This is a genomic window from Pseudolysinimonas sp. 10J20-29 (genome assembly GCF_055809595.1).
Map to the genome: position 1 here is coordinate 562,377 of NZ_CM147917.1, position 55,478 is coordinate 617,854.

Sequence of the window (55,478 nt, forward strand, 5' to 3'; positions counted from 1 at the left end):
GCGAATGCACTTCAGGGTCGGTGTTCGCGGGCGGCTGCGGGGTGACCGGCGAGATCACCGACGACGACGTCGAGCTGACCGGCAACGACGGCTCGCCGGGCTCGGGCGGCGGCTCCGGGCGCGGGGGCTCCGGCGACGGGCGCGCGGCGGCGCCGCTGCCGCCGTGCGAGACGGCGCTGGTCACCTACGGCAACGGGGTGCCCACCTGCACGGCCGACGTCGAGCGCGACGGCTGGGATGTCGTCGCGCCGGTGACGCTGGTCGACATCGCCAGCTTCCGGCCGGCGTCCGCGACCCACCACATGCAGCCGAACGGCTGGACCATCGCCGGCCTGCCGACCAACTTCTACGCGAAGACGGGAACGCAGATCGTGCCCGGCACGCTGCTCGGGCGCCCCGCCGAGGTGCGGTTCACGCCGGTGCAGTACTTCTGGGACTACGGCGACGGCAGCAGCGCCACCCGCTCGCGGCCCGGCGGCACCTGGGCGTCCCTCGGGGTCGCCGAGTTCGACGTCACGCCGACCAGTCACGTGTACGCGACGGCGGGGCCCTACGTCATCCGGCTCTCGGTCGGCTACGCGGCCGAGTACCGCTACGCCGGCTCGCCCTGGGTGCCGATCGCGGGGCAACTCGTGCTTCCCGCGAACGATCTCGCGATCACGGTCAGCGGTGCCACGACGGTGCTGGTCGCCGACGACTGCCGCGTGAACCCGGCCGGCCCGGGCTGCTGACCGCGCCAGCGTCGCTCGGCTCGGCTCGGCGCGGTGCCGTGAGCTGAGGTGCGATGCGGTGCGGCGCGGAGCGTCGCCGCGTCGGCCACCTGTCGCGACCCGGCCCCGCTCCGAATGCTCAAGTAGGCTCCCATCGCCGACATAACTGACACACAGGTTCTGGCGTGATGCTAGCCACGCTGGAAGGAGCACCCATGACAGATCACACCCCGACGCCGGGCGAGCAGCAGCCCACCGACGACACCGCCGCCGTTCCGACGCCCGCCGACGAGCGCGTCCCCGCGACCCCCGCGGCCGACGCCGAAACGACCGCCGCCTCGACCGCCGCCTCGACTGGCGCATCGACCCCCGAAACGGCCGCGTCAACGCCGGCCGACACCGCGTCCACCCCCGCTTTGCCCGCGGCAGGCGGTGACGACGCGCCGCCGCTCGGCGTTCCCGAGACCCCCACCGGGCCGCCGACCGCACCGGAGGCCCCGCCGGCCCCGCAGCCGCTCGACGGGGCCACCGCGGACGCAGAGCCGGGTGAGGCCGCCGCGACGTCAGAGCCGGGCGAGGCCCCCGCCGCCAGCACGTCCCCGCGTCGCACCGGGGGGCTCCCCGTCGTCGCCGCGCTCGCCGTCGGCGCGCTCATCGGCGGTGCCGCCGGTGCCGGCGTCGCCGCCTGGGCGGTCGGATCCTCGACCTCCACCTCGCAGACGACCGAATCGGCCCCGAGCACGATCACCGTCAACAACCCCGACGACGTTACCGCGGTGACCGCGATCGCCGCGAAGGCCGCCCCCTCGGTGGTCACGATCAGCGCCTCGGGCGGATCCGTCTCCGGCTCCGGCTCGGGCGTCATCCTGACCGAGGGCGGCTACATCCTCACCAACAACCACGTCGTCACGCTCGACGGCGCGACCGCGACCGCGCAGCTCGAGGTGACCACCTCGGACGGCCACATCTACAGCGCCACGATCGTCGGCACGGATGCGATCACCGACCTCGCCGTCATCAAGCTCGAGGACGCCAGCGGCCTCACGCCGATCGACACCGCGAGCTCCTCCGAGCTCAACGTCGGCGACCGCACCGTCGTGATCGGCGCCCCGCTCGGCCTCTCGAACTCGGTCAGCGACGGCATCGTCAGCGCGCTCAACCGCAGCATCAGCGTCGCCTCCTCGGCGGTGCCGGATGACAGCACCGGCGACGCCGAGGGCTCGGAGGGGCCGCAGTTCAACTTCGACTTCCCGGGAAGCACCGGCGCCACGTCGTCGTCGATCTCGATCCCGGTCATCCAGACCGATGCCGCCGTCAACCCGGGCAACTCGGGCGGCGCTCTGCTGAACGACGAGGGCGAGCTGATCGGTATCATCGTCGCGATCGCCAGCACCGGAAGCGACTCGAGTTCGACGTCCGGCTCGATCGGCGTCGGCTTCGCCATCCCGTCCGACCTCGCCCTGCGCGTCGCGGAGGACCTGATGACCGACGGCACCGCCTCGCACGGCCTGCTGGGTGTCACCGTCGGCGACGCCAGCAGCGACACCGGCTCGACGCTCGGCGCCGTGGTCGGCGAGGTGACGCCCGGATCCGGAGCGGATGCCGCGGGCATCCAGTCCGGTGACGTGATCACCTACTTCAACGAGCTGCCGATCACCAGCGCCACCGACATCACCGCCCAGGTGCGCGCCCTCGCGGCCGGCACCTCGACGACGATCACGGTGGTGCGCGACGAGCAGGTGCTCACCTTCGACGTGACGCTCGGCTCGCTCGAGTAGCGCCCGGTTCGCGCCGACCGCGCTCCTTCCGCGGGCGCGCGCACCCAGCCCCGGCGGGCCCGACTGATAGCATCGGTCGGGCCCGCCGGGCGTCGTGGGTATCGCACTTCGGGAGCGTGGCAGTGGAGCAGACCAGCGCGTCGGGCGTCTCGTACGTCATGCCGGTCCTCAACGAGGCCGGCTATCTCGAGGCCGCGGTGGCGAGCATCCTCGCCCAGGACTACGCCGGTGAGGTCGAGGTCGTCCTCGCCCTCGGCCCCTCGACCGATGGCACCGACGCGATCGTCGAACGACTGATCGCCGCCGACACCCGCATCCGCTCGGTGCCGAACCCGGGGATGGACATCCCGATCGGCTTGAACCGCGCCATCGCGGCGAGCCGGTTCCCGATCGTGATCCGCGTCGACGCGCACACCGAGCTGGCGCCCGGCTACACGCAGCGCGGCGTCGAGACGCTGGAGCGCACCGGCGCCGCGAGCCTCGGCGGTGTGATGATCGCGACCGGGCGTCCGGGATTCCAGGCGGCCGTCGCGCGCGCCTACAACAGCCCGTTCGGGCTGGGCGGCGGCGCCTATCACGGCGATCGCGCCGTCGAGGGCCCGGCCGAGTCCGCCTACATGGGCATCTTCCGCCGTGAGCTGTTCGACCAGGTGGGCGGCTTCGACGAGTCGCTGCGCCGCGGTGAGGACTGGGAGCTGAACTTCCGGCTGCGCCAGGCCGGTCTGCTCGTCTGGCTCGACCCGAAGCTGCGCGTCAGCTATTGGCCGCGCAGCACCTGGGCTCGCCTGGTGCGGCAGTTCTATGCGACCGGCGTCTGGCGCGGCGAGCTGGTGCGGCGCCTCGGCGGGCGCAACCCGCTCCGCTTCTTCGCGCCGCCGGTGCTGTTGATCTCGCTCGTGATGACGGTGGTGCTGGCGCCGTTCGCGCTGTTCGGGCTGCTGCCGACGTGGCTGCTGGTGATCACGGGTCTGGCGGCCCTCGGTCCGCTCGCCTACCTCGCGCTGCTCGTCGCCGCGGGGGTCACCGACACGGGGTCGCTCGCCGATCGCCTGCGCTTCGTCGCCGTCGTCGCGACGATGCACCTCAGCTGGGGTGCCGGATTCCTGGTCGGCGTCGTGCGCGGGGCGCGCGACGCGGTCGACACCTCGCGCACCGAGTCCTGACCACGAGCGCCCTGGTCGCGCTCAGTCGAACCAGCCGGCGTCGAGCATCCGCTGCACGACGCGCTCCCCGGCCCGGCCGTCCTCGAGCGGGGTGAACTTCTCCCGCCACGCCGCACGGCGCTCGGCGAACTCGGGCATGCCCTCGTGCGCGCGCAGCACGGCCGTGCGCACGGCGTCCGCGGTCTCGACCACCGGTCCGGGAGCTTCGGCGACGAAGTCGAAGTAGAACCCGCGCAGCTCGGTCGAGTAGTGCGCCAGATCGGGGGTGAAGAACACGATCGGCTTGTCGGTGGTCATCCAGTCGAACATGGTCGACGAGTAGTCGGTGACGAGCACGTCGGCGACGAGGAGCAGCTCGCCGACGTCCGGGTAGCTCGTCACATCGACGAGGTTCGGCCCGCGGAAGTCGCGCCCGAAGCCGAGCGTGCGCGAGTGACCGCGCACCAGCACGATCCACCCCTTGCCGAGCTCGGTGGCGAAGTTCTCGACGTCGAGGAAGTCGATCACCTCGGTGCGATCGTCGCGCCAGGTGGGGGCGTACAGCGCGATGCGCGGGCCCTCGCCAGCTGACTCGGCGATGCCGAGCCGCTCGCGGATGCGCGCCGTCCGCGCCTCCGGCTCCGGGTCGTGCAGCACGTCGTCGCGCGGGTACCCCTCGACCCAGATCGGTCCCTGCATGGCGTAGGCGGAGCGGAAGATCTCGGCGCTGTATGGGTTCTGCGCCAGCAGCACGTCCCACCGGGCCTGCTCGCGTTTGGTCGCGATCGCGGTGCGCGAGGAGGAGATCCGGCCGAGGAGACCGGAGCGCCCGATCCGGTCGAGCGCGAGGCGCTTGACCATCGTGCCGTGCCAGGTCTGCAGCACGTGCTGGTAGCGGCGGCGACGGTAGCGCTTGCGCAGCCAGTCGTTGACGACGAGCACGCGGGCCGCCGCGCGCACGCGCCACCATTCGCGGCTTCCCTCGACGATCGCGATCGCGCCCGCCGGCACCTCGATCGAGCGGTCGACGACGCTCCAGTAGCGGCGCGTCTGCGGGCGTGCCCGGGCGAGCGCCCGGTCGATGCCGAGCGGGTTGTCGGCGACGGTGCGGCTGTAGAAGCTCTCGAAGTAGACCGCGTCTTCGCGGATGCCCCGGGACGCCCGGTACAGCGCCTCCAGCTCGAGCTGGGCGCGGGGCCCGCGCTCGTCGGCGGCGAGCGGCGCCGCCACCCGCACCCGGAAGCCGCCGGCGTCGGCGCGGGCGGTCACATGGAACAGCTCGTGGGTGAGCACCAGCGCCCGCGGGCGCCGGATGTCGAGGCGCGTCGAGTCGACCTCGCCGCGCAGGATGATGTCGTAGTCGCCGCTCGGCAGTGCCAGCGGGTCGCTTCCCCACCGTGCGACGAGCAGCGGGATCCGCACCAGGATCCGGTCGTCCGCGGGCTCGAGCGTCGCCGCCACGCGGGCGCGCCCGCCCGCGAGCTCGATCGCGGTGACGTCGTCGCCGAGTCCGGCCAGTTCGAGCTCGAGGTGCGGCACGCCGGTCGTGTCCTCGTCGCCGTCGATCAGTTCGGCTTCCAGGATCCGGGGCCGCGCGATGCGCGCCGGGGAGTCGAAGCGCGGCGCGGGCTCCGCCGCCGAGACCGTGGGCATCGGCGCGAGTCGGCGCAGGACCTCCTCGAGCACGCGCTCGGTGGCGTGCCCGTCGGGCAGGTCGAAGTGCTCCTCGCGCAGCCAGCGGGTGTGCAGGCGCGCCTGCGCGGTCTCGGGGGAGTCGGGCCGCCCCAGCGCCTCCAGCTCGGTGAGGACCCCGGCCCAGGTGCGGTGCTGGCGTCCGTGCGTCACGTCGCGGTAGTCGCTGTACAGGCCCCGCCGCTTCGCGTACTCCTCGACGTCGGGTGCGAGGAAGACGATCGGCCGGTCCAGCAGCGCGAAGTCGAAGGCCGCCGAGGAGTAGTCGGTGATCAGCACATCGATCGCGGGCAGCGCCGGGGTGAGCTCGTTCAGCTCGCGCGGGGAGAGCATCCGAATCCGTGCGCTCCGGGCGGGTCCGTCCGCATAGTCGCCGACCCCGAGCGGATGCGTGCGCACCAGCAGCGTGCTGTCGGTGCGCTCGGCCCAGGCCGCGATCCGGTCCCACTCGGCCGGGCTCGGAATGGACGGGTCGGGCCGACCGTCGCGCCAGGTCGGCGCATAGAGCACGACGGAGCCGGTGGCGGGCAGCGACCCGATCGCCGCCTCGATGCGCTCGCGCGCCTCGGCGCGGGCGGCGGCCGGGTCGCCGTGCAGCACATCGTCGCGGGGATCCCCGGTGGCGACCACGCGCTGCGGCGCGATGCCGAAGGCGCTCACGATGCGCGCCGCCACCAGTTCGGAGGCGACCGGGAACAGGCCGATCGAGCGTCCCGCTCGGCGGTAGGCGCTCGCGATCAGCGCGCGCACGCGCGGGTGGTCGGGAAGCCCGCGGATGCGCAGCGCGGTGGGGGAGTCCAGGTGCAGGCGCTTCAGCGGGATGCCGTGCCAGAGCTGGACGATGAAGGCACCGCGCGAGCCGTAGCGGTTGGCGTCGCCGAAGCCGTGCGTCACGACGACCACACGTGCGCGCAGCGTCGACCATAGGCCGCGGAGGCCGTCGCGCCGCACCGCCTCGAAGCCCTCGGCTCGCGCGCGGTCGAGTTCGGCATCCGATCCGGCGAGCCAGATGATCCGGTGCGAGGCGCCGAGGCGCGCCCGCGCACGCCGCGCGAGCGGAACCGCGCCCTCGCCGAAGCCGATGCCCGAGCCGACGACCCAGATCCGGTCGCTGCGCGGCACGAGCCACGCGGCAACGGCTCCGAGCCCGTAGAGCGGGAGCCGGAGCAGTTTGCCGGCGTTCCCGGCCGCGAAGGTGAAGCGGGCCATAATCGTCACGATTCTGGCACGGTCAGCCCTCCCGGCGGGAGAGGCCCGAGCGGTCTGGCACGATGAACGTATGGTGAATCCGGAGTTCCGTCGTGCCGCTGCTGCGTGATTTCCGGGCCGCCCGGCGGATGTTCCGCAATGCCTTGCGCTCGCGCCGGAATCGCCGCGAGATCGCGGAGCGGCTGGAGGGCGGCGGCTTCCCGGACCTCTCCGAGAGCGGCATCGAGATCGCGGTCTACTTCGCCGACACCCGTGTGAACCTGTACCAGATCCGCCAGTGGTACGCGCCGCTGGCCGAGCTGGCGCGGACGCATCCGGTGGCGGTCATCACGCGAAGCCCCGGAACCTCGCTCACCCTGCTCGACGAGGCCCCGGTGCCGGTCGCGTACTGCCGCAAGGTGACCGACCTCGAGGCCTTCGTCGAGAGCCACGACCTCAAGGTTGTCCTGTACGTCAACCAGAACATGAAGAACTTCCAGATGTTCCGGTACGGCCGCATGTGGCACGTGTTCATCAACCACGGCGAGTCGGACAAGATGTACATGACGACGAACCAGTTCAAGGCCTACGACTTCTCGCTGATCGCCGGTCCGGCAGCGCGGGAGCGGCTCTCGCGCAAGCTGTGGAACTTCGATCTGGATCGCAAGACGATCGAGATCGGCCGGCCGCAGGCGGATCACTTCGCCGGCGAGGTGCCCTACCCGCAGGACGATCGCGTCACGGTGCTCTACGCCCCCACCTGGGAGGGCGACCGTCCCGCGGCGAGCTACGGCTCGATCGCCAGCCACGGGGTTGCGCTCGCGCAGGCGGTGCTCGCCTCGCCGCGGCATCGTCTGATCTACCGGCCGCACCCGCGCAGCGGCGTCGTCGACCGCGAGTACCGGGCGGCGAACTGGGCCATCATCGAGGCGATCCGCGTCGCGAACGAGGCGGACCCCACGGTGCACCACGTCTTCGATGACGGGCCCAGCCTGGGCTGGCAGCTGGCCGCGGCCGACGTGGCGATCACCGACATCTCGGCCATGGTCTACGACCGTCTCGCGACCGGCAAGCCGGTGATCGTGACGCGCCCGCTCGCGCCGGAGGCCGAGGTGGACGAGTCCGGCTTCCTCGGCGACTGCGAGTGGCTGACCGCTGCGGGGGCGCCGTCGGTGCTCGCGGCGGTGGATCGGGTGCTCACCGACGCGAAGGCGATCGCGCGGGCCGAGCACTGGTCGACGCATCACTTCGGCGACACGACCCCGGGCGCCGCGACCGCACGATTCCACGCGGCCATCGAGACGATGATCTCGGAATGGGAGCAGCATGCGGCGCTGCACGCGAGCGATCCCCGCACCCACGAGCACGACCCGCTCGACGATGAGGTGGACGAGGAGGGCATGCCCTCCGAAGTCCAGGACGACTAGCTCTCCTCCGCGTCGCGCGCGGCCTTCCGGCGGGTGAGCGCGCGTCGAAGACCGCCCAGGTCGGGCGTGCTCGGCAGTCGCTCGGCGATCTTCGCGGCGCTCCAGCGGGCGCGCGGGGCGACATCCACGGCCTCGAGGCTCTCCGGGAACTCGGCGGGAGCCGGGCCGAAGGCGCTGCGCGAGGAGCGGACGACGGCGCGGCCCAGGAGGTGGTTGCCGGTGCCGCCGATGACGGCGCCGATGCCGAACGGGACGGCTCGCCCGATGATCGAGCCGCTCTGCGTGACCGCGAACCGGCGCACGAAGGCGTGCTTGACCTTGTCGGCGACGAGTCCGACCGCCGGGCCGGGGAGGTTCTGCATGATGAGCTCGCCCCAGTAGACGTTGCGCGACGTGCCGCGCCCGGAGGCCTGCACCGCGAACTGGGTCAGCAGCTCCTGGCCGCCGTTGCCGAGGATCATGGTCATGACGAGGGTGCGGGCGCGGTCCGGGTCGACGACGGGGATCCCGTGGATCTCGGTGACCGACTGCGCGAACAGCGCGCTCGCCTCCAGGAACCCGGCCGTCTCGGCACCCGAGAGCATGAGGGAGGTTCCGACCCCGACCGCGGGGATCGCGGCGCTCGCGCCGACGAGCGCCCCTCCGCTGGTCACGGCGGTGAGGTAGCGGCGCTCGAGGATCCGGCACAGCTCCTCCGGGCTCGCGTTGGGCCGCGAGCGGCGGATCGAGCGGATGTGCGCGAGGACGACCGGCCGCTGGATCGACAGCAGCTTGTCGACCCCGTGCGCGACCCGCGGGTGCAGTCCGTCGGCCGTCGTGACGGCGGGCAGTCGCGCGCTCATCTAGACGCCGTACTCGGCGTTGTAGCGCGCGACGACGTCCTTGATCGGGCCGTCCATGACGAGCGCGCCCTTGTCGAGGTACAGGCCGCGCGTGCAGAAGCGCAGCAGGTCGCGCTCGCTGTGCGAGACGAAGAACAGGGTGCGCCCGCCGGCGAGGAGCTCCTCGATGCGCGCGTAGCACTTCTCGCGGAACGCCTTGTCGCCGACGGCGAGCACCTCGTCGACGAGGATGATCGGCTCTTCCAGCCGCGAGATGACGGCGAACGCGAGCCGCACCTTCATTCCGCTGGACAGGTGCTTGTACGGAGTGTCGACCGATTCGTGCAGTTCGGCGAAGTCGATGATCTCGTCGTAGCGGGCGTTGATCTCGCGACGTGGCATCCCGTGCAGCCCCGCGGTCAGGTAGACGTTGTCGCGCACCGTCAGGTCGTTGACGAAGCCGCCGGTGATCTCGATCAGGGGCGCCACGCCGCCGGCGACGGTGACGCCGCCCTCATCGGGGAGCATGACGCCCGCCACGAGCTTGAGCAGCGTCGACTTGCCCTGGCCGTTGCGGCCGACGACCCCGATCGCCTCACCGGGCGTCACCGCGAACGAGACGTCGCGAAGCGCCCAGAACTCGCCGGGGCGCGTGCGCCGCGTTCGGCCGGCGAACAGATCCTTGAAGTTGCGGCGGGAGCTGCGGCTGCGCTTGAAGCGGACCCCGAGCCCGTCGACGACGATCGTCCCTTCGACCGCGGTGGTCGTCTGCGTCGTCGCCATCAGATCTCCTTCAGCACGGGTCGGATCGTGCGGCGGAAGACGAGGATGCCGATCCCGAGCACGACGATCGTGATGACACCGCTCACGCCGACCGCGAACCAGTCGAGCTGCTCGGGGAAGAACGCGGCGCGGTAGATGCCGAAGATTCCGCTGAGCGGGTTGAGCGCCGCCCAGCCCTGCAGTCCGAGCGGGGCGAGGTCGGGGAGTCCGTAGATGATCGGGGAGGCGTAGAACATGAAGCGCAGCACGAGCTTCGTCGCCCGCTCCAGGTCGCGGAAGAACACGACGAGCGGCGCGACGGTGAGGCCGATGCCGAAGATCAGCGTGGCCTGCATGATGATCGCCAGCGGGAACAGCGCGGCCTCGGGCTGCAGGCTGATCGAGAAGCCGAGCAGTGCCGCGCCGATCGCGAAGCCGGCGAGCACGGGGAGGCTGAACGCGAACTCGATGCCCTTCGAGAGCACCAGACGCGCCACCCAGATGGTGCGCGGGATCGTCGTCGATCGGATCAGCTTCGCCTCGCGCGCGAAGGCGACCGTGCTGTCGGAGATCGCCCCGGTGAACCACATCCACGGCAGAAGCCCTGAGAGCAGGAACACGATGTACGGGTCGTCGCCCACGCTGCGCTGGAAGACGAGCGTGAAGACGAAGAAGTAGATCCCCGCCATGACGAGCGGATCGAGCACCGACCACACGTAGCCGAGGAACGAGGTCGAGTAGCGGACCTTCAGGTCACGCGTCGTCAGGAGCCACAGCGACCGCGCATAGCGTCGGACGCCGGTGCGCGGGCGCGCGAACGCGTCGGTGTCGGAGCTCACGCCAACAATCTAGTGGCGCGGTGTCGCGAGAGCCTGATCAGACGAACAGGTTGGCGCGCTCGAGGTCTTCGGCGAAGTCGATCTCGACCGCGTAGAGGTCGCTGATGTCGACCGGCTCGATGAGGACGCCGTCGTGCTCGATGGCGAGCTCGATGCCGCGCTCGAAGTAGTCCTGGTCGTCGACGCGACGCAGGTGGTGCATGAGCGCCGCCTTGTCGCTGCTCGAGATGTAGTTGATGCCGACCGCTTCGCCGAGGCCGCCGCGGACCTGCTTCGAGAGCTTCTGGATGAAGCCCTCGGCGTCGGTCGTGTACTTGACCTCTTCGTCGGAGACCTTGGCGGTGTTGACGCTGACGAAGCTGCGGTCGGCCGCGACGAGCGAACGCGAGCGCTTCAGCGCCTCGGGGTCGAACACGACGTCGCCGTTCATCCAGAGCACGCCGCCGTCCTTCGTGGACTTGAGGGCGCGCAGCAGGCTCTTCGAGGTGTTGGTCTGGTCGTACTGCTCGTTGTAGACGAAGTCGGCCTGCGGGAAGGCCTCGACGATGTGCTCGAGCTTGTAGCCGACGACGATGGTGACGCGGGCCGACGAACCGAAGGCGGCGTGGATGTTGTCGAACTGCTGCTGCATGATCGTGCGGCCGTCGCTCAGCTCGGTGAGCGGCTTCGGGAGGGAGCGTCCGAGTCGGCTCCCCATGCCGGCGGCCAGGATGACGATGTGCGGCGCGGTCGTGTGCGCAGAGGTCTTCGGCACGGTGGTCCCTTCGTAGTGGTTGCAGGTCGGCGAGCGCGAGAATTCACGCGCTGTTCACCGACTGAAGCTGATTCAGGACACCTCGTTGTGCTGAAAGTTATGGTAAGGGCCGCTGTGTGTGCGCACGGAGCGAATCCGGGCTTCGTTCTCTGATCGTGATTTTGTGAGAGTGCTGAGAGTCACTCGACTGTGGGGTCTTGATACCGTTGCGTCGTGCCCGCTTCCCGTAAGAAACCGCGCGCCCAGGCGCAGTCGCCCGCGCGCCGGCCGTTGACGCCGCGAGCCGGCGCCGCACGCCGCCCGGGGATCTCCCCGGCGGGCCGCATGGTTGCCGAGATTCCGGAGATCGCGGTCGTCGAGCCCGCCGTCGAGCCCGCTGTCGATCCGGCGGTGGAACCCGCGGTCGAGTCCGTGATGGAGCCGACCGCCGAGCCTGCCAACGAGTCCGTCAGCGAGCCGATCGCGGGGCCCGCTGTCGAGCCGTCCGCCGAGCCGAGCGCCGAGGAGGCAGCTGAGCCGAGCGCCGAGCACACAGCCGAGCCGAAGGTGGAGCCAGTCGCCGAGCCGGAGGCCGAGCCGTCCGCGGCGCCGTCCGACGATTCCGCCGCTGTCTCGCCGGCGAAGCGCCCCAGCAAAAGCCGTCCGGCCGGGAGCGGCGGCCCGCGTCGCGGCACCCGCGTCACCAAATCGGGCACCCCGCTCTTCGACGGGGTCGACCATCGGGTCGAGGCCGCGATCGAGGTGCACTCGCTCACGAAGCGCTTCGGCGGGGTCGCCGCCGTCGACGACGTTCATCTCACGATCCCGAGCGGATCCTTCGCCGGGTTCGTGGGACCCAACGGGGCGGGCAAGACCACGACGCTCGCGATGATCACCGGCATGCTGCGGCCCGACCTGGGCACGGTCTCGCTGTACGGCGTCGACGTGTGGCGAAACCCCGCGGTCGCCAAGCGGAACCTCGGCGTCCTGCCCGACCGGCTGCGCCTCTTCGATCGGCTCACCGGAGTCGAGTTCCTGCATCACGCGGGTGCCCTGCGCGGACTCGACCACGACACGATCGTCAACCGGACGGCCGACCTCGCGATCGCGTTCGGCATCGAGCACTCGCTCGACCGCTTCGTGTCCGACTACTCCGCCGGCATGGTCAAGAAGGTGGCGATCGCGGCCGCGATGATCCACTCGCCGCGCGTGCTCGTGCTCGATGAACCGTTCGAGTCGGTCGACCCGGTCTCGGCCGCCGTCATCATCGAGATCCTGCAGCGCTACGTCGCCGCGGGCGGCACGGTGGTGCTGTCGAGCCACAGCATGGATCTGATCGAGCGGGTCTGCGACTCGGTCACGATCATCGTCGAGGGCAGGATTCTCGCCAACGGGCCGATGGCCGACGTGATCGGCTCGGAGACGCTCGAGTCCCGTTTCGTCGAACTCGCAGGCGGCACCGACGCGGTGGAGGGCATGGAGTGGTTGCAGAGCTTCTCCGACTGAACGTGCGGCTCACGCTCAACAGCCTGAGCCGGTCCCCGCGACGCGTCGCCCGCGCGGTGCTCGAATCCGCAGTGATTCTCGCGGGCGTCGTGGCGCTCATCGTCGGCGCGCTGCTGCTCGGCGAGATGGATCAGGCGTTCGCGCGGCGGGTGGTGATCGTCGCCGGATCGATCGTGAGCGTCGCGGCCATCGCCGTTCCCGCCTTTGCGGCGCGCGTCGAGCCGCTGGACCGCCGGGCGCTGCGTGGCTACGGGCTGCGTCCGTGGCGGGTGTCGATCACGCTGGTGCTGATCTCCTTCGCGGGTCCCGCGCTGCTGTTCATCGTGCCGCTCGGCTTCCTTCCGCTGCTGGTCTGGAACGACTCCGTTCCCACCGGCCGCGTCATCGGGGTCGGCGTGCTGCTCGCGCTGCAGCTCGTCATCTCGTGGCGGCTGGGCCGCGCCATCGGATCGGTGCTGAATCCGCGACCGCGGGTGCGCCTGATCGTCCGGCTGCTGCTGGTCGCCGCGGCCGTCGCCGCCGCGGCGTTCCTCGCGCTCACCCTCCTGCCGCGTGCGATCACCCGCGTGCCCGCCGCTCAGTTCGACTGGGCGCTCCGGCTGCTCAGCCAGACCGGTGAGCAGGGCTACGGCGCGATCATCGACAACCTCGCGGTGACGCCGCTCGGCGCGCTGTGGGCCGCCACGATCCCTGCGCAGCTGGGCATTCCGTCAGTGTGGGCGCGCGCCCTGCCGATCGGCGTGGTGACGCTCGTCGTGCTCGGCGTGATCTGGCATCTCGTCGTCCGCGCGGCCTTCCGTTCGACGTGGCGCACCCAAGCGGTGCGGCGCCGTGGCGTGCCGGGCTGGTTCCGCGGCTTCCCGGCGACCCCGATCGGCGCGGTCACGGCGCGCAGCCTCACCTACTGGGTGCGCGACCCGCGGTATCGCACCGTGCTCGTCTTCCTCCCGCTGATCCCGATCGTGACGCTGCTCGCGTTCTGGGTCAGCGGCATGCCGCTGCAGTGGGGCGTGCTGATTCCGCTCCCGCTCATGCTGCTGCTGGTCGGCTGGTCGACGCTCCACAACGACGTCGCCTACGACTCGACCGCCGTCTGGACGCTGCTGGCCGCCCAGCTGCGCGGCCGCGCCGACCGAATCGGCCGCGCCGTCCCGGTGCTGGTGATCGGTGCGCTGCTGCTGGCGGTCGGAACCCCTCTGACGGCCTGGGCCTTCGGCGACGCCGACGTCATGCCGATCGTTCTCGGTGTCGGCGTCGCGACGCTGTTCGGGGCGGTCGGCATCTCGAGTGCCGAGTCGGCGCGCTCGCCGTACCCGGCGCCGCGTCCCGGAGATGCCGCGTTCCAGCAGCCCGAGCTCATCGGAAGCTCGGGAGCGCTGGCGCAGGTGGGTTCGCTGCTGCTGTCGATCCTGACTGCCGTGCCCGCGATCCTGGTCGCGGTGCCGTGGCTGCTCGGGATGCCCGGTTCATGGAACTGGGCGTCGCTCGCGGTCGGCGCCGTCGTCGGGGTGGCGGTGCTCACGCTGGGCATCCGGGTGGGCGGTCGCGCCTTCGATCAGGCGGGGCCGGAGCTTCTGGCCTTCACCATGAGAAACTAGAGCCATGAGCGACACGCTTCCCGGTGAGCCCGGACAGGGCGGCGGCACCGATGTTCTCGATCGCGAACTCGAGAAGCTCCTCAACGAGGAGCTCACCGAGGACGGCGACCACGACCGCTACGCCCACTACGTCAAGAAGGACAAGATCGTCGAGTCGGCCGTGACCGGCAAGCCGGTGCGGGCGCTGTGCGGCAAGAAGTGGACGCCGGGGCGCAACCCCGACAAGTTCCCGGTCTGCCCCGACTGCCTCAAGGTCTACGAGCGGATGCGCGACGAGTAGTCGCCCGAGGCGCGGCTAGCGGTAGCGCGTCGGCAGCGCCGGCTCGCCGTGGGCGAGCGCGAGCGCCGCATCCGGAAGCTCGCCGATCACGCGGGCGTGGTGCTCACGCGCGCGGTGCAGGCCCTCGGCGCCGAGATGCGCCGCGACCGGTTCACCGGCGACCACGAGGTCGGTCATGAGCTCGCGCCGTTCGGGGCCCTCGGCCACCGGGGGATCGTCGACGTAGATGTCCTCGCTCGTGGCGACGCCCGCGCGCAGCGCTCGGAACGCCTGCTTGCGTCCGCCGATCGTGGCCTTGGCCTCGGAGGTCTTGCCCACCGCGCGCCAGCCCGAGCCGCCCTCGACCGCGACGAGCTTGTAGACCATCCCGGAGGCGGGAGCCCCGGACCCGGTCACGAGGGCGGTGCCGACGCCGTAGGAGTCGACCGGTGCGGCGCGCAGTGCGGCGATCGCGAACTCGTCGAGGTCGTTCGTCACCGTGATGCGCGTCCCCGTGGCGCCGAGCGCATCGAGCTGCGCCCGCACCGCCGCCACGACCGTGCGCAGCTCGCCGGAGTCGATGCGCACCGCTCCGAGCTCCGGCCCGGCGACGCGGATCGCGGCCTCGACGCCGCGCGCGGTGTCGAAGGTGTCGACGAGCAGAGTGGTGCCGGTGCCGAGGGCGTCCAGCTGGGCGCGGAAGGCGTCCGTCTCGGAGTCGTGGAGAAGCGTGAAGGAGTGTGCGGCGGTGCCCATCGTCGGCACCCCCCAGGTGCGACCGGCCTCCAGGTTGCTCGAGGCGGCGAAGCCGGCGAGGTAGGCGGCGCGGGCCGCCGCGACGGCGGAGTGCTCGCCGGTGCGGCGCGAGCCCATCTCGGCGAGCGGGCGACCGTCGGCGGCCGCCACCATGCGGGCGGCGGCCGAGGCGACCGCGGAGTCGTAGTTGAAGACGCTCAGCGCGAGCGTCTCGAGCACGACCGCCTCGGCGAAGGTCCCCTCGACGACGAGGATCGGGGAGCCCGGGAAGTAGAGCTCGCCCTCGCGATACCCGCGAATGCTGCCGGTGAAGCGGAAGTCGGCCAGCCAGGCCAGGGTCTCGTCGGAGACGACGCGCTCGGCCGAGAGCCACTCCAGCTCCTCGGCGCCGAAGCGGAACTCGCGCAGCAGATCCAGCAGCCGCCCGGTGCCGGCCACGACTCCGAAGCGACGTCCGTCGGGCAGCCGCCGCGCGAACAGCTCGAACACGCTGCGCCGGTGGGCGGTGCCCGCCCGCAGGGCGGCGTCGATCATGGTCAGCTCGTACCGGTCGGTGAAGAGCGCACTCGTCATGCTCCGAGCCTAGGACCGGGTCGCCGCCTAGACTGAGGGGGATGAGCTTCGAGCCGCGGTCGGTGACCGCATTCCGTTACGCGGCGGCGCGTTTCGATGCCGCGACGGCGGTCGCCGAGTTCGACTTCGAGCTGATCGGCGAGGGCGAGCCGCTGCGCTTCACCGAGTCGATCACGTTCACGACCGGTCCGGCCGCCCCCGTGCTGTCGGACGAGGACGCCGAGCGCCTGCAGCGCGTGCTCGCGCTGCTCGGCGCGGTGCTCGGTCTGAGCTACTTCAAGGCGGCCGCCCCGCCGCGGGTCGAGCTCGATGTCGCGGGGCTCACGGCCGAGGCAATCGAGTACCTGCGTCAGGTGCTGCGGCACGGTCTTGCCGAGTTCGCGTATCGGGCGGGGCTTCCGTCGCTGCTGGATCCCGACATCGTCGCCGCCGACCTCGCGCCCGCGCTGCCGATTCGCGACGCCGAGGGCACGCCCTTCGTTCCGATCGGCGGCGGCAAGGACTCCGTCGTCTCGGTCGAGTCGCTGCGCGCCGTCGGACTCGAACCCGTGCAGTTCGCCGTCAACCCGAACGCGATCATCACGCGCGTCGCCGAAGCGAGCGAGCTGCCGCTGATCGCCGCGCGCCGTCGCCTCGACCCCGCGCTTCTCGACCTCAACGCGCGCGGGGCGCTCAACGGGCATGTGCCGGTCACCGCGATGAACACGCTCATCGCGGTGGCGCAGTCGCTGCTGCTCGGGCTCGGACCCGTCGTGATGTCGAACGAGAGCTCGGCATCGGACCCGACGCTCGAATGGGGCGGCCAGAGCGTCAACCACCAGTGGTCGAAGAGCCTCGAGGCGGAGCGGCTGCTCTCGGCCGTGCTGGAGCCCCAGGCGGGGCTGCGCGGCGCCTCGTTCTCGCTGCTGCGCCCGTACAGCGAGCTGCGCATCGCGCGCGGGTTCGCCGCGACGACCCGCTACGACGCGGCGATCGTCAGCTGCAACCGCGCCTTCCGGCTGGCCGGGGCAACCCCGACCTGGTGCGGCGAGTGCGACAAGTGCCGGTTCGTGTTCCTCGCGCTGGCCCCGCACCTCGACCCGGAGCGCCTGCTCGGGATCATCGGACACGACCTCTTCGCCGATGAGGCGCAGCTGCCCGGCTTCCGCGCCCTGCTCGGGCTCGGCGATCACAAGCCGTTCGAGTGCGTCGGCGAGGAGGCCGAGAGCTCCGTCGCGGTGACGCTCGTGTCGCGCATGCGGCGCTGGGCCGACTCCCCGGTGATTCGCGCCCTGCTGGCCGAGGCTCCCGAGCTGGCCGCCGGCGACGCGGCGCTCGAAGATCACATCCTGGGCGAGTCGGAGGCCCTCGCGGTCGACGCGGTCTACGAGAGGGCCCGTCGTGCGCTGGTCTGAGCTCGTGGGTCAGCGGGTCGTCATCCTCGGCACCGGCCGCGAGGGCGTCGCGCTCGCCGAGCACCTGCTCGGCTCGGGCGTGAAGGCGCTCTACGCCGCCGATGAGCGCGACGGCGACTCGGCGACGGCCTGGCGGGGACGCTTCGGCGCTGCCGTGCCGCTGCTTATCGCCCCGACCGCGGCCACGCTGCGGCGCAAGCGCATCCAGGTCGCGATCGCCTCGCCCGGGATCCCGCCGCACAGCGCGCTGCGCCGCGCCGCCGAGCAGGCGAAGCTGCGTCGAACCACCGCGACCGACCTGTGGCTCGGCGACAACGCCGCCCGCACGACCGCGGTCACCGGGAGCAAGGGCAAATCCACGACCGCCGCTCTCGTCCAGGCGATCTCGGTCGCGCACGGGGTCGGCTGCGAGCTCGGCGGCAACATCGGCATCCCCTTGCTGGGCCTTCCCGAGGCGGAGCGCTACGCGGCCGAGCTGTCGAGCTACCAGTGCTCGTCGGTGACCACGTCGCCCGACGTCGTCGTGCTCACGGCGCTGTTCCCGGAGCACCTGGACTGGCATGGCAGCGAGGAGCGGTACTACGCCGACAAGCTCAACCTGATCGCGCACGGCCCGCGACGCGTCCTCGCCAACGGCGAAGACCCGCGGCTCGTGGCGGCACTGGAGCGCTTCCACCCGGATGCCGAAATCGAGTGGGTCGGCTCCGAGGGGAGCCGCTGGACCGTCTCGGGGCGCGCCGGGGCGCGGGAGATCCTGCGTGACGGCGCTCGCTTCGTCGATGCGAGCACCCTGCCGCTCGTCGGGCGCCACAACCTGCGCAATGCGGCGCTCGCGCTCGCCGCGGTCGAGGCCGCCGGCACCGAACTCGACCCCAAGGCCGCGCTCGCCGCGCTCGCCGGGTTCCGCCCGCTCGAGCACCGCCTCGAGCGCGTCGCCGACCCGAGCGGGCTGGTGTTCATCGACGACTCGCTGTCGACGAGCCCGTTCGCCGCGATCGCCGCGCTCGAAGCCCTCGACACGCGCGATTTGGTGCTCATCGTCGGCGGTCAGGATCGCGGCGTCGACTACGCGCCGCTCGCCGACTACCTGCAGCAGCATCCCGTCGCCGCCGTGATCGGACTGCCCGACAGCGGGCCGCGCATCCTGAAGACGCTCGCGCCCACCGGGATCCTCACGGTGCCGGTCGACGGAATGGATGCCGCCATCCGCACCGCGCGCAAGGTCATCGACGACGGCATCGTGTTGCTCTCGCCCGCGGCGCCCAGCTACGGTCGCTACCGCGACTACGCCGACCGCGCCGCCGACTTCCGCCGGGCGATCTCCGCCACGGCGTCTGCATAACTTCAACAGAACGGACACCCATGCCTCGCTCCGACGGACGCGCCGCCGACCAGCTTCGACCCGTGACGATCGAGCGCGGGTGGAGCGAACAGGCCGAAGGCAGCGCGCTCATCACGTTCGGCAAGACGAAGGTGCTGTGCACGGCGAGCTTCACCAACGGCGTGCCGCGCTGGAAGACCGGCTCCGGCAGCGGCTGGGTGACGGCCGAGTACGGCATGCTGCCGCGCTCCACCAACGAGCGCATGGGGCGCGAGTCGGTGAAGGGCCGCGTGGGCGGCCGCACGCACGAGATCTCCCGTCTGATCGGCCGCAGCCTCCGCCCGATCATCGACCTGAAGGCGCTCGGCGAGAACACCATCCAGATCGACTGCGACGTGCTGCAGGCCGACGGCGGAACGCGCACCGCCGCGATCACCGGCGCCTACGTGGCCCTGTTCGACGCGGTCGAGTGGGGTCGCGCCAACAACTTCATCGGCAAGAACGCGAAGGCGCTCATCGACTCCGTGTCGGCGATCAGCGTCGGCATCGTCGACGGCGAGCCGATGCTCGACCTGCCCTACGTCGAGGACTCGGCCGCCGAGACCGACATGAACGTCGTCGTCACCGGGCGCGGGCTGTTCGTCGAGGTGCAGGGCACCGCCGAGGGGGCGCCGTTCGACAAGCGCGAACTCGATGCCCTGCTCGAACTCGCCCTCTCGGGAACCGCCGAGCTCGCCCAGATCCAGGCCGCCGCCCTCGGCGTGACGGCCCCCCAGGTCTTCACCGGGAGCTGAGATGACCACCTTCGTGCTCGCCACCCACAACGCCCACAAGGTGGTCGAGCTGCGGGCGATCCTCGGCGAGCGACTCGGCCCGCACGAGATCGTCGGCTACGACGGCCCCGCGCCGATCGAAGACGGCGACAGCTTCGCCGCGAACGCGCTCATCAAGGCGCGGGCGGCGGCGGCGCACTCCGGTCTGCCGGCGATCGCGGACGACTCCGGCATTGCGGTCCGGGCGCTCGGCGGCGAGCCGGGCATCCATTCGGCGCGCTACGCGGGCACGCGCAGCGACCGCGACAACCTCGAACTGCTGCTGTCCAACCTGGACGGCGTCGCGGACCGCGCCGCGAGCTTCTGGTGCGCCGCGGCGCTCGTCGACGGCGAGCGGGAGCTCGTCGAGGTGGGGGAGTGGCCCGGCCAGGTGCTCACCCAGGCGGCGGGCGAGGGCGGCTTCGGCTACGACCCGATCTTCCGGCCCGAGGGCCTGGAGGTCAGCTCGGCCGAGCTGACGGCGGACGAGAAGAACGCGATCTCACACCGCGCGCGGGCGTTCGGCGCCCTCGTCGTGCGGATGCGCGAACTGTACGGCTGAGCGCCCGCAACTGAGAACCGTCATCGTTCCCGAGAGGGCGGAAGTCGGGTCGACGGTGCGGCGCCCTGCCTAGGCTGGTGGGCATGAGCCACGACCACGCGCACGGAACGGCGAACCGCCGCCGCCTCGCGATCGCGCTCGCGATCGTGGGCGTGTTCCTCGTGGTCGAGGTGGTCGGGGCGATCCTGTCGGGCTCGCTCGCGCTGCTCGCCGATGCCGGGCACATGGTCAGCGACGTCATCGGGCTGACCGTCGCACTGGTCGCCAGCGTCATCGCCGCGCGGCCGGCGACCGACCGGCACACCTTCGGGTTCCAGCGCGCCGAGGTGCTCGGCGCCCTGGCGAACGGCGTGCTGCTCACCGTGGTCGCCGTCTCCGTCGCGGTGGAGGGCGTGCGGCGGCTGATCGATGCGGCCGAGGCCGAGGTCATCGCCGGTCCCATGCTGCTGGTCGCCGCGGCCGGGCTGCTCGCGAACGTCGCGGCCCTGCTGGTGCTGCGCGGCGGCGAGCGCGAATCCCTCGGAATGCGCGGCGCCACCCTGGAGGTGCTGGGCGATCTGATCGGATCGATCGTGGCGATCGCGGCGGCGGTCGTGATCCTCGCCACCGGCTTCGTCGCGGCGGATGCGATCGCCTCGCTCGTGATCGCGGCGCTGATCGTGCCGCGCGCGCTGGTGCTGCTGCGCGACGTCGTGCGCGTGCTCACCGAGTCGGCGCCGCGCGAGACCAGCGTGGCCGAGATCCGCGAGCATCTCGAGTCGACCGAGGGCGTGATCGCGGTTCACGACGTGCACGTCTGGGCGATCACCTCCGGGTCGCCGGTGTTCAGCGCGCACGTCGTCGTCGACGCCGAGCTGTTCGCCTCGGGCGACACCGGCGCGCTGCTCGAGCGGCTGGGCGCGTGCCTCACCGAGCACTTCGACGTCGCGCACTCGACCTTCCAGCTCGAACCCGCCGATCACGCCGAACGCGAGCCGCACACGCACCGCTAGTCGGCGACCTCGATCGCGGCGAGTCGCTCCGCAACGGCCTGCACGACCTCTCGGAACTCGAGCTCGGTCGACTGCCAGGCCGACATGGTGACGCGAACGACGACATTGCCGCGCTGCAGGTCGTAGGCGTAGTAGCGGCTGCCGGCCTCGTCCTCGCGCCAGCCGACCGCGGCGACCTCGTCGGGAAGGTCGAGGGCGGGTGCGGCGGTCACCAGCGGCGACCAGGCGGAGAGCCCGGAGCCCATCGTGTACTGATCGCACCCGGCCAGCAGCGCATCCACCGTCTCCATGTGCTCGACCGCGGCCGCGGAGTCGGAGAACACCCGCGCGTACTGGGTGGCCGACTGCCAGTAGTCGGCATCGCCGAAGCTGCCGACGAAGTGCACCGTGCTGCCGTCGTAGCGGGGGCGCTCATCGACGCCGAAGGCGATCGGGGAGGCCGGGTTGGTGACGAAGCACTCGTCCGGCTCGGCCTTCTCCCCGCGCCAGACCCGCACGGACGCGCTGTGCTCGGCGCCGGGCGTGGTCTCGGGGTAGTCGCCGAAGGCCCCGAAGGTCTCGGAGAGGTCGAGGGCGTCGCGCTCCTCCTCGGTGACGACGACGGCGGGGAGCTCGAGTCCCGTGATGCAGCGGTCGGTGCAGCTCAGCGGCGCCGCGGCGCGCGGCTCGCCGGGCTCGCCGCGAAGCAGCGGCTCCGTGGTGGCGTACTCGCCCTCCAGCTCGGTGAGCGAGGTCGTCACCGTCGTCACGACCGCGATCAGCACGGCGGCGATGCCGCCGATGATCAGCAGTCCGAGGGTGATCGAGCCGATCCAGATCGCCGCCTTGGCGCCCGTGCTGAGCCCGCGGCGCGCGGGAACCGGGGCCGCAGGTGCCGTCGCCGACGCGAGATCGGGTCCGGTCGACGTAGCCTCGGGGCCGGGCGCGGCCTCGGTGCCGGTGAGGGGCGTCGGGGTCACGGGCACACCTCCGGGGCTCACCCAGCCATCGCTTCCGCGCTGCTCGTCCACGCCACTGCCCCCGTTCGCGGCCACCTCACGACGAGGCGACAATCGCTCACAATCTAGCGCCTCGACGCGACGTTCAGGACCGCGTCGGGCGACGCCGACGCGGCGCTCCCGCTACAGTGACGTCACTGCCCGCGACCTGTGAAGGACCTGCACGTGACCTCACCGCGCCCGACCCTCCGCGAACGCCTCCGGTACTCCTTCGACAACTGGATGTCGCGCGGCACCGGCGCCATCATGGCGCTGCTGGGGCTCGCGACCGTCGTGTTCGTGCTTGCGCTCGGCCTCCTCGCCTGGGTCGCGCTTCGGGTCTGGCCGGACGGCAAGAACGAACCCGGCGCGGACCCGAGCGATCTGCTCTGGAACAGCCTCATGCGCACGCTCGACCCGGGCACCATGGGCGGCGACGAGGGCTGGATGTTCCGGGTGCTCATGCTGCTCGTGACGATCGGCGGCCTGATCATCGTGGCGAGCCTCATCGGCATCGTCTCGGGCGCATTCGATGCGAAGATCGACGACCTGCGAAAGGGCCGCTCGCGCGTCATCGAGGACGACCACGTGCTCATCCTCGGCTGGAGTCCCAAGGTCTTCACCGTCATCGCGGAGCTCGTCCTCGCCAACGCCTCCGAGCGTCGCAGCACGATCGTGGTGCTCGCACCCGAGGACAAGGTCGAGATGGAGCAGGCGATTCGCGACGAGGTCGGCTCCACCGGGCGGACCCGCGTCATCTGCCGCTCGGGCGATCCGATGAGCCTGGTCGATCTGGAGATCGGAAGTCCGCACAGCGCGCGCAGCATCGTCATCCTCGCGCCCGAGGACGACGATGACCCCGACTCGACCGTCATTCGCACGGCGCTCGCCCTGACCAACAACCCGCATCGTCGCGCGGAGCCGTACCACCTGGTCGGCGAGCTTCGCGACGCCAGCAACCTGGAGGCTGCCCGGCTGGTGGGCCGCGACGAGGCGCACTGGGTGCTGGCGAGCGAGCTGATCGCCCGCGTGACGGTGCAGACCTGCCGCCAGAGCGGGCTGAGCGTCGTCTACACCGATCTGCTCGACTTCGGCGGCGACGAGATCTACTTCACCCGGCAGCCGAGCCTCGACGGACGGACCTATGCCGAGATCCAGGCGGCCTTCCCCGATGCCGCCGTCATCGGCTTCGTCACGCGGGAGGCGGTGATCCTGAACCCGACCGCCGACTCCCGGTACGACGCGAACGACGAGATCGTCGTGATCGCCGAGGACGACAGCACGATCGAACTCGGCGCCGCCGGGGACGTCGATGAGAGCGTGATCGCCGCGCGCGACGCCGAGGCCCTGGCGCCCGAGCGCACGATCGTACTGGGGGTCAGTGCGGGGCTCGCGGGCATGCTGGTCGAGCTCAACGAGTACGTGGCACCCGGATCCACGGTGCTGATCGTGTCGACCCACTCCGTGCCGGAGATCCCGGCCCTGGCGAATCTCGATGTGGAGTACCAGTTCGGAGACCCGACGAGCCGTGCGCTGCTGGACTCGCTCTCGGTGGCGGAGGCCGACCACATCGTGGTCAACGCCGAGCGCGACCAGACCACACCGGGGCGTGCCGATGCCCGCACGCTGATCACGCTGCTGCACTTGCGCGACATCGCCGACCGGCTCGGCGTCCACCTGAACGTGGTCACCGAGATGCTCGACGACCGCAACCGGGAGCTCGCCGAGGTGACGAACGCCGACGACTACATCGTGAGCGAGAAGCTCGTGAGCCTGATGATGAGCCAGCTGGCCGAGAACCGCCGGCTCGCCGAGGTCTTCGACCAGGTGTTCTCGAGCCAGGGGAACGAGATCTACCTGCGGCCGGCCTCGCAGTACATCGCGCCGGGGGAGAGCGCGAACTTCTACACCGTGCTCGCCGCCGCGCGTCGTCACGGCGAGACGGCGATCGGCTACCGGGTCGCGAGCGAGGCGCGCGATCCGCAGCACGACTACGGCGTGCACCTCAACCCGCACAAGGCCGACCCGGTCCGCTTCGCGCCTGACGATCGCGTGATCGTCGTCGCCGAGCGCTAGGCGACGCGTTCCGCGTTCCGCTGTCCGCTGTTCGCCGCCCGCCCGCCGCCCGCTACGCTCGCATCCATGGGCTTGTTCGGACGGCGCGATGAAGACACGACCTTTCCCAAGGAGGACCGCGGGGCGGGCGATTTCAGCCAGTACGACTACGCGCTGAGGGCGCGTCGCAAGGGCACCGTGATCCGGCTGGCGGGAAGCGACCCGCATCAGGAGGAGCTGCGCGCCGTCCAGGAGGCGGGCGACGCCGCGATCGAGACGGCGATGTCGCCGCGGACGGTGCAGCAGGAGGGCGTGGACGCGCCGATCGAGGTGCGGCTCTTCACCGGCCGCCGGGTGAGCGGCGTCGTCGGCCAGGTGCCGCGCGGGCTCGAGTCGATCGTGGACGACACGCTTCGGCGCCTCGAGGATTCCGGCGCGAAGCCGCGCATTCCGGCGCGCGTCGTCGAGAAGCGCGGCGTGCTGCGGGTCGAGCTGCTGATGGGCGCCGTGCGCTGATCGCGCCCTAGGCCGTGAGGCCGGGCAGATTCGCGACGCCGAACGCGATCGGCAGGATGACCGCGAGGTGCGAGACCACCACGCCGAGCGACAGGATCAGGCCGAATGTCGCCGGGAGGCGGCCGTGGTCGATGATCAGCGCGATGATCGCCAGGATGAGCGCGATTCCGGCGAGGATGAGCCCGCCGACGAGGGCGATCGCCCCGACGCTCAAGAACACCGCGAGCAGCCCGAAGGCGCTCGTCAGGTCCTGGTCGAACGAGGCGAACGACGTGATAGCCACCACGATGGTGATCAGGTCGCCGAGCACCGCGAGGATCGCCAGCACCAGCGAGGTGATTCCGAGGCCGCGGCGCTTGCGCGTCGGGGCCTCGACGGCCGGGGCAGCGGATTCGGTCGAGTCGGTCATGCGCTCACTCTAGCCAGCCACGCGACCGCGCTTCGAGGCGCTCAGGCGGGGGCGTCGCCCGACTGCTGAGCGGCCACCTGGGCGCGCACCTCGTCCATGTTGAGCGCGCGCACCTGCTCGACGAGCGAGTCGAGGGCGGGGCGCGGCAGCGCGCCGGCCTGCTGGAACACGCCGATGCCGTCGCGGAAGATCATGAGGGTCGGGATCGACTGGATGCCGAGGGCGCCCGACAGGCCCTGGTGCGCATCCGTGTCCACCTTCGCGAAGGTGATGTCGGTGTTGTCGTTGGAGACCTCTTCGTAGACGGGGCCGAACGCCTTGCACGGTCCGCACCACTCGGCCCAGAAGTCGACGAGCACGATGCCCTCGCCCAGAACGGTGTTTTCGAAGGTCTGCTCGGTCAGCTCTACTGTCGCCATGGTTCCAGGGTAGGCAATCCGCGCCGCCGCCGCAGGCTGCGCGCCCGGGCGGGGGTTTCGCTGCGCGGGGAATCGGGGCGGGAATAGTTCGGGCGTCGGCGAGGTTGACTCGACCGTATCCATGCGAATGCATGGAAGTCGACCGGAGAGAGAGCAGAGCCACGATGGACGCCATGCAGTTCGGAGTCTTCACCGTCAGCGACGTGACGCCCGACCCGACCACGGGCCAGACGCCGAGCGAGAACCGTCGCATCAAGGACATCCTGACCATCGCGAAGCACACCGAAGAGGTCGGTCTCGACGTCTTCGCGCTCGGCGAGCACCACAACCCGCCGTTCTTCTCCTCGAGCCCCACCACCACGCTCGGCTACATCGCCGCGACCACCGAGCGGCTGCTCCTCTCGACCGCCACCACGCTCATCACGACGAACGACCCGGTGAAGATCGCCGAGGACTTCGCGATGCTGCAGCACGTCGCCGACGGCCGCGTCGATCTGATGCTCGGGCGCGGCAACACCGGACCGGTGTATCCCTGGTTCGGGCAGGACATCCGCGAGGGCATCCCGCTCGCCATCGAGAACTACGCGCTGCTGAACCGGCTCTGGCGCGAGGACTTCGTCGACTGGCAGGGCAAGTACCGCACCCCGCTTCAGGGATTCCAGTCGACTCCGCGTCCGCTCGACGGCGTCGCGCCGTTCGTCTGGCACGGCTCGATCCGCAGTCCCGAGATCGCCGAGCAGGCCGCCTACTACGGCGACGGCTTCTTCGCGAACAACATCTTCTGGCCGAAGGAGCACTACCAGCAGCTCATCGGCTACTACCGGCAGCGCTTCGAGCACTACGGCCATGGCACGCCCGAGCAGGCGATCGTCGGACTCGGCGGGCAGGTGTTCATGCGGGCCAGCTCGCAGGATGCGGTCGCCGAGTTCCGTCCGTACTTCGACAACGCGCCCGTCTACGGCCACGGCCCGAGCCTCGAGGACTTCAGCGAGATGACGCCGCTCACCGTCGGCAGCCCGCAGCAGGTCATCGACCGCTACGCGGGGATGCGCGAGCACTACGGCGACTACCAGCGCCAGCTGTTCCTCATCGACCACGCGGGGCTTCCGCTGAAGACCGTGCTCGAGCAGCTCGACCTCCTCGGCGGCGAGGTGGTGCCGGCGCTCCGCAAGGAGCTCGCCCGGAACCGCCCCGCGGACGTGCCGGATGCGCCGACCCATGCCAACCGTCTCGCCGCGCGCGAGGCATCCCGCGCGACGGCCGACGCCGCGCCCGAGCTGACCGCCACGGAGGCCTGAGATGACTGCCCGCACAACCCGCAGGATCGCCGTGATCGCGGCCGGTCTCAGCCAGCCGAGCTCGACCCGGCTGCTCGCCGACCGCCTGGTCGAGGCGACGCGACGTCGCCTCGCCGACGACGGGGTGGAGGTCGAGGTGAGCGTGCTCGAGCTGCGCGACGTCGCCACCGACATCACCAACAACATGCTCACCGGGTTCGCGAGCCCCAAGCTCGACGCCGAGATCCAGAAGATCGTGGGCGCCGACGCGCTCATCGCGGTCACCCCGATCTTCACCACCAGCTACTCGGGGCTGTTCAAGTCGTTCATCGACATCCTGCGGCCGGACTCGCTCACCGGGATGCCCGTGCTGATCGGCGCGACCGGCGGCACCGAGCGGCACTCGCTCGCCCTCGACCACGGGATGCGCCCGCTGTTCACCTATCTGCACACTGTCGTCGTGCCCACCGCGGTGTACGCGGCGTCGAGCGACTGGGGGAGCGCGGGTGACGCGTCCTCGGGTGGCCTTCCTGAACGGATCGATCGGGCTGCCCGGGAGCTGGCCGCCCTCGCCCTCGCGAGCGACCGCGCGCAGCGCGTGCGTGACCCGTTCGCCCTGCCGGCCGGCTTCAGCCCGACCGGCGTGGGCGGGTTCCAGGAGACGTAGCGCGCGGGACGGGGCGGGCCGGGCTGCGGCACCGCCCCGAGGGGGCGCCTAGCCGCTCTTGCGTCGGAACTCGCGCTTGAGGTCGGCCTTGGCGTGGACGCCGCGCACGGCGGACTCCCCGCCGGTGTGACCGGTGGGGTTGGTGTGCCCGTTCTTCTTGCGCTCCAGCGCCTCGCGGAACTTGCGCTTGGTCTCGTCGGAGGGCGAGCCCTCCGCTGCTTCGTCGTTCATGGGCTGAGCCTAGCTTTCGCGCCGTGCGCTGAGCCGCCCGATCACCACATCCGCGATCACGCCGAGAGTGATCGCGACCGCGACGGAGAGCACGATCGCCAGCACCGGCTGGTCGCGCAGCGCGGCTCCGAAGCCCGCGCCGATCGCGACGTTGTAGATGGCCCAGCCCAGGCCCGCCGCGGCGGAGAGCGGCAGGAAGCGGCCGAGCGGGATGCCCGAGGCGCCCGCGCTGAGGTTCACCGCGATGCGCGCGAAGGGGATGTAGCGCGCCGTGAAGATGAGCACGGCGGTGCGGCGCTCGACCGTGCGCTGCGCGCGGCCGAGCGCGGCGGCGATCCGTCCGCGGCGCTGCCACGCCCAGCGGTCCAGGCCCACCCGGCGCCCGAGCAGGAAGCACAGCAGGTCGCCGGTGACCGCGCCGACCGCGGCGACGGGAATGAGGACCGCCGGCCACGGCGTCCCGGTCGCGCCGGCGAGCGCTCCCAGCGCGACCACGACCGTCTCGCTCGGCAAGACCACCAGAAAGGCGTCGCCGACCACGAGCGCGAACACGAGCGGGTAGAGCCACGGCGACGACGCCAGGTCGAGCACCCAGGGATCCGTCGTCACCCTGCGGTTCTACGCGCCCCCGGTGAACATCCGGTGTCGGATCAGCCTTCGAGCACGAAGGTCACTTCGAGGGTCACCTGCCAGGCGGTGATCGCGCCGCCCTCGACGGAGACCTGCTGCTCCTTGACCCAGGCGCCCGTGATCCCGCGGATCGTGGTGCTCGCGCGTTCGATTCCCGATCGGGTGGCGTCCTCGAAGCTGGTCTCGGAGCGCGCGGTGATGGTGGTGACTCGAGCCACAGTGGCCATGATTCCTCCTTGAATCAGGCGGGCGCGGATCGCGACCCGCGTTCTCATTCAACGCCTCACAGGGGCAAACTGCTAGCATCAAACTGATCGCCACTCGGCGATTGCCCGCGCGCGGAGACAACGCCGTGGGAACATCACGGAGCAGGCCGGCACGAAGCTGGTCACCGGTGGTGGTCTTCCGAAGGTCGCGAGGTCGCGAGTCGGAGCGCTTCTACTGTTGACCAGAGCAGAATCCCGGCGGCATTCGCCGGTTCCCTTCCTGCCTACTCCTGCTCCTTCGCGAGAAACGCCATGCCGGATGCATGGCAGCTAAGGAGAGGCCCATGGAGGGTCCCGAAATCAAGTTCGCCGAAACCGTTCTCGACAACGGCAAGTTCGGCAAGCGCACCGTCCGGTTCGAAACCGGCCGGCTCGCGCAGCAGGCTCAGGGCGCGGTTGCCGCGTACCTCGACGAGGACACCATGATCCTCAGCGCCACCAGCGCGGGCAAGCACCCGCGTGACGGCTTCGACTTCTTCCCGCTGACGGTCGATGTCGAAGAGCGCTCCTACGCCGCCGGCAAGATCCCCGGCTCGTTCTTCCGCCGCGAGGGCCGTCCCTCGACCGAGGCGATCCTGGTCTGCCGTCTGATCGACCGTCCGCTGCGCCCGACCTTCGTCGAGGGTCTGCGCAACGAGGTCCAGATCGTCATCACGGTGCTCAGCATCGCGCCCGACGAGTTCTACGACGCCCTCGCGATCAACGCCGCGAGCGCCTCGACCCAGATCTCGGGTCTGCCGTTCTACGGACCGGTTGCCGGCATCCGCATGGCGCTCATCGGCGACCAGTGGGTCGCCTTCCCGAAGCACAGCCAGCTCGCGGAGGCCGTCTTCGACCTCACCGTCGCCGGCCGCCTCGTCACCGACGAGAACGGCAACGAGGACGTCGCGATCATGATGGTGGAGGCCGAAGCCACCGAGGGCAGCTGGGAGCTCATCCGCAGCGGCGCGACCAAGCCCGACGAGGCCGTTGTCGCCCAGGGCCTCGAGGCCGCCAAGCCGTTCCTGCGTCAGCTCGCGACGGCTCAGGCCGAGCTCGCCGCGCAGTCGGCCAAGGAGATCCAGGACTACCCGCTGTTCCCGCCCTACTCGGACGAGGCCTACAACGCGGTCGCCGAGATCGCCTACGACGACCTCAAGACGGTCTACCAGATCGCCGACAAGCAGGAGCGTCAGAAGGCCGACGACGAGCTCAAGGAGCGCGTCAAGACCGCGATCAACGAGAAGGTCGACGCCGGTCAGCTCGGTGGCGAGGTGCCCCCGATGGTCAGCGCCGCGTACAAGTCGGTCAGCAAGAAGGTCATGCGCACGCGCGTCCTGACCGAAGGCATCCGCATCGACGGCCGCGGCCTGACCGACATCCGTGCGCTCGACGCCGAGGTCCAGGTCATCCCGCGCGTCCACGGCTCGGCGATCTTCCAGCGCGGCGAGACCCAGATCCTGGGTGTCACCACGCTGAACATGCTCAAGATGGAGCAGCAGATCGATTCGCTGAACCCCGTCACCAAGAAGCGCTACCTGCACCACTACAACTTCCCGCCCTACTCGACCGGTGAGACCGGCCGTGTGGGAAGCCCGAAGCGTCGCGAGATCGGGCACGGCTTCCTCGCCGAGCGCGCCCTCGTGCCGGTGCTGCCGCCGCGCGAGGAGTTCCCCTACGCGATCCGTCAGGTGTCCGAGGCTCTCGGCTCCAACGGCTCGACGTCGATGGGCTCGGTCTGCGCCTCGACCCTCTCGCTGCTGAACGCCGGTGTGCCGCTCAAGGCCCCCGTCGCCGGTATCGCGATGGGCCTCATCTCGGACGAGGTGGACGGCGAGACCCGCTACGCGGCGCTCACCGACATCCTCGGTGCCGAGGACGCGCTCGGCGACATGGACTTCAAGGTCGCCGGCACGAGCGACTTCGTCACGGCGATCCAGCTCGACACCAAGCTCGCGGGTCTGCCCTCGAGCGTGCTCGACGGTGCGCTCAAGCAGGCCAAGGAGGCCCGCACGGCCATCCTCGCGGTCATCAACCAGGCGATCAACGCCCCCGACGAGATGGCGCCGACCGCGCCGCGCGTCATCAGCGTCAACATCCCGGTCGACAAGATCGGCGAGCTGATCGGCCCCAAGGGCAAGACGATCAACGCGATCCAGGACGAGACCGGCGCCGACATCTCGATCGAGGAAGACGGCACCGTGTACATCGGCGCCGTCAACGGTCCCTCGGCCGAGGCCGCCCGCGCGCAGGTCCTCGCGATCGGCAACCCGCTGCAGCCCGAGGTCGGCGAGCGCTACCTGGGAACGGTCGTCAAGATCGCGACCTTCGGTGCCTTCGTCTCGCTCACCCCCGGCAAGGACGGCCTGCTGCACATCAGCGAGGTGCGCAAGCTCGCCGGTGGCAAGCGCGTCGAGAACGTCGAAGACGTGCTCGGCGTCGGCCAGAAGATCCAGGTCGAGATCACCAAGATCGACGACCGCGGAAAGCTCTCGCTCGCCCCGGTGGTCGACGAGGCCGCCGGTGACGACAGCGCCGCTGCCGAGAGCCCGGAAGCTCCGGTCGAGGGCTGATCGCTCCTGTCAGGACAAGGCCCGTTCCGCTTCGGCGGGGCGGGCCTTGTGCCGTTCTCCGGGCCGGAGCTCAGCCGATCGAGGCGAGCAGAGCCGTCGCGAAGACGATGACGCCCGCCGCGTTCGCCGCGACGAGCAGAGGCAGTCGCATGCGGCCGCGCACGAACGCGGCGATCAGCACGATGGCGGCGAGCACCGTCATGAGGGCGACCGCGCTGGCCATCGCCGTCACGCTGGAGACGCCGGAGACGCATCCGCGCTCGACTGCATCGGCCACGCACGTCGTCCACCGCGGGCGCACGTACCAGAGCGTTGCGATCGCGCCCGCCGTGCCGAGCGTCGAGAGAGCGACCCATGCCGCGATGGCGGCGCCCCGGCGGGAGCGCGACGCGGTGCGCGTGGAGTCGGTCATCACTGTTCCACGGTGCCACCTGCCGCCGCATGTCGCCGCACTCGCAGGCACAGGCACAGCGAACTCAAGGCGCGGGCCAAGCCGCCGTGGAGCGCCACGCCGTAACGATTCGGCCACTTGGCGCCGCCGACGCGGTGCTGAGAGTTACTCTGAGCGCATTGCGTCGCTCGAGGCCCCCCGACATGTCGCGTCGCACGACACCCCGGCGCCTTGAGCTCGAGGAGGTGCGGGGAGTGAAGCGACACGAGCAGGCCGGCACGGTCTCCTTGACGCCGAGCCTCGGCACGAACGAGACCGCGGTCGTCATCGACGGCATCGTGTCGGTTCGCCGCCCCATCCCGAACTCGGAGCTCCGGGTCTTCCCGATCGCGATCGGCGGCAACGTCTTCGGCTGGACGGCGGACGCCCAGGAGGCCGAGCGGATCCTCGACCGCTACGCGCACTTCGGGGGCAACTTCATCGACACCGCGGACTCCTACGCGGGCGGTCGCAGCGAGATCATGATCGGCAACTGGATGCGCTTTCGGCGCAACCGCGACGACCTGGTGGTCGCCACCAAGGTCGGCAAGGGACCCGACCACCCCGGGGTGACGGCGCGCGCCATCGCGGCCGCCGTCGAGGACTCGCTGCGTCGGCTGCGCACCGACCGCATCGATCTGCTCTACCTGCACATCGACGACCCCGAGGTGCCGTTCGAGCAGACGCTGCTGGCCGTCGACGAGCTGATTCGCGCCGGCAAGGTGCGGGCCTTCGGCGCCTCCGATCACGCGGGCAACCGGCTGGTGGAGGCGCGGATCGCCTCGGCGCAGCTGGGGGTGGCGCGCATGGTCGCGGTGCAGAACCAGTACAACCTGATGCACCGCCGCCAGCACGAGCAGGAGGTCGCCCGGGTGGCCCGCGACCTCGAACTCGCCGTGATGCCGCGGTTCGCGCTCGCCAGCGGCTTCCTCACCGGCAAGTACCGCACGCGGGGCGATGTGGCCCGCTCGGAGCGTCGCGGCGAGATCGCCGACTACCTCACTCGCACCGGGCTGCGGGTCCTCGCCGCGCTCGACAAGGTCGCGAGCGAGCAGGAGTCGACTCCCGCGGCCGTGTCGCTCGCCTGGCTGCTCAGCAAGCCCAACGTCGTCGCGCCCGTCGTCTCGGCGAGCCGGGCCGAGCACGTCGACGATTTCGCGACCGCCACCCGGCTTCGGCTCAGCCGCCATCAGCTCCTCGAGCTCGACCGCGCGAGCTCGTAGCAGCCGTTCGGCGCGGGGCTAGGCGGGGACGGCCGCCGAGGTCATCACGCACTGGAACGTGCGGTGCAGGGCGGCGCGCGCATCCGCGGGGTCGCCCGCGTAGCCGCCGAGCAGGGCGCCGTCACGCGCGAGCATCAGGTCTTCGGCGCCGTCGCGCGGCGCCGGGTGCCCGAGCTGGGTCAGCAGCGACTCGAAGACGTCGTGCAGCCAGCGGCGGTGGACGCCAACGCTCACCCGGACCGGGTGGTCGCTCTCCGGATATTCGACCGCGGCGGACAGGAACGCGCACCCGCGCAGCGCCGGGTTGCCGACGTCGCCGGCGGTCCAGTCCCGCAGCGCGACCAGCGCCTCGGCCGGGTCGGTGATCGAGCTCAGCCGCAGCGCGACGTCGAGCGCGATCCGGCGGTGGCGGTCCGCGAGGTAATCCAGCACGAGGCGGTCCTTCGCGCGGAAGTGCTTGTAGAACGTCGCCTTGGTGACGTGCGACTCTTCGATGAGCCAGTCGACGCCGACGGCGCGAATGCCTTCGCGGGTGAACAGCACGTCGGCGGTCTCGAGAATGCGCTGCTTGGCCGGGGCCAGCGGGCGCTGATCGGGCTTTTCGGGAACAGGAACGAACATGACAGCGACTCCTCGGGCGGGTTCTGTCGGGACGCCGTCGTCATCGTTGACGCCGGTGTCCGTGCGGTGGATGGTCTTCGTCAGACCTCGGGTTGGTGCAGATGCTGTTCAGTTGTGCGGGATGAGGGTGCATCCCGAGACGTGACGGTAGGGCGCCGCCTGTCTCTGTGTGCGAGCGTACGCCTGCTTTCGCGAAAGAGCCAGGCATTTGGGGAATTCTCAGGTCGGCGTGTCACAGGGCATCATCGGCTCAAACGGATGACGTAGGCTCGCGGTGATGAATGGCGCAGTGCGGCTCCCGCTGGAAACCCCCGAACTCGAGATCCTCGCCTCCGGGTCGACCCGGGTCCGCCGCACCCTCCTTCCGAACGGCGCGCGCATCCTCAGCGAGCAGGTCCCCGGAGCGCAGAGCGCGACCGTCGGATTCTGGGTCGCGGTCGGCTCGCGCGACGAGGAGCCGGTCACCTACGGGGCCACCCACTTCCTCGAGCACCTGCTCTTCAAGGGCACCCCGACGCGCTCCGCGCTCGACATCGCGGTCGCCTTCGACTCGGTCGGCGGCGAGCACAACGCCCTCACCGCGAAGGAGCACACCTGCTACTACGCGAAGGTGCGCGACGTCGACGTGCCGATGGCGATCGACGTCCTGGCCGACATGTTCACCTCGTCGGTTCTCGAATCCGGCGAGTTCGAGAGCGAGCGCGGCGTCATTCTCGAAGAGCTCGCGATGGCGGATGACGATCCGGGCGACGTCGTCGGCGAGCGGATCTTCGAGGCGGTCTTCGGCGACCACCCGCTCGGTCGGCCGATCGGCGGCAACCCGGCATTGATCGGCGCGGTCAGCCGCGACGCGGTGTGGGCGCACTATCAGCAGAACTACCGTCCGCAGGATCTCGTCGTCACGGTGGCCGGCGCCATCGACCACGACGAACTCGTCAGCGCGACCATCGCGGCGCTGGACCGCGCTGGCTGGTCGAGCGACGCGCCCGCCTCGCCGGTGCCGCGGCGCAGCGACGTCGCCCATCCGGCGGCGCCCCTGGACCCGGGCGTCGGCGGGGTGAGCCGCCTCGTCATCCGACCGCTCGAGCAGGTCAACGTCATGCTCGGTGTTCCGGGGATCTCGGCCGTCGATGCGCGACGTCCGGCCCTGGCGATCCTGAACTCCGTCCTCGGCGGCGGCATGTCGTCGCGGCTGTTCCAGGAGATCCGCGAAGAGCGCGGCCTCGCCTACTCGGTCTACTCCTTCTCGTCCGGCTACTCCGACGGCGGGCTCTTCGGCCTGTACGCCGGCTGCTCGCCGGCCCGCGCCGGCGAGGTGGCCGAGCTCATGCTCGCCGAGTTCCGCAAGCTCGCCGAGACGGGCATCAGCGAGGAGGAGCTGGGGCGCGCGCGCGGTCAGCTCGGCGGCGCCTCCGCCCTGGCACTGGAGGACTCCGACGCGCGCATGTCGCGCCTCGGGCGCAGCGAGCTGACGCTGGGCGAGTTCGCCGATCTCGACGAGACCCTCGTCCGCCTCGGCGCCGTCACCCGCGACGAGGTGCGCGACCTCGCCGCAGAGCTGATCGCCGGCCCGCTCTCGATCGCCGCCGTCGGCGCGGTGCAGCCCGACACGTTCACGAAGCTCGACGTCGAGCCGACCGCTGCCTGACCGAGGGATCCTTCGATGTCGCGATATCTGTACCTGGTGCGCCACGGCGAGCAGCTGGACGCCGAGCACGGCCTGCCCGACGGCCCGCTGAGCCCGCGCGGCGTGCGGCAGGCGGAGGCGATCGCCGACCGGCTCAGCGGCGTCCCCTTCGACGCCGCCTGGACCTCGCCGCTCGAGCGCGCGCAGGAGACCGCCGAGATCATCGGCTCCCGCATGCCGGCCGTTCAGATCCAGCCGCACACGCTGCTGATGGACTGCATCCCGTCCGGGCCGACTGCGGATCTGCCGCACGCCTTCGAGGCGTTCTTCGGCGGGATCACCGAGGAGGAGATCGCCGCGGGCGAGGCGCAGATGACGGACGCCACCGCGGAGTGGATCGCGCCCGCCCGGGAGGACCGGCACGAGCTGCTGATCACCCACAACTTCGTGATCGGCTGGTTCGTGCGCGAGACCTTCGGCGCGGCCCCGTGGCGCTGGCTCGGCGTGAACCAGGCCAACTGCGGCCTCACGATCATCCGCGTGCGCTCCGCCAAGCCCGCGGTGCTGGTCACGCACAACGATCTCGGCCACCTGCCGCCGGAGCTGCGCACCGGTCTGTCGGTCGAGCAGCCCTACTGAGTCCGCAGCTGCGCGGCTACAGCGACTTCTGGAACCAGTGCGTCGCGTTCGGGTTGTCGTTGTACGGCTCGATCTCGAGGTAGCCGGCCGAGCGGTAGAGCTGCTGCGCGGCGGTCAGGCTCTGGTTGGTGTCCAGCACCGCGGTGCGTGCGCCGAGACCGCGCCCGGCCTCCTCGAGGGCGAGCAGAAGCGCCCGGCCGGCACCGAGGCCGCGCGCGTGCTCGCGGATCCACAGATGCTTGATCTCGGCCCGCTCGGCGTCGAGAAGCCGGATGCCGCCGCAGCCGAGCACGCGCGGCTCAGCCGCCGTCGACGCCTCGGTGACCACGAAGAACACCCCCGCCGGCGGCAGGAACGCGGCGGTGTCGGGGAATACGACCCGGTACCCCTCGGGGCGGGAGATGAAACCCAGTTGACGACTCGTGAAGTACTCGGTGAGCAGCTCGCGAGCGAGCGGGTCATCGGTCGGGGTCGGGACGAACTGCAGCACCCGCACAGGCTACGCCGCCGAACGAGCGCGCCGCGGCTCGGTAGCATGACTGCATGGTCACACGTGTCGCGATCGTCGGAGCCTCGGGTCGCATGGGAAGGCTCACGACGCGACTCGTCGAGCAGGAGCCCGAATTCGAGGTGCACGCGCTCATCGGGTCGAGCGATCCGATCGAGCGCATCGACGGTGCCGATCTCGTCGTCGATCTGACGATCCCCTCGGTCTCGGCGAGCGTCGTGGATGCCGCGCTCGACCGCGGAATCCCCGTCCTGGTGGGCACCTCCGGGTGGAGCGCCGACCGGATCGACGCGCTTCGCGCCAAGCTGCGCACGCTCCCCGAGGCGGCGGTCGTGATCGTGCCGAACTTCTCGCTCGGCTCCGCCGTCGCGACCTGGCTGGCAACGCTCGCGGCCCCGCACTTCGACTCGATCGAGATCGTCGAGAGCCACCACGCCGAGAAGGTCGACTCGCCGTCCGGCACCGCCGTCCGCACGGCCGAGCTGATCGGGGTCGCGCGTGCCGATTCCGGCCCGGTGCGAGCACCCCACAACGACCAGCGCGCGCGCGGACAGCAGGTCGCGAGCGTTCCGATCCACAGCCTGCGCATGGACGGCGTCCTCGCCGAGCAGGAGGTGCGCTTCGGCGGCACCGGCGAGACTGTGCGGATCAGCCACCAGACGCTCTCCGACTCCTCCTACGAGGCCGGGATCCTGATCAGCCTGCGCGCGGCGCGCGAGCACACCGGGCTGACCGTCGGACTCGACAAGCTGCTCGGCCTCGGCGCCCCGCGACGGCGGAGCTGATCCGGTGACGACCCGCATCGGCGTCGTCGTGATGGCGGCGCTGCTCGCCCTGTATCTGGTCTTCGCGATCCGCTACGGGGTGCTCATGCTGGGACTCGACGGCGTGGTCCCGGTGGCGATCGGCATCGCCCTGCTCGTGCTTCCGCTGCTGGCGGCGGGCACGATCGTGGCCGAGGTTGTGTTCGGCGTGCGCGCCGAGCGGCTCGCCCGCCGGCTCGAGGCGGAGGACGCTCTGCCGAGCGATGAGCTTCCGGCCCTCGCGAGCGGGCGGATCGATCGCGCCGCCGCGCTGGCGGTCTTCCCCACCTACCAGCAGGCCGTCGAGGCGGAGCCGGGGGACTGGCGCGCCTGGTACCGGCTCGCGCTCGCCTACGACGCGAGCGGCGACCGCCGTCGCGCCCGCTGGGCGACCCGCACCGCGATCAGGCTCGAGCGCGACGCTCGCTGAACGCGGCCGCGACCGCATCCTCGATGCGCGGATGCGCCCACGCGAAGCCGTCGGCGGCGAGCCGCGTCGGAATCACCTTCGCGCTGTCGAGCAGCAGGTGCTGGCCGGCTTCGCCGAGCAGCAGCCGGACGGCCCACTCGGGAGCCCGGAGCAGGTACCAGCGGCGCGCCTCGCGGGCGATCGACGCCGCCACCCGGTCGAAGGTCGCGGGCACCGGGCCGACGAGGTTGACCGGCCCGCTGAGCGGTGAGCGCAGCAGGTGGATGAGCGCCGCCGCCTCGTCGTGACGGCTGATCCAGCTCCAGTGCTGACCTCCGGTGCCGAACCGGGTGGCGAGCCCGAGTCGGGTGAACAGCGCCAGCGGCGTCAGCGCCCCGCCGCCGGCCCCGATGACGGCGGCGCTGCGCGCCTGCACCACACGGGTGGCCTTGGGCACGAGCGTGGCGGCCTGCTCCCATTCGGCGACGAGGTCGCAGAGGAAGCCTTCGCCCGCACTCGAGACCTCGGTCAGGCGCTCGCCGGGGCGGTCGCCGTAGAAGCCGACCGCGGAGGCGCTGATGAACACGCGCGGGGGAGTGCGGGCCATGTTCATCGCCTCGGTGAGGGTGCGCGTGGTGTCGATGCGCGACTGCCGCAGCACCTTGCGATATCCCGGAGTCCAGGGGATGCGGCTGATCGACGCGCCCGAGAGGTTGATGACCGCGTCCACCTCGTCCATGACGCGGTAGTCGATGGTGCGCGAGGCGGGCGCCCAGTTCACCTCGTCGTCGCTGCGCGGCTGGCGTCGCACCAGCCGGCGCACCTCGTGGCCCTCCGCGCGGAGCTGGCGCACCAGCTCGGTGCCGATGAACCCGGAGGCTCCCGAGACGAGGACGCGCAGCGGCGCTGACGCGCTCAGGCGAGACTCGCTTCGAGCGTGATCGGGATCCCGGTCAGGGCCTGCGAGACGGGGCAGTTCTGCTTCGCGCTCTCGGCGATCGCCTCGAACTGCTCCTCGCCGATGCCGGGGATCTTGGCGCTCACCAGCAGGTGCGAGCCGGTGATGCCTTCGCCGGGCTGGAAGGTGACCGCCGCGGTCACCTGCAGGCTCTCGGGCGGGAAGCCCGCCTTCGTGAGCTCGTTCGAGAAGGCCATCGAGAAGCAGGCCGAATGGGCCGCTCCGAGGAGCTCCTCGGGGTTGGTCTGCCCCGCGACGCCCTCGGAGCGCGCGGCCCACGTCACCGGGAACTCGGCCGCGTCGGAGGAGTCCAGCGAGGTGGTCCCCGAGCCGCTCGTCAGATCGCCGAACCACAGGGTCGTGGCTTCGCTTGTCACCGTCATCGCATCCTCCTCGATCGGAAATCACTCTACGTCGGTTAGCATCGCACTCGATGAGCGCGATTCCGACACCCTATGAGGACCTTCTCCGCGAGACCCTGGAGTCGGGCGTGCACAAGTCCGACCGCACCGGGACGGGAACCCGAAGCGTCTTCGGGCGCCAGTTGCGGTTCGACCTCGCGGAGGGCTTCCCGCTCATCACGACGAAGCGCGTGCACTTCAAGTCGATCGCCGTCGAGCTGCTCTGGTTCCTCCGCGGCGAGTCGAACATCGCGTGGCTGCACGAGCACGGCGTCACCATCTGGGACGAGTGGGCCGACGAGGCCGGCGAGCTCGGTCCGGTCTACGGCGTCCAGTGGCGCTCCTGGCCCACCCCGAGCGGCGAGCAGATCGACCAGATCAGCGACGTGATCGAGCAGATCCGGGTCAACCCGGACTCGCGGCGCCTGATCGTCACCGCCTGGAACCCGGCCGACATCCCGAACATGGCGCTGGCGCCGTGCCACGCGCTGTTCCAGTTCTACGTCGCCGACGGCAAGCTCTCCTGCCAGCTCTACCAGCGCAGCGCCGACCTGTTCCTCGGCGTGCCGTTCAACATCGCGAGCTACGCGCTGCTGACCCATCTGGTGGCGGCGCAGACCGGCCTCGAGCTCGGGGACTTCGTCTGGACCGGCGGCGACTGCCACATCTACGACAACCACCTCGAGCAGGTCACCGAGCAGCTGAGCCGTGACCCGTTCCCGCTGCCGCGCCTCGAGCTCTCGACGCAACGCGACAGCATCTTCGACTACCGCTTCGAGGACTTCACGGTGCACGACTACCAGCACCACCCGGCCATCCGGGCCGCCGTCGCCGTATGACGACGTCGCAGCTCGGCCTGATCTGGGCGCAGGCGCGCGGCGGCGTGATCGGGGCCGACGGCGGGATGCCGTGGCACCTCCCCGAGGACATGGCGCGCTTCAAGTCGCTCACCCTCGGCCACCCGGTCGTGATGGGCCGCAAGACCTGGGAGTCGATCCCGCCCCGCTTCCGCCCGCTCGTCGACCGGCGCAACATCGTGGTCACCCGCGACGAGAGCTTCGTCGCCCCGGGCGCCGAGGTGGCGCACTCCGTCGACGCGGCGCTGGCGCTCGCCGGCCCCGAGGCCTGGGTGATGGGCGGAGCGCAGCTCTACGCCGCCACGATCGCCCTCGCCGACCGGCTGGAGGTGACCGAGATCGATGTCGAGGTCGACGGCGACGCCCACGCGCCCGAGCTCGGATCGGAGTGGGCGGCGGTCTCCACCGCACCCGACGGCGTCGACGAATGGTGGGAATCGCTCACCGGGCTGCGCTACCGCTTTGTGAGCTACCGCCGCGCGGCCCGATAGCCTGTACTACGTGTCGACGCTTGAGAACCCCTTCGGTCAGGTGCTCGTCGCGCTCGTGACTCCGTTCACGGCCGACGGCGAAGTGCACTGGGGCGACGTCGAGAAGCACATCGACTCGCTCATCTCGCAGGGCGCCGACGGCATCGTCGTGACCGGCACCACGGGAGAGACCAGCACCCTCACCGACCCCGAGAAGGTGCGCCTCGTCGAGGTCGCCAAGTCGGTGGCGGCGGGCCGCGCGAAGATCATCACGGGCGGCGGTTCGAACGAGACCGCGCACGCGATCGAGCTGTACAAGCACAGCGAGAAGGTCGGCGCCGACGGCATCATGATCGTCACGCCGTACTACAACAAGCCCACCCAGGCCGGCATCCTCACCCACTTCCGGATGGTCGCCGACGCCACTGATCTGCCGGTCATCCTCTACGACATCCCCGGCCGCACGGGCGTCGAGATCAAGTACGAGACCATCCTGCGCGCCGCCAAGCACCCGAACATCATGGCGATCAAGGATGCCAAGGGCGACTTCAGCGAGGTCAGCCGCGTGCTCAACCAGACCGACCTGCTCTACTTCTCGGGTGACGACTCCAATGTGCTGCCGCACCTCTCGATCGGCGCGGTGGGACTCATCGGCGTCACCGCCAACATCGCCCCGGCGTCGTACCGAACCATCGTCGACGCCGTCAACCGCAACGATCTGCGCACCGCGACCGAGGCGCACCGTGCCCTGGAGCCGCTCGTGCGCGCGACCATGACGCATGTGCCCGGCACCGTCGCGGCGAAGTACATCCTGCACGGCCTCGGCCGCATCTCGAGCCCGCGCGTGCGTCTGCCGCTCGTCGGACCCGAAGAGCACGAGGCAGCACTCATCGAGGACGAGCTCGCGCTCGTCACCGGCATCGCGGGCGTCGACCCGTCCCGCTTCCGCCCCGACCGCAATGCGGCCGCGGGGGGAGCGTTGCCGAAAGTCGCGGGCACGACCCGCTAAACGCCGGGCCTCGGCCCGCAAGGAGAACAGTGAACCAGGTCTTCGACCCGCCGGCGCTTGAGCCCGGCACCCTTCGCGTCGTCCCGCTCGGCGGACTCGGCGAGATCGGCCGCAACATGACGGTCTACGAGCTCGACGGCAAGCTGATCGTCGTCGACGCCGGCGTGCTCTTCCCCGAGGAGCACCAGCCCGGAGTCGACCTCATCCTTCCCGACTTCACCCCGATCCGGGACCGGCTCGACGACATCCTCGCCGTCGTGCTGACGCACGGCCATGAGGACCACATCGGCGCCGTGCCGTATCTGCTCAAGATGCGCCGGGACATCCCCATCGTCGGCTCGCAGCTGACGCTGGCGCTCATCGAGGCGAAGCTCAAGGAGCACCGCATCGCGCCGTTCACGATGGCGGTCAAGGAGGGGCAGACCGAGAAGCTCGGACCCTTCGAGCTCGAGTTCATCGCGGTCAACCACTCGATTCCGGATGCGCTCGCGATCGCGATCCGCACGAGCGCCGGGCTGGTGCTCCACACGGGCGACTTCAAGATGGACCAGCTGCCGCTGGACCGTCGCATCACCGACCTGCGCGCCTTCGCGCGGCTCGGCGAGGAGGGCGTCGACCTGTTCCTGCCCGACTCGACGAACGCCGACGTTCCCGGCTTCACGGCGCGCGAGCGCGACATCGGCCCGGTGCTGGAGAGCGTCATCTCGCGCGCCACCCGCCGGGTCATCGTCGCCAGCTTCTCCAGCCACGTGCACCGCGTGCAGCAGGTGCTCGACGCCGCCGCGCGCAGCGGTCGCCAGGTCGCGCTCGTCGGACGCTCGATGGTGCGCAACATGGGCATCGCGGCCGAGCTCGGCTACCTGAACGTGCCCGACAACGTGCTCGTCGACCTGAAGAAGGCGCTCAACCTGCCCGACGACAAGGTCGTCTACATGAGCACCGGTTCGCAGGGAGAGCCGATGGCGGTGCTGGCGCGCATGGCGAGCCAGGACCACCGCATCGAGGTCGGCGAGGGCGACACCGTCATCCTCGCCTCGAGCCTCATCCCCGGCAACGAGAACGCCGTCTACCGGGTCATCAACGGCCTGATGAAGCTCGGCGCCAACGTCGTGCACAAGGGCAACGCCAAGGTGCACGTCTCGGGGCACGCCTCCGCGGGCGAGCTCACCTACTGCTACAACATCCTGACCCCGAGGAACGTGCTCCCGGTGCACGGCGAGACCCGCCACCTGCACGCCAACGCGGAGCTCGCGATCGAGTCGGGCGTCGAGCGCAGGAACACCGTGATCGGCGAGAACGGCATCGTCGTCGACCTGCGCGACGGCGAGATGAGCGTCGTCGGCCAGCTCGACCTGGGCTACGTCTACGTGGACGGGTCGACCGTCGGCGAGATCACCGACGCCGACCTCAAGGACCGCCGCATCCTCGCCGAGGAGGGCTTCATCTCGATCTTCGTCGCGATCGACGCCCAGACCGGCCGGGTCATCGTCGGGCCGGAGATCCAGGCGCGCGGCTTCGCCGAAGACGAGACCGTGTTCGACGACGTGCGACCGCAGATCATCAAGGCGCTCACCGAGGCCTCGGACAACGGGATGCGCGACGCGCACGGCTACAGCCAGGTGGTGCGACGCACCGTCGGGCGCTGGGTGAACACGCAGCACCGTCGTCGCCCGATGATCGTTCCGGTCGTTATCGAAGCGTGAGCGGCCGAGCCGCCGGGCGTGTTGGTGAGGGTGTCTCGCGCGCGTTACGTTAAGCCATGCTTACCTCGCGCCGCCGCGCCGTCGTCCTGTCCTTCGCCGTCATCGGCGCCGTCCTCCTGACCGGATGCGCGTCGGAGGCCCCTGCCCCGGAGCCGACCGAGACGGTGATCGACGCCGCCCCGGTGGCGACCCCGACGCCGACCGAGACGCGGCCGATCGCGCTCGAGGATCTCGCGATCGGGCCCGACGGCATGAACGATCTGGTGCTCGGCCAGCCGGTCGACGATGACGCCGAGCTGGGGCTGGTGCACCTCGACCCGGCCGCCTGCACCGACGCCGAGACCGGCTTCGACGCGGGCATCGAGGTGGGCGACGCGCTCGCCGCGCTGTGGATCGCGAACGACGTGTATCGCGACGCGAGCGACTCCGCCTACTTCGGCGTCAACGTGCAGCCGGGGGGCGTCGTCACGCGCATCGACCTGTTCACCTACCTGATCCCGACGACCAAGGGCGTGCGCATCGGCGACCCCGACACGGTGGTCTTCGCGGCCTACCCGGACGCGCGGGTGATCACCGGCGACCTGACGGACCTGGTGGTCGTCGAGGGCGAGTTCGGCATCCTGCAGCTCGAGATCGCGCGCGAGAACGGGCTGTTCGACACGCCGTACTGGAACCCGGGCGAGGCCGACACGGTGCGCTTCATCAACGCCTCCTACGGCAGCCAGACCTTCAACGTGGTCGCGAGCGACAACGTCGCCGGGGTCTGCCCGTTCTGACCTGACGCCGAGATCGGGCGCAACGTTGGGTGTTGCGCGGACCGATCTCATGGTGTGATGAGTCCTGTCCTGTGAGGGATTCTCGACGCGCGTGCGTCGAGGTGGCGGGAATCAAGGAGTCACCGGTGGGGATCGCACGAACCTGGGTCTTTCCGATTGTGCGGCTGATCGTGCTGGTGGCGATCGGCGCGGCGCTGGTCAAGCTGGCGTTCTTCGCCGACACCGAGACCGCCTCGGTCCCCGAGTTCCCGACCGGCGAGATCATCGAGCCGCAGATCCCGGTCTCGCTCGGCACGATCAGCAACGACATCGTGCTGGAGGGGTCGATCGCCCCGGCGCCCGCGGTCTCGGTGGTGCCGAGCCTCTCCGGCGAGGTGCGCTCGGTGTCGGTCAAGGACGGCGACACGGTCAAGAAGGGGCAGGAGCTCGCCCAGGTGCGCGCCCTCGTCATCAACTCGGACGGCAGCGACGGCGGAACGCGCTGGCTGGTGCTGAAGGCGGACGCGGCGGGAGTCGTCTCCGGATCGGCGCTCTTCTACGGGGAGAGCGTCGCGGCCGGTTCGTCGGTGGCCAAGATCACCCCCGCCACCTTCGAGGTGAGCGCCACGATCCCGCCGGAGCAGCTGTACCGCCTGGTCGAGCAGCCGACCGAGGCGAGCGTCGCGATCAACGGCGGACCGGCCCCGTTCGTGTGCCCGAAGCTGCGCATCCTGACCCCTACCGCCGATGACGCGGCGGGCGCGGGCGGATCCGCGACCACCGTGCGCTGCACCGTCCCGAAGGACGTCCGCGTCTTCGCCGGGCTGACCGCCCAGGTGACGATCGCCGGCGGCGTCGCCGAGAACGTGCTCACGCTGCCGATGACCGCCGTGCTCGGGGCCGCCGAGGCGGGACTGGTCTACGTCGTTCTCCCGGACGGCGCGACCGAGGAGCGCGCGGTGACGCTCGGGCTCAACGACGGGATCTCGGTCGAGATCGTCGACGGGCTGGTCGAGGGGGAGATGGTGCTCCAGTTCGTGCCGGGTGCCCCCGGCGGCGACGGCATCCCGATCGACGGCGGCGGCGTCATCATCGACGGCGACTGCCGACCGGTCATCGACGCCGACACGGGCGAGGTCATCGGCGAGGACTGCTGATGCCGCTGCTGCGACTTCGCGGCGTCACCCGCACGGTCACGCTGCCCGACGGGCCCGCACTCGAGATCCTGCGCGGCGTCGACCTCGACATCGAGGTCGGCGACCATGTGAGCATCGTCGGCCGCTCCGGAAGCGGCAAGTCGACGCTGCTCAACATCCTCGGCCTGATCGACTCGCCGACCAGCGGCCTCGTCGAGATCGACGACACCCCGCTCGAGCGCTTGAGCTCCGGTGCGCGCGATCGGCGCCGCGGCCGCGACATCGGCTTCATCTTCCAGCAGTTCAACCTGCTCCCGGGGCGGACCGCGCTCGAGAACGTGATGACGCCGCTGCTGTACGCGAGCGGGCGCCAGTTCTGGCAGCGGCAGCGGCTGGCCACCGAGATGCTCGAACGCGTCGGGCTGGCCGCGCGCCTCGCGTCCACCCCCGACCAGCTCTCCGGAGGGGAGCAGCAGCGCGTCGCGATCGCACGCGCCCTTGTGCGCGGCCCGCGCGTCATCCTCGCCGACGAGCCGACCGGGGCGCTCGATGTCGAGACGGGAGCGGCGGTGATGGAGCTGCTCGACTCGGTGGCCGAGACCTCCGGCGCGGCCCTCATCACCATCACGCACGATCCCCACGTCGCCGCCCTCGCGCGGCGACACTATCGACTCGAGCAGGGCGTGCTGAGCCCCGTCGACGCGGATCGCGTGGCCGCGCTCGCCGCCGGGGGAGTGACGCTGTGAGCCGCTGGTGGACGGGGCTCGTCGGCTCCGTCGTCGAAGCCTGGTCGGAGCTGCGCATCCACCGCACGCGGGTGCTGATGAGCCTGATCGGCGTCGGCGTCGCGGTCGCCGCGCTCACCACCGTCGTCGCCGGCGGTGCGATCGTCGAGCAGTCGCAGATCGAGCAGTTCGAGCGCTCGAGCGGGCGCCCGGCGCTCGTGACGGTGACGGCGTATGACGCGAGCACCGGCGGCGCCCCCGACGCGGACGCGCTCGGCGCGGCCTTCTCGACCGCATCGCAGCGGTACTCGATCGACTGGACCAGTCGGGTCTACAACGCGGGAACCCGCGTGCAGACGCCCTACGGCGTGGTCGACAGCAGCCTGATCCTCGTCGACGCCGACTACGGCACGATGCACCGGGTCGCGCTCGCCGAGGGGGACTGGTTCACCGAGCGCGACGAGCTGCGTCTGGCCCCGGCGGTGATCATCAACGAGTACCTCTGGAACCAGCTGGGGGCGCCCCCGCTGTCCACGCATCCGACGGTCGAACTGCTCTCGGGCGAGCAGCCGACCGTCGGCGTCGTGGTCGGCATCACGCCGTCATCGGTCTACGACACCTGGCCCGCCGTGGTGTCGCTGTACTCCGCGATCGACCTCCTCGTGCCGAACTCGGAGCGGCAGTACGTCAGTCCGAGCCTCGAGATGTGGGTGCCGCCCGAGCTCGCCGAGCCGCTGCAGGAGGCGGTCCGGCGCGACATCGCCGGCGCGCTCGGCGAGGGCGTGCAGGTGGACGCGTACCGCCAGGACTACCAGACCTGGGGCGACGGCCAGGATCCGTTCCTCATGCTCAAGCTGATGATCGGCGGGGTCGCGGTGCTCATCCTGCTGCTCGGGGCGCTCGGCCTGCTGAACATCGCGCTCGTCACGGTCAAGCACCGCATTCGCGAGATCGGAATCCGCCGCAGCTTCGGAGCGACGGCGGGGCGCGTGTTCTTCTCGGTCATGATGGAGTCCGTCGTCGCCACGACCGTGGCGGGCATCGCCGGGGTCGCGCTGAGCATCCTCCTGCTGAAGAATCCGCTCACCGCCGAGTACGTCTTCGCCTTCGTCGAAGACGTGCCGCCGTTCCCGGTCGACGCGGCCCTGGTCGGCCTGGCGACCGCGGTCGGCGTCGGCGCGCTCGCCGGGCTGTTCCCTGCGCTGGTCGCCGTGCGGGTGAAGGTGATCGACGCGATCCGGTACTGAACCGGGGCGCGCGACAGCCCCGCCGAGGGACACGCGCCCCGCCTCCGCGGCCGCGTCGGTCGCCGCAGGTACCGTGACGGCATGGCCACGAGCACCAGGTCGACGAGTTCGCGCGCCCGTTCCGGGTCGCGCTCCTCCGGCGCGCGCTCGCAGTCGACGCGGGCCCAGGCGACCAAGAAGCTCCCGGCGAACAAGAAGCCGGCCGCGACCGGTGACGAGCCGGGCTTCGCGACCACGGCCTACCTCGCGATCGCGCACACGGTGGGCGGGGCGGCGCGACTGTTCGGCAAGGAGAGCCTCGCCAAGGACGAGCGCCGCGACGGCGTGCCGTTCTTCCTCGTGCTGCTCGCCGCCGCCGGCGCGGTCGTCGAATGGTTCAACCCCACGCACGAGGTCGCGATCGCGCTCGATGCCTACACCTTCGGCGGTCTGCTCGGACGCGTCGCATTCGCGCTGCCGGTGATCATGACGGTCTTCGCCGTCTGGCTGTTCCGGCATCCGTCGAGCGTTCACGACAACACCCGGATCGGCATCGGCCTCGGCTTCCTTCTGGCGAGCATCAGCGCCCTCTGCCACCTCTTCGCCGGGGCGCCGCAGCCGAGCGACGGCGCCGTGGCGCTCGCCCGCGGCGGCGGGATCCTCGGCTGGGTCGTGGGCCAGGTCTTCGTGCAGCTCGGGGTCGCCTGGCTCGGCGTCATCGTCGCCAGCGCCCTGCTGCTGCTCTCGCTGCTCATCATGACCAAGACGCCGCCGAACCGCATCGGCGCGCGGCTGCGCGAGCTCTACGCCTACCTGTTCGGGGCGCAGCTGCCCGAGCCGTCCGCGCCCGGCGCGGCGACGCCGACCTCGGCGACCACCGAGTTCGGCTCGCTCACCGACCTCGGCCTCGAGGTCGACGACCCCAACTCGATGCCGTGGTGGCGTCGCAGCAAGCACCGCGGCGAGGCGGCCTTTGACAGCCCGGTCATCGGGCGCGACGAGAAGACCGAGGTCGTCGACCCGGTCGCGCTGTCGGCGACGCCCGAGGAGCCCAGCGACTTCAACATCGAGCTGCTCGACGAGCTGGTGAAGGCCGAAGACGCCGTCAAGCGGTTCACCGGCGAGGTCGCTCCGGCCGCGACCGAGATCCGCGAGGACTTCGCCGACCTGCTGCCCGGCTTCTCCGACTCGACGAGCGAGCGCGGCGCCGCGGGCGACTTCGACGACGGCGACACCGTCGTCGTTCCCCAGGTCGATCCGCCGGCGCGCGCCGCCAGCCCGCGGCGTCCCTACCGGCTGCCTCCCGCCTCGGTGCTCGCGCCCGGCACCCCGCCGAAGGCGCGCACCGCCGCGAACGACGAGATCATCGCCGCCATCACCGGGGTCCTCGGCCAGTTCCAGGTCGACGCGAAGGTCACCGGCTTCAGCCGCGGACCGAGTGTGACGCGCTACGAGATCGAGCTCGGGCACGGGGTGAAGGTCGAGCGCGTCACCGCCCTCGCCAAGAACCTCTCCTACGCCGTCGCCTCCAACGAAGTGCAGATCCTGTCGCCGATCCCCGGCAAGAGCGCCATCGGCATCGAGATCCCGAACCGCGACCGCGAGATCGTGTCGCTCGGCGACGTGCTCCGCTCCGGCGCGGCGACCAAGACAGCGCATCCGCTGACGATCGGGCTCGGCAAGGACGTCGAGGGCGGTTTCGTGATCGCCAATCTCGCCAAGATGCCGCACCTGCTGGTCGCGGGTGCGACCGGCTCCGGAAAGTCCAGCTTCATCAACTCGATGATCACCAGCGTCCTGATGCGCGCCAAGCCCGCCGAGGTGCGGCTCGTGCTCGTCGACCCCAAGCGCGTCGAGCTCGCCGCCTACCAGGGCGTCCCGCACCTCATCACGCCCATCATCACGAACCCGAAGAAGGCGGCCGAGGCGCTGCAGTGGGTCGTGAAGGAGATGGACATGCGCTACGACGACCTGGCGTCGTTCGGCTTCCGGCACATCGACGACTTCAACCGCGCCGTGCTCGCCGACGAGATCAAGCTGCCCGAGGGCAGCGAGCGCGTCCTGCAGCCCTACCCCTACCTGCTCGTCGTCGTCGACGAGCTCGCCGACCTCATGATGGTCGCCCCGCGTGACGTCGAGGACTCGATCGTGCGGATCACCCAGCTGGCGCGCGCCAGCGGCATCCACCTGGTGCTCGCGACGCAGCGCCCGAGCGTCGACGTCGTCACCGGACTCATCAAGGCCAACGTGCCCTCGCGGCTCGCCTTCGCGGTGTCGAGCATGACCGACTCCCGCGTCATCCTCGACCAGCCCGGCGCCGACAAGCTCATCGGCCAGGGCGACGGGCTCTTCCTGCCGATGGGGGCCTCCAAGGCGATCCGCGTGCAGGGCGCGTGGGTCACCGAGGACGAGATCGACGCCGTCGTCAAGCACGTCACCGAGCAGGCCCGCCCGGAGTACCGCGACGACGTCGCCGCGGTCACCGAGAAGCGCGAGATCGACGCCGACATCGGCGACGACCTGGACGTGCTGCTGCAGGCCGCCGAGCTGGTCGTCAACACGCAGTTCGGATCCACCTCGATGCTGCAGCGCAAGCTCCGGGTCGGCTTCGCCAAGGCGGGTCGCCTGATGGATCTGCTCGAGTCGCGCGAGATCGTCGGCCCGAGCGAGGGCTCCAAGGCGCGCGACGTGCTGGTGACGCCCGAGCAGCTTCCCGAGGTGCTCGCGCAGCTGCGCGGTGACGGGCCGGCCGCCGCTCCCGCGCGCGCCGCAACCGCGCCCGCGGCGGGGTCGCCCGCCGCCCCCGTCGACCCGATCGAGGCCATGACGAGTGGGTATCCTGAGGAGGAGGGCCCCTCGGACGAGGACGCCTGGAATCTGACCGGCAGGGAGTGATCCGGGTGGCTGAAATCCCGACCGGCGCCGAAGGCACCGAGTCGCCCGCGAAGCGACCCAACCCGATGCGCGGCCGCGTCGCCCGCCACGGTGACACCCCCGCGAGCATGGGCAACCTCGCCAACATCATCACCGTGGTGCGCATCCTGCTCACGCCGGTGTTCCTGTGGCTTCTCTTCCTCGACGGCGGAGAGCACGGCCAGTGGCGCCTGATCGCGGGCATCATGTTCGTCGTGCTGATCGCGACCGACTCGGTCGACGGGATGCTGGCCCGCCGTCAGAACCTCGTGACCGACTTCGGCAAGCTCGTCGACCCGATCGCCGACAAGGGGCTCGTGCTGAGCGGTCTCGTCGCGCTGTCGCTGCTGGGCGAGCTCTGGTGGTGGGTCACGATCGTGATCCTGGTGCGCGAGCTGGGCATCACGGCGATGCGCTTCGCGCTGCTGAAGGACCGCGTGATCGCCGCCGGCTTCCTCGGCAAGCTCAAGACGGTGATCCAGGCGGTCGCCATCTCGTTCGCGCTGGTGCCGCTCTGGGAGTGGCTGGGCGACTGGGTGCTCTGGGTCAACTGGACGCTCATGGGCGCGGCGCTCGTGCTCACCGTCGTGAGCGGCGCCCAGTACATCTGGCAGGCGATTCGCGTCTCCCGCGCGCACGGCTGAGACGCCGATGCGCACGCTCGCCGCGGAGGTCGTCGAGACGCTCACCGCGCGCGGCGAGACGATCGCGGTCGCGGAGTCGCTGACGGGCGGGCTTCTCGCGGCGGAGCTGATCACCGTGCCGGGCGCCTCGGTCGTGGTGCGCGGCGGTGTCGTCGCCTACGCGACGGACCTGAAGGCGCGCCTGCTCGGCGTCGACGGCGCTCTGCTGGAGCGGGTCGGCGCGGTCGATGCCGAGGTGGCGACCCAGATGGCGCGCGGCGCGCGGCTCCGGCTCGGCCGCGGTGACGAGCCGGCGACCTTCGGGCTCGCGACGACCGGTGTCGCCGGTCCCGACCCGCAGGACGGCCATGCGCCGGGCACCGTGTTCATCGCGGTTGCCACGGCGGCGGGGGAGTCGGTGCGCGCGCTGCGACTGGACGGCGACCGCGAGGCAATCCGCCGGAGGGTCGTCTCCGAATCACTGCTGATGCTGATCGAGACGATCGCGGAATAGCGGGCGTTTCGATCACGTTACATCTGCTGCCGTCCCAGCAATCCCGCAGGCGGAAGAGATTAGAGTTTTCGGTATTCGATGGGGTAGCGTGAGCAACCCCGCGGAACTGAGTGAGGAGGACACCATGGTTCTGGTCCGTCAGGAAATCGGCGATGTTCTCCGTGACTACCGTCTGCAGAAGGCGATGACGCTGCGCCAGGTGGCCGGTCGCGCGAGCGTGGCCCTGGGCTACCTCAGCGAGGTCGAGCGCGGTCAGAAGGAGGCCAGCTCCGAGATTCTCGCCTCGGTGGCCGAGGCGCTCGAGACCCCGATCTCCGTCATCATGCGCGAGGTGGGCGACCGCCTGGCCGTGATCGAAGGCGTCGAGGCCGACTCCGTCGTGCCCGACACGCTCCCCGACGAGCTGGTCGCCGAATTCGACGCGGATCTCGCGGTCCGGTAGTCGACCCCAAGACATGCGAAGCCCCGACCTCGGTCGGGGCTTCGTCGTTCCCACCGCCCCGGCCGCATCCTCGAGGAGAGTCATGAAGCTCAGCGAGTTCGAGCGCGCGCTCGAGGGCGAGTTCGGCGCCTTCGGGCGTGTTCTGCTGCGCGAGACGACCCTCGTCGAGCTGGGCAATCGCACCGGTGCCGAGGCGCTGGCGCGCGGGGTGGCGCCGCGCGAGGTGTGGATCGCCCTGTGCCGCGAGCAGGAGGTTCCGCGGGACCGCTGGCACGGCGCCGGGCGTCCGGCGCCGCCGCGCGGCTGAGGCCGACGAGGGCGCCGCGCGACGGCCGCCGCCGGCGACACGCCGCGAACGAGCCTGTCGAACATCCGTTCGATTCGGGATAGTCTCCTCACCAGAGTCGTTCGAAGACGAGTTGTTCGAGCTGAGCGCCGTGCCTGACAGCCAATGTCGGTGCCGGAGCGTAGCGTCAACCTCAGTCGGAGAGCACACTCTGACAGCCCTGTCGGAAGCGCGGAGTCCTGGCACCATCGGACCCCGCGGGAACGACAGTCGATGGGCGCATCACCCCGCGGCACCGTGAGACGGCGTCGCCGAACTGAAGGAGAACCGATCATGCCCTCACCCGCAGACCGCGAGAAGGCCCTCGAGACCGCACTCGCACAAATCGACCGCCAGTTCGGCAAGGGAACGGTGATGCGTCTCGGCAGCGACGAGCGCGCTCCCGTCGCCGTGATCCCGACCGGCTCGATCGCGCTCGACGTCGCGCTCGGCGTCGGCGGGCTGCCGCGCGGCCGCATCGTCGAGATCTACGGACCGGAGTCCTCCGGAAAGACGACGCTCACGCTGCACGCGATCGCCAACGCGCAGCGCAACGGCGGCATCGCCGCCTTCATTGACGCGGAGCACGCGCTCGACCCCGAGTACGCCGCGAAGCTCGGCGTCGACATCGATGCGCTCCTGGTCTCGCAGCCCGACACGGGTGAGCAAGCGCTCGAGATCGCCGACATGCTCGTGCGCTCCGGATCGATCGACCTGATCGTGGTCGACTCGGTGGCGGCGCTCGTGCCGCGCGCCGAGATCGAGGGCGAGATGGGCGACAGCCACGTCGGACTTCAGGCCCGCCTCATGTCGCAGGCGCTCCGCAAGCTCACCGGTGGCCTCAACCAGACGCAGACCACGATGATCTTCATCAACCAGCTGCGCGAGAAGATCGGCGTCTTCTTCGGAAGCCCCGAGACGACCGCCGGCGGCAAGGCGCTCAAGTTCTACGCCTCCGTGCGACTCGACATCCGTCGCATCGAGACCCTCAAGGACGGCACCGACGCGGTCGGAAACCGCACCCGCGTCAAGGTCGTCAAGAACAAGATGGCGCCGCCCTTCAAGCAGGCCGAGTTCGACATCCTCTACGGGGTCGGCATCTCCCGCGAGGGCAGCCTGATCGACTACGGCGTCGAGCACTCGATCGTGCGCAAGTCGGGCGCCTGGTACACCTACGACGGCGATCAGCTCGGTCAGGGCAAGGAGAACGCCCGCAACTTCCTGATCCAGAACCCCGCGATGGCGAACGAGATCGAGACGAAGATCCTCAGCAAGCTCGGCATCGGGGCGCTCGGCAAGGCGGCCGCGGCCGCAGCCCTCGCCGAGGAGACGGCGGCTGCCGAGGCGGTCACCGCCAAGGCCAGCAAGGCGAGCCCCGCGGCGAAGGCCGAACCGGCCCCGCTCGCGAAGGTGGCCAACGCGTAGCCGTCCGCGGACGACGACGGAGAAGCTGATGACGTATCCCGAAGAGCGGCTCGCCCCGGTCACCTACCTGCCCGGGGCGAGGCCGCCGGAGGGCCCGCCGGTCGCGCCCGCCGAGTCCCCATCCGCGTCGTCCCGATCGGCCGAGTCTCGATCCGCCGAGTCTCGATTCCCCGAGGGCGACCACGACGAACCGGTCACCCTGCGTGAGGTCGTCGCCGACGCGGTCGAGCGCGACACCGAGCGTGCGCGGAAGCGCGCCGAGAACGTCGCCCTGCACGCGCTCACCCGCCGCGGCATGTCCCGGCGCGAAGTCGAGCGCACGCTCCGCGCGCGCGAGCTCGACGAGGAGACCATCGAGGCCGAGCTCGAGCGCCTGGAAGGGGTCGGCCTGATCGACGACACCGCCCTGGCCCAAGACCTCGTCGGTCGCCTGCAGGAGCGCAAGGGGCTGGGGCGCCAGGGCGTCGCGGCCGAGCTCACCCGCCGGCTGCTCTCGCCCGCCGCGATCGAGTACGCCCTCGAGCTCGTCGAGAGCAGTGACGAGCTCGCCCGCGCGAAAGAGCTCGCCGAGGCGCGCGCCCGACAGCTGCGCAGCTACGACCGCGAGACCGCGGTGCGGCGACTCAGCGGCTACCTGGCGCGGCGCGGCTACGACGGCAGCACCGTGCGCGCGGCGGTCGCGCACGCGCTTCCGGAGCGCTCCGCGAGTTCGGTGCGCTTCCGCTGAGCGGCGACGCAGGGGGCCCAGCGTAAACTGGGGCCATCATGACTCTTCTTGATGCGCAGCCCAGCGACGCGACCGCGGCGGTCCGCACCTACGAGGTGCGCACCTTCGGCTGCCAGATGAACGTGCACGACTCCGAGCGGCTGAGCGGCTCGCTCGAAGCCGCCGGCTACGTGCGCGCCGACGGCGCCCCCGCCGACGTCGTCGTCATCAACACCTGCGCGGTGCGCGAGAACGCCGACAACAAGCTCTACGGAACCCTCGGGCACCTCGCGTCGACGAAGCGCGAGCGCGAGGGAATGCAGATCGCCGTCGGCGGCTGCCTCGCCCAGAAGGACAAGAAAGTCATCCTCGAGAAGGCCCCGTGGGTCGACGTCGTGTTCGGCACCCACAACATGGGGTCCCTCCCCACCCTGCTCGAACGCGCGCGCCACAACGGCGAGGCGCAGCTGGAGATCCTGGAATCGCTCGAGGTGTTCCCCTCGACCCTGCCGACCCGGCGCGACTCGGTCTCCAGCGGATGGGTGTCGATCTCGGTCGGCTGCAACAACACCTGCACGTTCTGCATCGTGCCGAGCCTTCGCGGCAAGGAGAAGGACCGCCGCCCCGGCGACATCCTCTCCGAGATCCAGCTGCTCGTCGACGACGGCGCGATCGAGGTCACCCTGCTCGGCCAGAACGTGAACTCCTACGGCGTCGAGTTCGGCGACCGCCAGGCGTTCTCGAAGCTCCTCCGCGCCGCGGGCGAGATCGAGGGGCTCGAGCGCATCCGCTTCACCAGCCCGCACCCGGCCGCCTTCACCGACGACGTCATCGACGCGATGGCCGAGACGCCGACCGTGATGCCGCAGCTGCACATGCCGCTGCAGTCCGGATCCGATCGCATCCTCAAGGCGATGCGTCGCTCCTACCGCTCCGAGCGGTTCCTGGGCATTCTCGACCGCGTGCGCGAGCGCATCCCGCACGCGGCGATCACGACCGACATCATCGTCGGCTTCCCCGGCGAGACCGAGGAGGACTTCGCCGAGACGCTGCGCGTCGTCGAGGCCTCCCGCTTCGCCAGCGCCTTCACGTTCCAGTACTCGATCCGCCCCGGCACGCCCGCGGCGACGATGCCCGACCAGGTGCCGAAGAAGGTAGTCCAGGAGCGCTACGAGCGCCTGGTCGCCCTGCAGGAGCGCATCTCGGGCGAGGAGAATCAGGCGCTCGTCGGCCGCGAGCTCGAAGTGCTCGTGGCGGCCGGTGAGGGCCGACGCGACGCCGAGAGGGATCGCCTCTCCGGTCGCGCGGAAGACAACCGGCTGGTGCACTTCGACGTGCCCGAGGGCAGCGAGATCCCGCGCCCCGGTGACGTCGTGCGCGTGACGGTCACCCGCAGCTCCCCGCACTTCCTCATCGCCGCCCCCGCGGGCGAGCGGCTCGAGGTGCGCCGCACCCGCGCCGGCGACGCCTGGGACCGCTCCGAGGCCGAGAGCTGCGCCGTTCCCGCACCGGCCGGCGCCGTGGCCGGTTCCGAGCGGACCGTCAACCTCGGGCTGCCGAGCCTCCGGATCGGTCCCGGAACCGACCCCCGGTGACCCGGCGACGTCGCGCATGATCGTCGCCATCGTCGGTCCCACGGGGACCGGCAAGTCCCAGCTGTCGCTCGACCTCGTCGAGCGGCTGGGCGCCGACGGCGTGCCCGCCGAGATCATCAACGCCGACGCCATGCAGCTCTACCGCGGCATGGACATCGGCACCGCCAAGCTCGGCCCGGTCGCGCGCCGCGGCATCCCGCACCATCTCCTCGACGTGCTGGAGCCGCGCGAGGAGGCGAGCGTCGCCCGCTACCAGGTGGAGGCGCGCGCGCTCGTCGACGACATCCTCGACCGCGGCGCGGTGCCTGTCCTCGTCGGCGGGAGCGGGCTCTACGTCTCGAGCGTCATCTACGATTTCCAGTTCCCCGGCACCGACCCCGAGGTGCGCGCGCGACTCGAGGCCGAGCTCGAGGCCGAGGGTCCCGGGATCCTGCACCGCCGGCTCCGCGAGGTGGACCCGGCGGCAGCGGAGGCGATCGGCCCGCACAACGGCCGCCGTCTCGTGCGGGCGCTGGAGGTCATCGAGATCACCGGGGGACCGTTCGGGGCGGGACTTCCGAGCGAGACCCAG

At 70.9% G+C, this 55,478-nt stretch carries 56 protein-coding genes (1 of these 56 only partly in view); 39 read left to right on the plus strand and 17 right to left on the minus strand.

All coding sequences use genetic code 11. The annotated features are described in order from the left end of the window. Nucleotides 1-41: 41 nt before the first annotated feature. The 3 genes from AC0L6Y_RS02755 to AC0L6Y_RS02765 all read left to right on the plus strand — a co-directional run bounded on the left by AC0L6Y_RS02755 (nt 42) and on the right by AC0L6Y_RS02765 (nt 3,651). A complete protein-coding gene (locus tag AC0L6Y_RS02755) occupies nt 42-731 on the plus strand; it encodes a PKD domain-containing protein (RefSeq protein WP_473554940.1) in 690 nt (229 codons plus the stop codon). Nucleotides 732-925: 194 nt separating this feature from the next. Beyond that, on the plus strand, nt 926-2,488 hold the full coding sequence (locus tag AC0L6Y_RS02760) for a S1C family serine protease (protein WP_473554944.1): 1,563 nt from the start codon (nt 926-928) through the stop codon (nt 2,486-2,488). A gap of 122 nt (nt 2,489-2,610) precedes the next feature. Beyond that, the gene (locus AC0L6Y_RS02765) at nt 2,611-3,651 is read left to right on the plus strand and encodes a glycosyltransferase family 2 protein (RefSeq protein WP_473554947.1); all 1,041 of its coding nucleotides are present in this window, start codon (nt 2,611-2,613) and stop codon (nt 3,649-3,651) included. Nucleotides 3,652-3,672: 21 nt separating this feature from the next. Here the strand turns inward: AC0L6Y_RS02765 and AC0L6Y_RS02770 are convergent, their stop codons facing one another. Further along, nucleotides 3,673-6,531 carry a CDP-glycerol glycerophosphotransferase family protein gene (locus AC0L6Y_RS02770; RefSeq protein ID WP_473558194.1) on the minus strand — a complete coding sequence of 953 codons (2,859 nt, stop codon included), beginning with the start codon at nt 6,529-6,531 and terminating at the stop codon, nt 3,673-3,675. A gap of 92 nt (nt 6,532-6,623) precedes the next feature. Here AC0L6Y_RS02770 and AC0L6Y_RS02775 point away from each other — a divergent pair, with 92 nt between their 5' ends. After that, nucleotides 6,624-7,937 carry a CDP-glycerol glycerophosphotransferase family protein gene (locus tag AC0L6Y_RS02775; RefSeq protein ID WP_473554952.1) on the plus strand — a complete coding sequence of 438 codons (1,314 nt, stop codon included), beginning with the start codon at nt 6,624-6,626 and terminating at the stop codon, nt 7,935-7,937. On the opposite strand, the gene AC0L6Y_RS02780 is transcribed toward AC0L6Y_RS02775, so the two are convergent. From AC0L6Y_RS02780 to AC0L6Y_RS02795, 4 genes are read right to left on the minus strand one after another with little or no spacing between them, the layout of a single operon-like run. After that, a complete protein-coding gene (locus AC0L6Y_RS02780) occupies nt 7,934-8,779 on the minus strand; it encodes a hypothetical protein (protein ID WP_473554956.1) in 846 nt (281 codons plus the stop codon). The genes AC0L6Y_RS02775 and AC0L6Y_RS02780 overlap by 4 nt on opposite strands. Next, entirely contained in the window at nt 8,780-9,541 is a 762-nt protein-coding gene (locus AC0L6Y_RS02785) for an ABC transporter ATP-binding protein (RefSeq protein ID WP_473554960.1), read from the minus strand. After that, nucleotides 9,541-10,359 (minus strand): ABC transporter permease, encoded by an 819-nt coding sequence (locus AC0L6Y_RS02790; protein ID WP_473554966.1) that lies wholly within the window; start codon nt 10,357-10,359, stop codon nt 9,541-9,543. Before AC0L6Y_RS02790 ends, AC0L6Y_RS02785 begins: the two co-directional genes overlap by 1 nt. 37 nt (nt 10,360-10,396) lie before the next feature. Next, nucleotides 10,397-11,056 (minus strand): phosphocholine cytidylyltransferase family protein, encoded by a 660-nt coding sequence (locus AC0L6Y_RS02795; protein ID WP_473558199.1) that lies wholly within the window; start codon nt 11,054-11,056, stop codon nt 10,397-10,399. 270 nt (nt 11,057-11,326) lie between these two features. On the opposite strand from AC0L6Y_RS02795, the gene AC0L6Y_RS02800 reads away from it, so the two are divergent. From AC0L6Y_RS02800 to AC0L6Y_RS02810, 3 genes are read left to right on the plus strand one after another with little or no spacing between them, the layout of a single operon-like run. Continuing rightward, entirely contained in the window at nt 11,327-12,598 is a 1,272-nt protein-coding gene (locus AC0L6Y_RS02800) for an ABC transporter ATP-binding protein (protein WP_473554971.1), read from the plus strand. Beyond that, nucleotides 12,574-14,196 carry a hypothetical protein gene (locus AC0L6Y_RS02805; protein ID WP_473554976.1) on the plus strand — a complete coding sequence of 541 codons (1,623 nt, stop codon included), beginning with the start codon at nt 12,574-12,576 and terminating at the stop codon, nt 14,194-14,196. The genes AC0L6Y_RS02800 and AC0L6Y_RS02805 overlap by 25 nt, the downstream gene beginning before the upstream one ends. Nucleotides 14,197-14,200: 4 nt before the next feature. Further along, nucleotides 14,201-14,476 carry a DUF3039 domain-containing protein gene (locus tag AC0L6Y_RS02810; RefSeq protein ID WP_473554980.1) on the plus strand — a complete coding sequence of 92 codons (276 nt, stop codon included), beginning with the start codon at nt 14,201-14,203 and terminating at the stop codon, nt 14,474-14,476. A 15-nt stretch (nt 14,477-14,491) separates the two neighbouring features. Here the strand turns inward: AC0L6Y_RS02810 and AC0L6Y_RS02815 are convergent, their stop codons facing one another. Then, entirely contained in the window at nt 14,492-15,784 is a 1,293-nt protein-coding gene (locus AC0L6Y_RS02815) for a nicotinate phosphoribosyltransferase (protein ID WP_473554985.1), read from the minus strand. A gap of 41 nt (nt 15,785-15,825) precedes the next feature. Here AC0L6Y_RS02815 and AC0L6Y_RS02820 point away from each other — a divergent pair, with 41 nt between their 5' ends. The 5 genes from AC0L6Y_RS02820 to AC0L6Y_RS02840 all read left to right on the plus strand — a co-directional run bounded on the left by AC0L6Y_RS02820 (nt 15,826) and on the right by AC0L6Y_RS02840 (nt 20,865). Then, nucleotides 15,826-17,178, plus strand: coding sequence for a MurL-like N-terminal domain-containing (locus tag AC0L6Y_RS02820; protein ID WP_473554990.1), 1,353 nt, complete (start codon nt 15,826-15,828; stop codon nt 17,176-17,178). Further along, nucleotides 17,165-18,520: a UDP-N-acetylmuramoyl-L-alanine--D-glutamate ligase gene (gene murD / locus AC0L6Y_RS02825; protein WP_473554996.1), complete on the plus strand. Its 1,356-nt coding sequence runs from the start codon at nt 17,165-17,167 to the stop codon at nt 18,518-18,520. Before AC0L6Y_RS02820 ends, murD begins: the two co-directional genes overlap by 14 nt. A 20-nt stretch (nt 18,521-18,540) precedes the next feature. Next, entirely contained in the window at nt 18,541-19,293 is a 753-nt protein-coding gene (gene rph / locus AC0L6Y_RS02830) for a ribonuclease PH (RefSeq protein ID WP_473554999.1), read from the plus strand. A gap of 1 nt (nt 19,294) precedes the next feature. Beyond that, nucleotides 19,295-19,873: an RdgB/HAM1 family non-canonical purine NTP pyrophosphatase gene (rdgB, locus tag AC0L6Y_RS02835; RefSeq protein ID WP_473555005.1), complete on the plus strand. Its 579-nt coding sequence runs from the start codon at nt 19,295-19,297 to the stop codon at nt 19,871-19,873. 83 nt (nt 19,874-19,956) lie between these two features. Next, nucleotides 19,957-20,865, plus strand: coding sequence for a cation diffusion facilitator family transporter (locus tag AC0L6Y_RS02840; protein ID WP_473555009.1), 909 nt, complete (start codon nt 19,957-19,959; stop codon nt 20,863-20,865). On the opposite strand, the gene AC0L6Y_RS02845 is transcribed toward AC0L6Y_RS02840, so the two are convergent. Beyond that, entirely contained in the window at nt 20,862-21,824 is a 963-nt protein-coding gene (locus tag AC0L6Y_RS02845; protein ID WP_473555013.1) for a hypothetical protein, read from the minus strand. The genes AC0L6Y_RS02840 and AC0L6Y_RS02845 overlap by 4 nt on opposite strands. A gap of 204 nt (nt 21,825-22,028) precedes the next feature. Here AC0L6Y_RS02845 and AC0L6Y_RS02850 point away from each other — a divergent pair, with 204 nt between their 5' ends. Continuing rightward, complete coding sequence (locus AC0L6Y_RS02850; RefSeq protein WP_473555019.1) at nt 22,029-23,918, plus strand: CASTOR/POLLUX-related putative ion channel; 1,890 nt, start codon at nt 22,029-22,031, stop codon at nt 23,916-23,918. 66 nt (nt 23,919-23,984) lie between these two features. Next, entirely contained in the window at nt 23,985-24,413 is a 429-nt protein-coding gene (locus tag AC0L6Y_RS02855; protein WP_473555025.1) for a hypothetical protein, read from the plus strand. Nucleotides 24,414-24,420: 7 nt separating this feature from the next. On the opposite strand, the gene AC0L6Y_RS02860 is transcribed toward AC0L6Y_RS02855, so the two are convergent. Continuing rightward, entirely contained in the window at nt 24,421-24,822 is a 402-nt protein-coding gene (locus tag AC0L6Y_RS02860; RefSeq protein ID WP_473555031.1) for a hypothetical protein, read from the minus strand. A 41-nt stretch (nt 24,823-24,863) separates the two neighbouring features. Further along, nucleotides 24,864-25,241 carry a thioredoxin gene (gene trxA, locus AC0L6Y_RS02865; RefSeq protein WP_473555035.1) on the minus strand — a complete coding sequence of 126 codons (378 nt, stop codon included), beginning with the start codon at nt 25,239-25,241 and terminating at the stop codon, nt 24,864-24,866. A gap of 173 nt (nt 25,242-25,414) precedes the next feature. On the opposite strand from trxA, the gene AC0L6Y_RS02870 reads away from it, so the two are divergent. After that, a complete protein-coding gene (locus tag AC0L6Y_RS02870; RefSeq protein WP_473558202.1) occupies nt 25,415-26,539 on the plus strand; it encodes an LLM class flavin-dependent oxidoreductase in 1,125 nt (374 codons plus the stop codon). Between the two features lies 1 nt (nt 26,540). Further along, nucleotides 26,541-27,185, plus strand: a complete 645-nt coding sequence (locus AC0L6Y_RS02875; protein WP_473555038.1) for an FMN reductase — start codon at nt 26,541-26,543, stop codon at nt 27,183-27,185. Between the two features lie 48 nt (nt 27,186-27,233). Here the strand turns inward: AC0L6Y_RS02875 and AC0L6Y_RS02880 are convergent, their stop codons facing one another. From AC0L6Y_RS02880 to AC0L6Y_RS02890, 3 genes are read right to left on the minus strand one after another with little or no spacing between them, the layout of a single operon-like run. Then, entirely contained in the window at nt 27,234-27,416 is a 183-nt protein-coding gene (locus tag AC0L6Y_RS02880; protein WP_473555042.1) for a DUF5302 domain-containing protein, read from the minus strand. 9 nt (nt 27,417-27,425) lie between these two features. After that, nucleotides 27,426-28,025, minus strand: a complete 600-nt coding sequence (locus tag AC0L6Y_RS02885) for a DedA family protein (protein WP_473555046.1) — start codon at nt 28,023-28,025, stop codon at nt 27,426-27,428. Between the two features lie 41 nt (nt 28,026-28,066). Beyond that, nucleotides 28,067-28,273 (minus strand): dodecin family protein, encoded by a 207-nt coding sequence (locus AC0L6Y_RS02890; RefSeq protein WP_473555048.1) that lies wholly within the window; start codon nt 28,271-28,273, stop codon nt 28,067-28,069. A gap of 323 nt (nt 28,274-28,596) precedes the next feature. Here AC0L6Y_RS02890 and AC0L6Y_RS02895 point away from each other — a divergent pair, with 323 nt between their 5' ends. Beyond that, entirely contained in the window at nt 28,597-30,864 is a 2,268-nt protein-coding gene (locus AC0L6Y_RS02895; protein WP_473555051.1) for a polyribonucleotide nucleotidyltransferase, read from the plus strand. A gap of 70 nt (nt 30,865-30,934) precedes the next feature. Here the strand turns inward: AC0L6Y_RS02895 and AC0L6Y_RS02900 are convergent, their stop codons facing one another. Next, nucleotides 30,935-31,276, minus strand: a complete 342-nt coding sequence (locus AC0L6Y_RS02900; RefSeq protein WP_473555055.1) for a hypothetical protein — start codon at nt 31,274-31,276, stop codon at nt 30,935-30,937. A gap of 182 nt (nt 31,277-31,458) precedes the next feature. Here AC0L6Y_RS02900 and AC0L6Y_RS02905 point away from each other — a divergent pair, with 182 nt between their 5' ends. Beyond that, nucleotides 31,459-32,517: an aldo/keto reductase gene (locus tag AC0L6Y_RS02905; RefSeq protein WP_473555059.1), complete on the plus strand. Its 1,059-nt coding sequence runs from the start codon at nt 31,459-31,461 to the stop codon at nt 32,515-32,517. 18 nt (nt 32,518-32,535) lie between these two features. On the opposite strand, the gene AC0L6Y_RS02910 is transcribed toward AC0L6Y_RS02905, so the two are convergent. Beyond that, on the minus strand, nt 32,536-33,138 hold the full coding sequence (locus AC0L6Y_RS02910; protein ID WP_473555065.1) for a TetR/AcrR family transcriptional regulator: 603 nt from the start codon (nt 33,136-33,138) through the stop codon (nt 32,536-32,538). A 277-nt stretch (nt 33,139-33,415) separates the two neighbouring features. On the opposite strand from AC0L6Y_RS02910, the gene AC0L6Y_RS02915 reads away from it, so the two are divergent. Both AC0L6Y_RS02915 and AC0L6Y_RS02920 read left to right on the plus strand, forming a co-directional pair. After that, entirely contained in the window at nt 33,416-34,786 is a 1,371-nt protein-coding gene (locus AC0L6Y_RS02915; protein ID WP_473555071.1) for a M16 family metallopeptidase, read from the plus strand. A gap of 15 nt (nt 34,787-34,801) precedes the next feature. After that, the gene (locus AC0L6Y_RS02920; RefSeq protein ID WP_473555076.1) at nt 34,802-35,404 is read left to right on the plus strand and encodes a histidine phosphatase family protein; all 603 of its coding nucleotides are present in this window, start codon (nt 34,802-34,804) and stop codon (nt 35,402-35,404) included. 16 nt (nt 35,405-35,420) lie between these two features. On the opposite strand, the gene AC0L6Y_RS02925 is transcribed toward AC0L6Y_RS02920, so the two are convergent. After that, nucleotides 35,421-35,894, minus strand: a complete 474-nt coding sequence (locus tag AC0L6Y_RS02925) for a GNAT family N-acetyltransferase (protein ID WP_473555081.1) — start codon at nt 35,892-35,894, stop codon at nt 35,421-35,423. Between the two features lie 53 nt (nt 35,895-35,947). On the opposite strand from AC0L6Y_RS02925, the gene dapB reads away from it, so the two are divergent. After that, nucleotides 35,948-36,697, plus strand: a complete 750-nt coding sequence (gene dapB, locus AC0L6Y_RS02930) for a 4-hydroxy-tetrahydrodipicolinate reductase (RefSeq protein WP_473555084.1) — start codon at nt 35,948-35,950, stop codon at nt 36,695-36,697. A 4-nt stretch (nt 36,698-36,701) separates the two neighbouring features. Then, on the plus strand, nt 36,702-37,145 hold the full coding sequence (locus tag AC0L6Y_RS02935; RefSeq protein ID WP_473555089.1) for a tetratricopeptide repeat protein: 444 nt from the start codon (nt 36,702-36,704) through the stop codon (nt 37,143-37,145). Here AC0L6Y_RS02935 and AC0L6Y_RS02940 read toward each other — a convergent pair. Then, nucleotides 37,120-37,977, minus strand: a complete 858-nt coding sequence (locus AC0L6Y_RS02940; protein ID WP_473555094.1) for a TIGR01777 family oxidoreductase — start codon at nt 37,975-37,977, stop codon at nt 37,120-37,122. The two genes, AC0L6Y_RS02935 and AC0L6Y_RS02940, sit on opposite strands and share 26 nt — an antisense overlap. Nucleotides 37,978-38,039: 62 nt before the next feature. Continuing rightward, entirely contained in the window at nt 38,040-38,465 is a 426-nt protein-coding gene (locus AC0L6Y_RS02945; protein ID WP_473555097.1) for an OsmC family peroxiredoxin, read from the minus strand. Between the two features lie 50 nt (nt 38,466-38,515). On the opposite strand from AC0L6Y_RS02945, the gene AC0L6Y_RS02950 reads away from it, so the two are divergent. The 17 genes from AC0L6Y_RS02950 to miaA all read left to right on the plus strand — a co-directional run. Then, on the plus strand, nt 38,516-39,322 hold the full coding sequence (locus AC0L6Y_RS02950) for a thymidylate synthase (protein ID WP_473555100.1): 807 nt from the start codon (nt 38,516-38,518) through the stop codon (nt 39,320-39,322). Next, a complete protein-coding gene (locus AC0L6Y_RS02955) occupies nt 39,319-39,831 on the plus strand; it encodes a dihydrofolate reductase (protein WP_473555105.1) in 513 nt (170 codons plus the stop codon). Before AC0L6Y_RS02950 ends, AC0L6Y_RS02955 begins: the two co-directional genes overlap by 4 nt. 10 nt (nt 39,832-39,841) lie before the next feature. Further along, a complete protein-coding gene (gene dapA / locus AC0L6Y_RS02960; RefSeq protein WP_473555109.1) occupies nt 39,842-40,819 on the plus strand; it encodes a 4-hydroxy-tetrahydrodipicolinate synthase in 978 nt (325 codons plus the stop codon). A gap of 116 nt (nt 40,820-40,935) precedes the next feature. Further along, nucleotides 40,936-42,522 (plus strand): ribonuclease J, encoded by a 1,587-nt coding sequence (locus tag AC0L6Y_RS02965; protein ID WP_473558206.1) that lies wholly within the window; start codon nt 40,936-40,938, stop codon nt 42,520-42,522. A 56-nt stretch (nt 42,523-42,578) separates the two neighbouring features. Beyond that, nucleotides 42,579-43,298, plus strand: a complete 720-nt coding sequence (locus tag AC0L6Y_RS02970) for a hypothetical protein (RefSeq protein ID WP_473555112.1) — start codon at nt 42,579-42,581, stop codon at nt 43,296-43,298. Between the two features lie 125 nt (nt 43,299-43,423). Beyond that, complete coding sequence (locus AC0L6Y_RS02975) at nt 43,424-44,434, plus strand: efflux RND transporter periplasmic adaptor subunit (protein WP_473555116.1); 1,011 nt, start codon at nt 43,424-43,426, stop codon at nt 44,432-44,434. Then, complete coding sequence (locus AC0L6Y_RS02980) at nt 44,434-45,159, plus strand: ABC transporter ATP-binding protein (protein WP_473555121.1); 726 nt, start codon at nt 44,434-44,436, stop codon at nt 45,157-45,159. The genes AC0L6Y_RS02975 and AC0L6Y_RS02980 overlap by 1 nt, the downstream gene beginning before the upstream one ends. Continuing rightward, on the plus strand, nt 45,156-46,385 hold the full coding sequence (locus tag AC0L6Y_RS02985; protein WP_473555126.1) for an ABC transporter permease: 1,230 nt from the start codon (nt 45,156-45,158) through the stop codon (nt 46,383-46,385). Before AC0L6Y_RS02980 ends, AC0L6Y_RS02985 begins: the two co-directional genes overlap by 4 nt. A gap of 81 nt (nt 46,386-46,466) precedes the next feature. Next, nucleotides 46,467-49,259: an FtsK/SpoIIIE family DNA translocase gene (locus AC0L6Y_RS02990; RefSeq protein ID WP_473555131.1), complete on the plus strand. Its 2,793-nt coding sequence runs from the start codon at nt 46,467-46,469 to the stop codon at nt 49,257-49,259. Between the two features lie 5 nt (nt 49,260-49,264). After that, entirely contained in the window at nt 49,265-49,921 is a 657-nt protein-coding gene (pgsA, locus tag AC0L6Y_RS02995; protein ID WP_473555137.1) for a CDP-diacylglycerol--glycerol-3-phosphate 3-phosphatidyltransferase, read from the plus strand. A 7-nt stretch (nt 49,922-49,928) separates the two neighbouring features. Continuing rightward, nucleotides 49,929-50,414 (plus strand): CinA family protein, encoded by a 486-nt coding sequence (locus tag AC0L6Y_RS03000; protein ID WP_473555141.1) that lies wholly within the window; start codon nt 49,929-49,931, stop codon nt 50,412-50,414. Nucleotides 50,415-50,538: 124 nt separating this feature from the next. After that, nucleotides 50,539-50,856: a helix-turn-helix domain-containing protein gene (locus AC0L6Y_RS03005; RefSeq protein WP_473555145.1), complete on the plus strand. Its 318-nt coding sequence runs from the start codon at nt 50,539-50,541 to the stop codon at nt 50,854-50,856. A gap of 82 nt (nt 50,857-50,938) precedes the next feature. Further along, a complete protein-coding gene (locus AC0L6Y_RS03010; protein WP_473555150.1) occupies nt 50,939-51,163 on the plus strand; it encodes a DUF3046 domain-containing protein in 225 nt (74 codons plus the stop codon). Between the two features lie 312 nt (nt 51,164-51,475). Then, nucleotides 51,476-52,606, plus strand: a complete 1,131-nt coding sequence (gene recA, locus AC0L6Y_RS03015) for a recombinase RecA (RefSeq protein ID WP_473555156.1) — start codon at nt 51,476-51,478, stop codon at nt 52,604-52,606. 28 nt (nt 52,607-52,634) lie between these two features. Further along, entirely contained in the window at nt 52,635-53,333 is a 699-nt protein-coding gene (locus tag AC0L6Y_RS03020) for a regulatory protein RecX (RefSeq protein WP_473555160.1), read from the plus strand. Between the two features lie 38 nt (nt 53,334-53,371). After that, the gene (gene miaB / locus AC0L6Y_RS03025; protein ID WP_473555163.1) at nt 53,372-54,907 is read left to right on the plus strand and encodes a tRNA (N6-isopentenyl adenosine(37)-C2)-methylthiotransferase MiaB; all 1,536 of its coding nucleotides are present in this window, start codon (nt 53,372-53,374) and stop codon (nt 54,905-54,907) included. 16 nt (nt 54,908-54,923) lie between these two features. Next, nucleotides 54,924-55,478 carry the 5' portion of a tRNA (adenosine(37)-N6)-dimethylallyltransferase MiaA gene (miaA, locus tag AC0L6Y_RS03030; protein WP_473555167.1) on the plus strand. The gene runs 372 nt beyond the window's last position, so 555 of the gene's 927 nt are visible here — the first part of the coding sequence; its start codon is at nt 54,924-54,926; its stop codon lies off the right edge, out of view.

Excerpts from the sequence above, each read along its gene's own strand:
- AC0L6Y_RS02820 (WP_473554990.1), top strand. The coding sequence starts at position 15,826 with ATGAGCTTCGAGCCGCGGTCGGTGACCGCATTCCGTTACGCGGCGGCG.
- AC0L6Y_RS02945 (WP_473555097.1), bottom strand. The coding sequence starts at position 38,465 with ATGACGGTGACAAGCGAAGCCACGACCCTGTGGTTCGGCGATCTGACG.
- AC0L6Y_RS02990 (WP_473555131.1), top strand. The coding sequence starts at position 46,467 with ATGGCCACGAGCACCAGGTCGACGAGTTCGCGCGCCCGTTCCGGGTCG.
- AC0L6Y_RS02980 (WP_473555121.1), top strand. The coding sequence starts at position 44,434 with ATGCCGCTGCTGCGACTTCGCGGCGTCACCCGCACGGTCACGCTGCCC.
- dapB (WP_473555084.1), top strand. The coding sequence starts at position 35,948 with ATGGTCACACGTGTCGCGATCGTCGGAGCCTCGGGTCGCATGGGAAGG.
- trxA (WP_473555035.1), bottom strand. The coding sequence starts at position 25,241 with ATGGCGACAGTAGAGCTGACCGAGCAGACCTTCGAAAACACCGTTCTG.
- AC0L6Y_RS02965 (WP_473558206.1), top strand. The coding sequence starts at position 40,936 with ATGACGGTCTACGAGCTCGACGGCAAGCTGATCGTCGTCGACGCCGGC.
- AC0L6Y_RS02840 (WP_473555009.1), top strand. The coding sequence starts at position 19,957 with ATGAGCCACGACCACGCGCACGGAACGGCGAACCGCCGCCGCCTCGCG.
- AC0L6Y_RS02860 (WP_473555031.1), bottom strand. The coding sequence starts at position 24,822 with ATGACCGACTCGACCGAATCCGCTGCCCCGGCCGTCGAGGCCCCGACG.
- AC0L6Y_RS02910 (WP_473555065.1), bottom strand. The coding sequence starts at position 33,138 with ATGTTCGTTCCTGTTCCCGAAAAGCCCGATCAGCGCCCGCTGGCCCCG.
- AC0L6Y_RS02815 (WP_473554985.1), bottom strand. The coding sequence starts at position 15,784 with ATGACGAGTGCGCTCTTCACCGACCGGTACGAGCTGACCATGATCGAC.
- AC0L6Y_RS02870 (WP_473558202.1), top strand. The coding sequence starts at position 25,415 with ATGCAGTTCGGAGTCTTCACCGTCAGCGACGTGACGCCCGACCCGACC.
- AC0L6Y_RS02955 (WP_473555105.1), top strand. The coding sequence starts at position 39,319 with ATGACGACGTCGCAGCTCGGCCTGATCTGGGCGCAGGCGCGCGGCGGC.
- AC0L6Y_RS02770 (WP_473558194.1), bottom strand. The coding sequence starts at position 6,531 with ATGGCCCGCTTCACCTTCGCGGCCGGGAACGCCGGCAAACTGCTCCGG.
- AC0L6Y_RS02890 (WP_473555048.1), bottom strand. The coding sequence starts at position 28,273 with ATGGCCACTGTGGCTCGAGTCACCACCATCACCGCGCGCTCCGAGACC.
- AC0L6Y_RS02760 (WP_473554944.1), top strand. The coding sequence starts at position 926 with ATGACAGATCACACCCCGACGCCGGGCGAGCAGCAGCCCACCGACGAC.
- AC0L6Y_RS02880 (WP_473555042.1), bottom strand. The coding sequence starts at position 27,416 with ATGAACGACGAAGCAGCGGAGGGCTCGCCCTCCGACGAGACCAAGCGC.
- AC0L6Y_RS02795 (WP_473558199.1), bottom strand. The coding sequence starts at position 11,056 with ATGGGGAGCCGACTCGGACGCTCCCTCCCGAAGCCGCTCACCGAGCTG.
- AC0L6Y_RS02905 (WP_473555059.1), top strand. The coding sequence starts at position 31,459 with ATGTCGCGTCGCACGACACCCCGGCGCCTTGAGCTCGAGGAGGTGCGG.
- rph (WP_473554999.1), top strand. The coding sequence starts at position 18,541 with ATGCCTCGCTCCGACGGACGCGCCGCCGACCAGCTTCGACCCGTGACG.
- AC0L6Y_RS02920 (WP_473555076.1), top strand. The coding sequence starts at position 34,802 with ATGTCGCGATATCTGTACCTGGTGCGCCACGGCGAGCAGCTGGACGCC.
- AC0L6Y_RS03010 (WP_473555150.1), top strand. The coding sequence starts at position 50,939 with ATGAAGCTCAGCGAGTTCGAGCGCGCGCTCGAGGGCGAGTTCGGCGCC.
- AC0L6Y_RS02895 (WP_473555051.1), top strand. The coding sequence starts at position 28,597 with ATGGAGGGTCCCGAAATCAAGTTCGCCGAAACCGTTCTCGACAACGGC.
- rdgB (WP_473555005.1), top strand. The coding sequence starts at position 19,295 with ATGACCACCTTCGTGCTCGCCACCCACAACGCCCACAAGGTGGTCGAG.
- recA (WP_473555156.1), top strand. The coding sequence starts at position 51,476 with ATGCCCTCACCCGCAGACCGCGAGAAGGCCCTCGAGACCGCACTCGCA.
- AC0L6Y_RS03000 (WP_473555141.1), top strand. The coding sequence starts at position 49,929 with ATGCGCACGCTCGCCGCGGAGGTCGTCGAGACGCTCACCGCGCGCGGC.
- AC0L6Y_RS02875 (WP_473555038.1), top strand. The coding sequence starts at position 26,541 with ATGACTGCCCGCACAACCCGCAGGATCGCCGTGATCGCGGCCGGTCTC.
- AC0L6Y_RS02915 (WP_473555071.1), top strand. The coding sequence starts at position 33,416 with ATGAATGGCGCAGTGCGGCTCCCGCTGGAAACCCCCGAACTCGAGATC.
- AC0L6Y_RS02970 (WP_473555112.1), top strand. The coding sequence starts at position 42,579 with ATGCTTACCTCGCGCCGCCGCGCCGTCGTCCTGTCCTTCGCCGTCATC.
- AC0L6Y_RS02950 (WP_473555100.1), top strand. The coding sequence starts at position 38,516 with ATGAGCGCGATTCCGACACCCTATGAGGACCTTCTCCGCGAGACCCTG.
- AC0L6Y_RS03020 (WP_473555160.1), top strand. The coding sequence starts at position 52,635 with ATGACGTATCCCGAAGAGCGGCTCGCCCCGGTCACCTACCTGCCCGGG.
- AC0L6Y_RS02785 (WP_473554960.1), bottom strand. The coding sequence starts at position 9,541 with ATGGCGACGACGCAGACGACCACCGCGGTCGAAGGGACGATCGTCGTC.
- AC0L6Y_RS02780 (WP_473554956.1), bottom strand. The coding sequence starts at position 8,779 with ATGAGCGCGCGACTGCCCGCCGTCACGACGGCCGACGGACTGCACCCG.
- AC0L6Y_RS02900 (WP_473555055.1), bottom strand. The coding sequence starts at position 31,276 with ATGACCGACTCCACGCGCACCGCGTCGCGCTCCCGCCGGGGCGCCGCC.
- AC0L6Y_RS03005 (WP_473555145.1), top strand. The coding sequence starts at position 50,539 with ATGGTTCTGGTCCGTCAGGAAATCGGCGATGTTCTCCGTGACTACCGT.
- miaB (WP_473555163.1), top strand. The coding sequence starts at position 53,372 with ATGACTCTTCTTGATGCGCAGCCCAGCGACGCGACCGCGGCGGTCCGC.
- AC0L6Y_RS02810 (WP_473554980.1), top strand. The coding sequence starts at position 14,201 with ATGAGCGACACGCTTCCCGGTGAGCCCGGACAGGGCGGCGGCACCGAT.
- AC0L6Y_RS02855 (WP_473555025.1), top strand. The coding sequence starts at position 23,985 with ATGGGCTTGTTCGGACGGCGCGATGAAGACACGACCTTTCCCAAGGAG.